59 protein-coding genes, 1 tRNA gene and 1 pseudogene are annotated in these 55,319 nt (G+C 62.7%); 26 read left to right on the top strand and 35 right to left on the bottom strand.

Annotation, left to right across the window (positions count from 1 at the left end; all coding sequences use genetic code 11):
• The first annotated feature begins 203 nt into the window (after positions 1-203).
• Entirely contained in the window at positions 204-1,124 is a 921-nt protein-coding gene (locus FCU66_RS07320; protein WP_136618865.1) for a diacylglycerol/lipid kinase family protein, read from the top strand.
• Between the two features lie 29 nt (positions 1,125-1,153).
• Here the strand turns inward: FCU66_RS07320 and FCU66_RS41030 are convergent, their stop codons facing one another.
• Positions 1,154-1,327, bottom strand: coding sequence for a hypothetical protein (locus FCU66_RS41030; protein WP_168991924.1), 174 nt, complete (start codon positions 1,325-1,327; stop codon positions 1,154-1,156).
• 160 nt (positions 1,328-1,487) lie between these two features.
• Between FCU66_RS41030 and FCU66_RS07315 the strand changes: the two genes are divergently transcribed.
• Positions 1,488-3,020, top strand: a complete 1,533-nt coding sequence (locus FCU66_RS07315; RefSeq protein WP_136618864.1) for a sensor histidine kinase — start codon at positions 1,488-1,490, stop codon at positions 3,018-3,020.
• Positions 3,021-3,033: 13 nt separating this feature from the next.
• On the opposite strand, the gene FCU66_RS07310 is transcribed toward FCU66_RS07315, so the two are convergent.
• From FCU66_RS07310 to FCU66_RS07300, 3 genes are all read right to left on the bottom strand, one after another.
• A complete protein-coding gene (locus FCU66_RS07310) occupies positions 3,034-3,492 on the bottom strand; it encodes a hypothetical protein (protein WP_136618863.1) in 459 nt (152 codons plus the stop codon).
• Positions 3,493-3,503: 11 nt separating this feature from the next.
• On the bottom strand, positions 3,504-3,830 hold the full coding sequence (locus tag FCU66_RS07305; RefSeq protein ID WP_136618862.1) for an ElaB/YgaM/YqjD family protein: 327 nt from the start codon (positions 3,828-3,830) through the stop codon (positions 3,504-3,506).
• Positions 3,831-3,959: 129 nt separating this feature from the next.
• Positions 3,960-4,721, bottom strand: coding sequence for a Crp/Fnr family transcriptional regulator (locus FCU66_RS07300; protein WP_136618861.1), 762 nt, complete (start codon positions 4,719-4,721; stop codon positions 3,960-3,962).
• A 127-nt stretch (positions 4,722-4,848) separates the two neighbouring features.
• Between FCU66_RS07300 and FCU66_RS07295 the strand changes: the two genes are divergently transcribed.
• Positions 4,849-5,253: a response regulator gene (locus FCU66_RS07295; protein WP_168991923.1), complete on the top strand. Its 405-nt coding sequence runs from the start codon at positions 4,849-4,851 to the stop codon at positions 5,251-5,253.
• 42 nt (positions 5,254-5,295) lie between these two features.
• Here FCU66_RS07295 and FCU66_RS07290 read toward each other — a convergent pair whose 3' ends face one another.
• Positions 5,296-5,847: a sigma-70 family RNA polymerase sigma factor gene (locus FCU66_RS07290; RefSeq protein ID WP_136618859.1), complete on the bottom strand. Its 552-nt coding sequence runs from the start codon at positions 5,845-5,847 to the stop codon at positions 5,296-5,298.
• A gap of 3 nt (positions 5,848-5,850) precedes the next feature.
• Positions 5,851-6,054, bottom strand: coding sequence for a NepR family anti-sigma factor (locus FCU66_RS07285; RefSeq protein WP_109665148.1), 204 nt, complete (start codon positions 6,052-6,054; stop codon positions 5,851-5,853).
• Between the two features lie 223 nt (positions 6,055-6,277).
• Between FCU66_RS07285 and FCU66_RS07280 the strand changes: the two genes are divergently transcribed.
• The 6 genes from FCU66_RS07280 (at position 6,278) to FCU66_RS07255 (ending at position 9,790) form a co-directional block, all read left to right on the top strand.
• Positions 6,278-7,072 (top strand): response regulator, encoded by a 795-nt coding sequence (locus FCU66_RS07280; protein WP_136618858.1) that lies wholly within the window; start codon positions 6,278-6,280, stop codon positions 7,070-7,072.
• A 250-nt stretch (positions 7,073-7,322) separates the two neighbouring features.
• Positions 7,323-7,490, top strand: coding sequence for a DUF1328 domain-containing protein (locus FCU66_RS07275; protein ID WP_013529282.1), 168 nt, complete (start codon positions 7,323-7,325; stop codon positions 7,488-7,490).
• A gap of 184 nt (positions 7,491-7,674) precedes the next feature.
• The gene (locus FCU66_RS07270; protein WP_168991922.1) at positions 7,675-8,706 is read left to right on the top strand and encodes a sensor histidine kinase; all 1,032 of its coding nucleotides are present in this window, start codon (positions 7,675-7,677) and stop codon (positions 8,704-8,706) included.
• A 133-nt stretch (positions 8,707-8,839) separates the two neighbouring features.
• Complete coding sequence (locus FCU66_RS07265; RefSeq protein ID WP_136618856.1) at positions 8,840-9,019, top strand: hypothetical protein; 180 nt, start codon at positions 8,840-8,842, stop codon at positions 9,017-9,019.
• Positions 9,020-9,133: 114 nt separating this feature from the next.
• The gene (locus FCU66_RS07260) at positions 9,134-9,460 is read left to right on the top strand and encodes a hypothetical protein (RefSeq protein WP_136618855.1); all 327 of its coding nucleotides are present in this window, start codon (positions 9,134-9,136) and stop codon (positions 9,458-9,460) included.
• 84 nt (positions 9,461-9,544) lie between these two features.
• Positions 9,545-9,790 carry a YMGG-like glycine zipper-containing protein gene (locus FCU66_RS07255; protein WP_015315393.1) on the top strand — a complete coding sequence of 82 codons (246 nt, stop codon included), beginning with the start codon at positions 9,545-9,547 and terminating at the stop codon, positions 9,788-9,790.
• 95 nt (positions 9,791-9,885) lie between these two features.
• Here the strand turns inward: FCU66_RS07255 and FCU66_RS07250 are convergent, their stop codons facing one another.
• The 4 genes from FCU66_RS07250 to xylF all read right to left on the bottom strand — a co-directional run bounded on the left by FCU66_RS07250 (position 9,886) and on the right by xylF (position 15,117).
• Positions 9,886-11,514 carry a CHASE domain-containing protein gene (locus FCU66_RS07250; RefSeq protein WP_136618854.1) on the bottom strand — a complete coding sequence of 543 codons (1,629 nt, stop codon included), beginning with the start codon at positions 11,512-11,514 and terminating at the stop codon, positions 9,886-9,888.
• A 151-nt stretch (positions 11,515-11,665) separates the two neighbouring features.
• Positions 11,666-12,466 carry an ATP-binding cassette domain-containing protein gene (locus FCU66_RS07245; protein WP_136618853.1) on the bottom strand — a complete coding sequence of 267 codons (801 nt, stop codon included), beginning with the start codon at positions 12,464-12,466 and terminating at the stop codon, positions 11,666-11,668.
• 11 nt (positions 12,467-12,477) lie between these two features.
• Positions 12,478-13,830 carry a sugar ABC transporter permease gene (locus FCU66_RS07240; RefSeq protein ID WP_136618852.1) on the bottom strand — a complete coding sequence of 451 codons (1,353 nt, stop codon included), beginning with the start codon at positions 13,828-13,830 and terminating at the stop codon, positions 12,478-12,480.
• A gap of 246 nt (positions 13,831-14,076) precedes the next feature.
• Positions 14,077-15,117 (bottom strand): D-xylose ABC transporter substrate-binding protein, encoded by a 1,041-nt coding sequence (gene xylF / locus FCU66_RS07235; protein WP_109665116.1) that lies wholly within the window; start codon positions 15,115-15,117, stop codon positions 14,077-14,079.
• Positions 15,118-15,387: 270 nt separating this feature from the next.
• On the opposite strand from xylF, the gene FCU66_RS07230 reads away from it, so the two are divergent.
• Both FCU66_RS07230 and FCU66_RS07225 read left to right on the top strand, forming a co-directional pair.
• The gene (locus FCU66_RS07230; protein ID WP_136618851.1) at positions 15,388-16,635 is read left to right on the top strand and encodes an ROK family protein; all 1,248 of its coding nucleotides are present in this window, start codon (positions 15,388-15,390) and stop codon (positions 16,633-16,635) included.
• An 83-nt stretch (positions 16,636-16,718) separates the two neighbouring features.
• Complete coding sequence (locus FCU66_RS07225; protein ID WP_136618850.1) at positions 16,719-16,940, top strand: hypothetical protein; 222 nt, start codon at positions 16,719-16,721, stop codon at positions 16,938-16,940.
• Positions 16,941-17,030: 90 nt separating this feature from the next.
• On the opposite strand, the gene phoB is transcribed toward FCU66_RS07225, so the two are convergent.
• The 7 genes from phoB to FCU66_RS07190 all read right to left on the bottom strand — a co-directional run bounded on the left by phoB (position 17,031) and on the right by FCU66_RS07190 (position 28,301).
• Positions 17,031-17,720: a phosphate regulon transcriptional regulator PhoB gene (gene phoB, locus FCU66_RS07220; protein ID WP_010911896.1), complete on the bottom strand. Its 690-nt coding sequence runs from the start codon at positions 17,718-17,720 to the stop codon at positions 17,031-17,033.
• A 19-nt stretch (positions 17,721-17,739) separates the two neighbouring features.
• Positions 17,740-18,447, bottom strand: coding sequence for a phosphate signaling complex protein PhoU (gene phoU, locus FCU66_RS07215; RefSeq protein WP_136618849.1), 708 nt, complete (start codon positions 18,445-18,447; stop codon positions 17,740-17,742).
• Between the two features lie 26 nt (positions 18,448-18,473).
• On the bottom strand, positions 18,474-19,298 hold the full coding sequence (gene pstB, locus FCU66_RS07210; RefSeq protein ID WP_127267721.1) for a phosphate ABC transporter ATP-binding protein PstB: 825 nt from the start codon (positions 19,296-19,298) through the stop codon (positions 18,474-18,476).
• Between the two features lie 17 nt (positions 19,299-19,315).
• Positions 19,316-20,632 (bottom strand): phosphate ABC transporter permease PstA, encoded by a 1,317-nt coding sequence (pstA, locus tag FCU66_RS07205; RefSeq protein ID WP_136618848.1) that lies wholly within the window; start codon positions 20,630-20,632, stop codon positions 19,316-19,318.
• Positions 20,629-22,095 (bottom strand): phosphate ABC transporter permease subunit PstC, encoded by a 1,467-nt coding sequence (gene pstC / locus FCU66_RS07200; protein ID WP_136618847.1) that lies wholly within the window; start codon positions 22,093-22,095, stop codon positions 20,629-20,631. Before pstC ends, pstA begins: the two co-directional genes overlap by 4 nt.
• Positions 22,096-22,191: 96 nt before the next feature.
• Entirely contained in the window at positions 22,192-23,220 is a 1,029-nt protein-coding gene (locus FCU66_RS07195) for a substrate-binding domain-containing protein (RefSeq protein ID WP_136618846.1), read from the bottom strand.
• 515 nt (positions 23,221-23,735) lie between these two features.
• Positions 23,736-28,301 (bottom strand): PAS domain-containing protein, encoded by a 4,566-nt coding sequence (locus tag FCU66_RS07190; protein ID WP_168991921.1) that lies wholly within the window; start codon positions 28,299-28,301, stop codon positions 23,736-23,738.
• 191 nt (positions 28,302-28,492) lie between these two features.
• On the opposite strand from FCU66_RS07190, the gene FCU66_RS07185 reads away from it, so the two are divergent.
• Positions 28,493-28,849: a hypothetical protein gene (locus FCU66_RS07185; protein WP_136618844.1), complete on the top strand. Its 357-nt coding sequence runs from the start codon at positions 28,493-28,495 to the stop codon at positions 28,847-28,849.
• Between the two features lie 84 nt (positions 28,850-28,933).
• On the opposite strand, the gene FCU66_RS07180 is transcribed toward FCU66_RS07185, so the two are convergent.
• Together FCU66_RS07180 and FCU66_RS07175 are read right to left on the bottom strand one after the other, a co-directional pair.
• On the bottom strand, positions 28,934-29,170 hold the full coding sequence (locus tag FCU66_RS07180; RefSeq protein ID WP_136618843.1) for a hypothetical protein: 237 nt from the start codon (positions 29,168-29,170) through the stop codon (positions 28,934-28,936).
• Between the two features lie 101 nt (positions 29,171-29,271).
• Entirely contained in the window at positions 29,272-30,201 is a 930-nt protein-coding gene (locus FCU66_RS07175) for a DUF2865 domain-containing protein (RefSeq protein ID WP_136618842.1), read from the bottom strand.
• A gap of 318 nt (positions 30,202-30,519) precedes the next feature.
• Between FCU66_RS07175 and FCU66_RS07170 the strand changes: the two genes are divergently transcribed.
• Positions 30,520-30,735: a hypothetical protein gene (locus FCU66_RS07170; RefSeq protein WP_056587441.1), complete on the top strand. Its 216-nt coding sequence runs from the start codon at positions 30,520-30,522 to the stop codon at positions 30,733-30,735.
• Positions 30,736-30,790: 55 nt separating this feature from the next.
• Here the strand turns inward: FCU66_RS07170 and FCU66_RS07165 are convergent.
• From FCU66_RS07165 to FCU66_RS07130, 8 genes and pseudogenes are all read right to left on the bottom strand, one after another.
• Positions 30,791-31,155: pseudogene (locus tag FCU66_RS07165) on the bottom strand (hypothetical protein).
• A gap of 287 nt (positions 31,156-31,442) precedes the next feature.
• On the bottom strand, positions 31,443-32,282 hold the full coding sequence (locus tag FCU66_RS07160; protein WP_136618841.1) for a glutathione S-transferase family protein: 840 nt from the start codon (positions 32,280-32,282) through the stop codon (positions 31,443-31,445).
• 22 nt (positions 32,283-32,304) lie between these two features.
• Complete coding sequence (locus FCU66_RS07155; RefSeq protein WP_109665070.1) at positions 32,305-32,886, bottom strand: VOC family protein; 582 nt, start codon at positions 32,884-32,886, stop codon at positions 32,305-32,307.
• A gap of 320 nt (positions 32,887-33,206) precedes the next feature.
• A complete protein-coding gene (locus FCU66_RS07150) occupies positions 33,207-33,539 on the bottom strand; it encodes a hypothetical protein (RefSeq protein ID WP_246093819.1) in 333 nt (110 codons plus the stop codon).
• Positions 33,540-34,079: 540 nt separating this feature from the next.
• Positions 34,080-34,256: a Flp family type IVb pilin gene (locus FCU66_RS07145; RefSeq protein WP_136618839.1), complete on the bottom strand. Its 177-nt coding sequence runs from the start codon at positions 34,254-34,256 to the stop codon at positions 34,080-34,082.
• Between the two features lie 387 nt (positions 34,257-34,643).
• Positions 34,644-34,718 (bottom strand) — tRNA-Glu (locus tag FCU66_RS07140).
• Between the two features lie 90 nt (positions 34,719-34,808).
• Positions 34,809-35,216 (bottom strand): VOC family protein, encoded by a 408-nt coding sequence (locus FCU66_RS07135; RefSeq protein WP_136618838.1) that lies wholly within the window; start codon positions 35,214-35,216, stop codon positions 34,809-34,811.
• Positions 35,217-35,247: 31 nt separating this feature from the next.
• Positions 35,248-35,631 (bottom strand): fimbrial protein, encoded by a 384-nt coding sequence (locus FCU66_RS07130; protein WP_136618837.1) that lies wholly within the window; start codon positions 35,629-35,631, stop codon positions 35,248-35,250.
• A gap of 26 nt (positions 35,632-35,657) precedes the next feature.
• Between FCU66_RS07130 and FCU66_RS07125 the strand changes: the two genes are divergently transcribed.
• The gene (locus FCU66_RS07125; protein WP_136618836.1) at positions 35,658-36,707 is read left to right on the top strand and encodes an RluA family pseudouridine synthase; all 1,050 of its coding nucleotides are present in this window, start codon (positions 35,658-35,660) and stop codon (positions 36,705-36,707) included.
• Between the two features lie 190 nt (positions 36,708-36,897).
• Positions 36,898-37,809 carry an RNA polymerase sigma factor RpoH gene (gene rpoH, locus FCU66_RS07120; protein ID WP_013529255.1) on the top strand — a complete coding sequence of 304 codons (912 nt, stop codon included), beginning with the start codon at positions 36,898-36,900 and terminating at the stop codon, positions 37,807-37,809.
• Positions 37,810-38,178: 369 nt separating this feature from the next.
• Here the strand turns inward: rpoH and FCU66_RS07110 are convergent, their stop codons facing one another.
• The 4 genes from FCU66_RS07110 to FCU66_RS07090 form a co-directional block, all read right to left on the bottom strand.
• The gene (locus FCU66_RS07110) at positions 38,179-39,039 is read right to left on the bottom strand and encodes an MBL fold metallo-hydrolase (RefSeq protein ID WP_246093818.1); all 861 of its coding nucleotides are present in this window, start codon (positions 39,037-39,039) and stop codon (positions 38,179-38,181) included.
• Between the two features lie 162 nt (positions 39,040-39,201).
• Positions 39,202-39,861 (bottom strand): peroxiredoxin, encoded by a 660-nt coding sequence (locus FCU66_RS07105; protein ID WP_136618833.1) that lies wholly within the window; start codon positions 39,859-39,861, stop codon positions 39,202-39,204.
• Between the two features lie 320 nt (positions 39,862-40,181).
• Positions 40,182-40,547: a cell division protein ZapA gene (locus FCU66_RS07095; protein WP_136618831.1), complete on the bottom strand. Its 366-nt coding sequence runs from the start codon at positions 40,545-40,547 to the stop codon at positions 40,182-40,184.
• 20 nt (positions 40,548-40,567) lie between these two features.
• On the bottom strand, positions 40,568-40,840 hold the full coding sequence (locus tag FCU66_RS07090; RefSeq protein ID WP_013529251.1) for a DUF4164 domain-containing protein: 273 nt from the start codon (positions 40,838-40,840) through the stop codon (positions 40,568-40,570).
• Positions 40,841-41,101: 261 nt separating this feature from the next.
• On the opposite strand from FCU66_RS07090, the gene tkt reads away from it, so the two are divergent.
• From tkt to FCU66_RS07055, 7 genes are all read left to right on the top strand, one after another.
• Positions 41,102-43,093 carry a transketolase gene (tkt, locus tag FCU66_RS07085; protein ID WP_136618830.1) on the top strand — a complete coding sequence of 664 codons (1,992 nt, stop codon included), beginning with the start codon at positions 41,102-41,104 and terminating at the stop codon, positions 43,091-43,093.
• A 212-nt stretch (positions 43,094-43,305) separates the two neighbouring features.
• Positions 43,306-44,316 (top strand): type I glyceraldehyde-3-phosphate dehydrogenase, encoded by a 1,011-nt coding sequence (gene gap / locus FCU66_RS07080; protein WP_136618829.1) that lies wholly within the window; start codon positions 43,306-43,308, stop codon positions 44,314-44,316.
• Positions 44,317-44,534: 218 nt separating this feature from the next.
• Entirely contained in the window at positions 44,535-46,424 is a 1,890-nt protein-coding gene (locus tag FCU66_RS07075) for a potassium/proton antiporter (RefSeq protein WP_136618828.1), read from the top strand.
• Between the two features lie 146 nt (positions 46,425-46,570).
• Positions 46,571-47,767, top strand: a complete 1,197-nt coding sequence (locus FCU66_RS07070) for a phosphoglycerate kinase (protein ID WP_136618827.1) — start codon at positions 46,571-46,573, stop codon at positions 47,765-47,767.
• Between the two features lie 134 nt (positions 47,768-47,901).
• The gene (locus FCU66_RS07065; RefSeq protein WP_136618826.1) at positions 47,902-48,927 is read left to right on the top strand and encodes a class I fructose-bisphosphate aldolase; all 1,026 of its coding nucleotides are present in this window, start codon (positions 47,902-47,904) and stop codon (positions 48,925-48,927) included.
• A gap of 232 nt (positions 48,928-49,159) precedes the next feature.
• Positions 49,160-49,900 carry a DUF899 domain-containing protein gene (locus tag FCU66_RS07060; protein WP_136618825.1) on the top strand — a complete coding sequence of 247 codons (741 nt, stop codon included), beginning with the start codon at positions 49,160-49,162 and terminating at the stop codon, positions 49,898-49,900.
• Positions 49,901-49,950: 50 nt separating this feature from the next.
• Entirely contained in the window at positions 49,951-50,667 is a 717-nt protein-coding gene (locus FCU66_RS07055; RefSeq protein ID WP_136618824.1) for an SGNH/GDSL hydrolase family protein, read from the top strand.
• Between the two features lie 34 nt (positions 50,668-50,701).
• Here FCU66_RS07055 and FCU66_RS07050 read toward each other — a convergent pair whose 3' ends face one another.
• Complete coding sequence (locus tag FCU66_RS07050; protein WP_023757423.1) at positions 50,702-50,863, bottom strand: hypothetical protein; 162 nt, start codon at positions 50,861-50,863, stop codon at positions 50,702-50,704.
• A 134-nt stretch (positions 50,864-50,997) separates the two neighbouring features.
• Entirely contained in the window at positions 50,998-51,945 is a 948-nt protein-coding gene (locus FCU66_RS07045) for a ring-cleaving dioxygenase (RefSeq protein ID WP_136618823.1), read from the bottom strand.
• A 309-nt stretch (positions 51,946-52,254) separates the two neighbouring features.
• Between FCU66_RS07045 and FCU66_RS07040 the strand changes: the two genes are divergently transcribed.
• The 4 genes from FCU66_RS07040 (at position 52,255) to FCU66_RS07025 (ending at position 54,420) form a co-directional block, all read left to right on the top strand.
• Positions 52,255-52,422, top strand: coding sequence for a hypothetical protein (locus FCU66_RS07040; protein WP_136618822.1), 168 nt, complete (start codon positions 52,255-52,257; stop codon positions 52,420-52,422).
• A gap of 83 nt (positions 52,423-52,505) precedes the next feature.
• Positions 52,506-53,096, top strand: a complete 591-nt coding sequence (locus tag FCU66_RS07035) for a DJ-1/PfpI family protein (protein ID WP_136618821.1) — start codon at positions 52,506-52,508, stop codon at positions 53,094-53,096.
• A 74-nt stretch (positions 53,097-53,170) separates the two neighbouring features.
• Positions 53,171-53,578 carry a hypothetical protein gene (locus FCU66_RS07030; protein WP_136618820.1) on the top strand — a complete coding sequence of 136 codons (408 nt, stop codon included), beginning with the start codon at positions 53,171-53,173 and terminating at the stop codon, positions 53,576-53,578.
• A 122-nt stretch (positions 53,579-53,700) separates the two neighbouring features.
• Positions 53,701-54,420, top strand: coding sequence for a helix-turn-helix transcriptional regulator (locus FCU66_RS07025; RefSeq protein ID WP_136618819.1), 720 nt, complete (start codon positions 53,701-53,703; stop codon positions 54,418-54,420).
• Between the two features lie 64 nt (positions 54,421-54,484).
• Here the strand turns inward: FCU66_RS07025 and FCU66_RS07020 are convergent, their stop codons facing one another.
• Positions 54,485-55,180 (bottom strand): DUF1013 domain-containing protein, encoded by a 696-nt coding sequence (locus FCU66_RS07020; RefSeq protein WP_056586700.1) that lies wholly within the window; start codon positions 55,178-55,180, stop codon positions 54,485-54,487.
• On the bottom strand, positions 55,131-55,319 hold a 189-nt coding region (locus FCU66_RS41635; protein WP_206077134.1), incomplete at its 5' end, for a hypothetical protein. The genes FCU66_RS41635 and FCU66_RS07020, both read right to left, overlap by 50 nt.

The following is a 55,319-nucleotide window of genomic DNA, read 5'->3' as shown; positions in this document are numbered from 1 at the left end:
GTTCACAACGTCGTGAGCATGCTGTTGTTCCGACAAAAAGCCGCGGAGTCCGTGGCACGAAATCAACAGGCGTCTCCGCCACAGCCTTAAGACCGATCGCGGATTTCGCCGCACACGGAACCTTTCCCACCTCGCCGCGTTGCAGCCTGTGGCTGGGTTTGTCTTTGTCCCGGTCCGACCATGGTCGAATAACGGAGTAGGGCATGAAATTCGCAGCGGTGCTGAACCAGGACGGCGGCACCTTGCGGACCACTGACCTTGCCGCTTTCTCCGACAGGATGCGCCAGGCGCTGGAGACGGCAGGTCACTCTCTCAGCATCGAGATTGTCGCCGGCAAGGACGTGGTGGAAACGCTCGACAGCGCGGCTTCACGCCGCTCCGTCGACGTCGTGCTGGCCGGTGGCGGCGACGGAACCATTTCCGCCGCCGCCGCCCGGCTGATGGGGACGAAGAAGGCGCTTGCCATATTGCCGGCCGGCACCATGAACCTGTTCGCGCGCGGGCTGGGCATTCCGCAGTCCCTGGATGCCGCGCTGAAATCCTTCACTGACGGCGAAATCATCGCGGTCGACATAGCGACCGCCAACGGCCGGCCGTTCGTTCACCAGTTCTCGATCGGCATGCATGCGAAGATGGTGCAGCTGCGCCAGAAGATGGAGTTCGGTTCTCGCCTGGGAAAGATCCGCGCCTCGGCCAAGGCGGCTTGGGCGACGATCAACAATCCACCGGCGATGAACGTGACGCTCAGCATCGGCGAAGCCGAGATAGCGGCCCGCATCACCGGCATCGGCATCACCAACAATTTGTTCGGCGAAGGCCACTTGCCTTACGCCGACAACCCGGCGGGCGGCGTGCTTGGCGTCTATGTCACGGTGGCGCAGCAGCGCGCCGAACTGGTCAAGTTCTTCTTCAACATGGCGCGCGGCAAATGGCGCGACAACGAACATGTCGAAATCCATCAGGCGGACAGAACGGTCCTGAAAATCCATTCAGGGGACCGGAAGTTCCGCGCCGTGATGGATGGAGAACTGGTCAGGCTTGAGCGTGAAACGACGATCGAAATCCAGCCGGGCGCGCTCAATGTCCTGGTGCCGGCCAGCGTCGCCGAGGCGAAGGCTGCCTGATGCGATTCGAACCCATTGCAGCCGACAAGCTAGCCACTGGGAGCACTGCCCTGTTGGGTCGTGTCCGTCTTGATCAATTCGCCATAAATCTCGGCGGCGCCCCAGGCGACAAACGCCAGCAGCAACGCAGCGATCAGAATGCGCAGGCCATGCCGGCCCCAGCGCCCCTGACGGGCTTTGTCCTCAGGAATGATCTTGACCATGGTCGGCCCTCGGATCGGTTTGCGCCAGCCGGCGTGTCCGGCAAAACAACATGGTCGGGTAACGGTTCCTCGCTAGGATGGTTCCGACCGATCGGCTGGTTCTGGACCGACAGACCGGCGAAGCGACGGCGAAGACCAAGACGGGGCAACGGGGACCTGGGTGAATAACAAGGCGGAAACAGTGCCGGATCTGCCGGCCGAAATTGCGCGGGCGGTCAGCGCCGAAGACCGGCTGGCCGTGCTGCACGGGCTGGAGATGCTGGATACGGCTGCCGACCCGGATTTCGACCGCATCAGCAGCCTTGCCGCGGCGGTGATGCAGGCGCCGATCGCCCTGGTCACGCTCGTCGACGACGAGCGGCAGTGGTTCAAATCCTGCTTCGGCCTGGACGAGACCGAAACCGCGACCGACATCTCCTTCTGCGCTCATGCGATTGCCGCCGGCGAAGAGCCGATGGTGGTGGCGGATGCAACGACGGACCCACGTTTCAAGGCCAACCCGCTGGTCACCGGCAAGCATCATGTCCGCTTCTATGCCGGCGCGCCGATGGTCGTGGCAGGTGCCCGCATCGGCACGCTGTGCGTGCTGGACCGCAAGCCGCATGCCTTTCCATCCCGCGCCGAACTCGACCAACTGAAGGCGCTCGCCGGCCTTGCCGCCAGCCTGTTCATCTTGAAGGATGCGACCCGCAGCGGCGCCATCGCCGAGGCCGCACTGGTGCGCGAGGAAAAGCGACGCGCCATCGCGCTCGATGCGGCGTCGCTCGCCAGCTGGGCCTGGGACATCCGCACCGACATCATCGAATGCGACACCTTGCTGTCGGAGCTGTTCAACCTGCCGCGCTCGAACCGGCTGCGGGCACGCGACATCCTCACCGCCATCGATCCGCGCGACGTCTACCAGACCGAAACCCGCTTTCGCGACGCCTTGACCGGCAGCGACGACTATTTCGGCGAATACCGGGTGAAGGGCTTTCATCCGCCGCGCTGGCTCGCCACGCGGGGCCGTGTCATCGAACGTGACGGCGACGGCAAGCCGACGCTGATCTTCGGTGTCAACTACGACATCTCAGAGCGCAAGCTTGGCGACGAGCGGCAACGGCTGCTGCTGCGCGAGCTCAACCATCGCGTCAAGAACACTTTGGCGACCGTCCAGGCGCTGGCGACGCAGACCGTGCGCCATGCCCGCCAGCCGAGCCAGTTCCTCGAGGCCTTCGGTGCCCGGCTTCAGGCTCTGGGCATCGCCCACAATCTGTTGTCGGACCGCGAATGGCGCGGCATCGGCATCCGTGAACTCGTCCAGATCGAGGTCAGGCCTTTCGAAACGGCCGAGCAGCCGCGCATGACGATCTCCGGCGACGACTTGCTGCTGTCGCCCGACCAGGCCGTCGGGCTTGGCTTGATCCTGCATGAACTGGGCAGCAATGCACTGCAATATGGATCGCTGTCGGTGGTATCAGGCAAGGTCGATCTCGGCTGGAAAACGCAAGGCAGGAAGGGGGCCCGGCGCCTTGTGCTGACCTGGCGCGAAAGCGGCGGCCCGCAAGTCGCCCCGCCGGAACGGCACGGCTTCGGCTCGATCCTCATCCGCCGCAGCCTTGCCAAGGTCATTTCAAGCGAAGTGACCCATGAGTTCCGGCCGGAAGGCGTGTTTGCCGAAATATCGATGCCGCTGGAAGATCTGTCGAAGTGACCTCCCAACAGCTCTATTTCCGCTCGCTCTCATCTGGATCGTCGGATTTCACGTTCTCGCGGTAGATCGCGTAAGCCGCGAGCGCCACGGCTGGGCCCAGAATGACGCCGAGACCGCCTTTTCCCTTGAGCAGCGTCGGCAACACGGCGAGTGCGGCGGCGATACCGATCGCCTTGATGTCGGCATTGCGGCGTTGCGCCCGGCGCCGGGCGCGCGAGCCTGCCGATATCTGGTAAATCAGCAGGATCAGTCCGGCCAGCACCAGAAAGCCCGCGCCAAGGCCCAGTGCGGCGGCAAGCGACCCATAGCGCATCGCCGTCCAGATATAGGCTGCCCCGACCAGAAAGCCGAGACCACAGAGCGCTGCCGATAGGGCGAGCCCATAGACGATTGCCGCCGTGCGCGCCCGGCGCACGGCGGCAACGGTTTCGCCCGAGGCGAGACCCGAAATCAGGGATGCCAGCATTCCCATCTGCAATGCGACTAGCGACGCGCGATGAGCGCGAAGAGGAAGCCGACGCCGGCAGCGATCGCCAGGGACGTCACCGGCTTTTCGCGCACGCTGGCCATCATCTGCGCTTCGATGTCCTTGGCGTTGCTGCGCAGACTGTCAAAGGCTGCTTCGCCCTGCGCGCGCAGTTGCTCGACACCTTCCGTGGCCGCGCGGCGGGCAGTGCCATAGCCATGCTCGCCGGTCTTGGCCAATTGCTTGGTGAGCTTGTCGATGTCGGCCTTCAATTGCTTGATGTCGGCTTCCAGGTCCGCATTTGCGCGGGCGTCGTTTGCGGTCTTTCCTGCGGCAGTTGCCATGGCTTAACTCCTTGTGATTGCTCGATTTCAAACGCGCCGCGCGCCTCAAGGTTCCGGCATTGCGGACAAAGTAGCCGAAAACGCATCCGTGCGCACCCGATCCGCTGGCTCTGGCAAAAAGGCGCTTCGTCAGATCAGCGGCCGGCGCACCTCGCCCAGCCCTTCCCAGCCAGCGAGGCGCTTGAGCCCTTCACTATCGGTGACCTGGCAACCGCCGTCGCGCCAGACGATCAGCTTGCGATCCATCAGCTTGCGGATCGTCTTGTTGGTGTGAACCAGCGACAGGCCGAGCGTGTCGGCGACGTGTTGTTGCGTGATCGGTATCTGGATGGACTGCTTGCCGTTCAGCCCGACGACCTTGGCCCGGCTGGCGATGAAGGCGATAAGATAGGCGGCCCGCTCGATCGCGCTGCGACGCCCGAGGCTGAGCAGATTTTCATCCAGCATGCGCTCTTCGCGCGAGGCGATCCAGGTGATGTCGTAGGCGAGCCCTGGATGATTGCGATAGAGCTCGTGCAGACACTCGCGCTCGAAAACGCACAGCAGCATCGGCGACAGGGCCTCGACGGAATGCTGCATCTCGCCCATCACACTGCCCTGCAGGCCGATCAGATCGCCGGGCATGAGATAGTTGAGGATCTGGCGGCGGCCGTCCTGCAACAGCTTGTAGCGGAACGCCCAGCCGGAGAGCACGGTGTAGAGATGGGCGCTGTGGCTGCCCTCGACCAACACGGTAGCCCCCTTGTCGACGGCGAGTTCGCCCTTCTTGAATGTAGTGATGAAGGCCAGCTCCTGTTCTTCGAAGTCGCGGAAAACCGGCAACGGCCGCAATGGGCAGTTCTCGCAAGAATGCTGGCGGCTGGAGAAGGCTCGACTGTTCTGGGCTGACATTTCGACCCCTCTTCGAAAGCCCGCTCTTTGGAAGAGCTGCGTTTCAACGCGTTGCAAGGATTGAGGTTCCGCCACCGGCCACATGTCTTTTTTAAATGACAGCACGCCAATTAGCGATCATGACTCCATGCGTTTCAAGGAGTCCTTGCCAGTGCCCACATTGCTTGACGGATTGCGAATTCTCGTCCTGGAGGATGAATTTCTCATCGCTATGGATGTCGAGCAGCTTTGCCGTGACCATGGCGCCGGTGAGGTGGTCATCGCCCGCGATCTGACCGAGGTCGATGGCCGGGAGGTCGCCACGCAATTCGACGCGGCCATTGTCGACCTCATGCTGGGCGGCGCCTCGACACTCGATTTCGCCTCGGGGCTGCGCGCGGCAGGCGTACCTTTCGTGTTTGCGTCGGGCTATTCGGATGCCGATGAAATCAAGGCATCCTTTCCGGGCGTCAGGCTGGTCGGCAAACCCTATTCGGGTGAAGACCTCGTGCAAGCGGTGGCGGCAGCCTGCGGACGCGCTTCTCCCGGTTGAGCGCGATCCCGATCATTGCGGATCGCGCCTGGCGATCGCAGGTCAGCTGGCCGGCGAGCCCGTTACCTGGGTCGAAATCGCATCCGGACCATACTCGTCTTCGCCTGATATCTTCAGGATCTCCTGCAAGCGCGTGCGGGCTCGGCTGACGCGGCTCTTGATCGTCCCGACCGCACAACCGCAAATCTCGGCGGCCTCCTCGTAGGAGAAACCCGACGCACCGATGAGGATGATGGCTTCGCGCTGGTCCTCCGGCAATTGTTCGAGGGCGCTGCGAAAATCCTTCAGGTCGAGCTGGCCATGCTGGGCCGGATGAACGGCAAGCCTGGCCGTCATGATGCCGTCGCTATCCTGTACTTCGCGCCCGCGCTTGCGCATCTGCGAATAGAATTCATTGCGCAGGATGGTGAAAAGCCACGCCTTGAGATTGGTGCCAGGCTGGAAGCTTTCGTGCTTATCCCACGCCTTGACCAGCGTTTCCTGGACCAGGTCGTCGGCCTTGTCGGCGTTTTGCGTCAGCGACACGGCAAAGGCGCGCAGGCTTGGGATCGCCCCAAGCAGATCGGTCTTGAAGCCTTGGGAGACCGCGGCCATGCCTCAGTCCTTCTTCTGTGCGGGTTCGGCCTGTTCCAGTTGGCTAAGCAACTGGGAAAAGCGATCCGGCACATCGTCGGAGACCAGCTCGTCGTAATATTGTTTGAGTTTGCGCCCGATTTCGGAGTTCGGCCCAAGGGCGTCACCGGAACCATTCCGGCGCCTGCTCTCGGCGCCAGCCAGAATATCTTTCGTCATATCCTTCATTTTGCCCTTGTATTCCCAGCGCCCAAGCCGCTCACAATATTACTCAACACAACGCAAGCGACACCCTCGTCTGGTTGCCCATCCCGACTTCAAACGCCGTCCCGACGCATTAGTTCCATCAAGGCCGGAACTTTTTCTCAAGATCGGCGTTGTTTGACCGGGCTTGCAATCAGCTTGACCGGCAATCTATGCAATCACGTCATTCTGAGGGAGACGTCTTACCATGAGCTTATCCGCCACCATCGCGCCAAATCTGCCATTCCTGCGCCGCTTCTCGCGGGCCGTTTCCGGATCGCAGGAGAGTGGCGATGCGCTGGTCGCCGCGATGCTCGAAGCCATCATCGCCGATGTCGAAATCTTTCCCGAGGCATCGAGCGACCGCATCGCTCTGTACAAGGTTTTTGCCAAGCTGTTCACATCGGTCGCCATCCGCGTCCCACAGGAGCACGCGCAATCGGCATGGGAACAGCGCGCCGCCGCCAATCTGAATGCAATTGCGCCGCGCCCGCGCCAGGCCTTCCTGCTTGTTGCCGTCGAAGGCTTCAGCGAGGACGAGGCGGCCGAGATCCTCGATGTCGGCGACCAGGAGTTTTCAGAGCTGCTTGCCCAGGCAAGCAACGAGATATCCCGTCAGGTGGCAACCGACGTGCTGATCATCGAGGATGAACCGCTGATCGCCATGGACATAGAAGAAATGGTCGAGAGCCTCGGGCACCGCGTCGTTGGAACGGCGCGCACCCATGCCGAGGCGGTGATGATGTTCGGCAAGACACGGCCCAAGATGGTGCTGGCCGACATCCAGCTTGCCGACGGCAGTTCGGGCATTGAGGCCGTGAACGAGATTCTGTCGTCGACATCGGTGCCGGTCATCTTCATCACCGCCTTTCCCGAGCGTCTGTTGACTGGGGAGCGTCCCGAACCGGCCTTCCTGGTCACCAAGCCGTTCAATCCCGACATGGTCAAAGCGCTGATCAGCCAGGCGCTGTTCTTCGACCGTCAGGCGAAAGCCGCCGCATAGTCGGGAATTGGAGAGTGGAGAAATTGAAGAATTGACGAACCCAAGGCGATAGCCTCGCTCGCCGATTCTCTCCAGATCATCAATTCATCAATTCCTCACTTCGTGCCGCCTGATGCACGCATCGGGCGGCGACGGCGAATTTCCCGCGCCTCCTGCTCTGAACGATTTGCAAGCATCGCCTTTTTCGGCAAAGGGTGGAACAAACCGCACCTACCCACGTTTTCATCGCACCATTCGAAGGAGATGGATCATGCTTTACTGGGCGCTCGTATTTCTCGTCGTGGCGATCATTGCCGGCGCGCTTGGTTTCGGCGGCATCGCCGGTACGTCTGCCGGCATAGCGCAGATATTGTTTTTCATCTTCCTCGCGTTCCTGGTCATTTCGCTTCTTGCGGGCCTGTTCAAACGAGCATCGTGAGGACGAACGGCGACCGAACACTGGAAGCCGCACCCCTCAAACGGCTTCCAGCCACCGCCGGGCGGTATCCTGCAAAGGACACCGTCCGGCGGACCGCTTTTGGGGGCTGGTTTGCGGGAAATCTCTTTTGGGAACCCATTCAACAGTAAGCCGTTCAGCCTGAGTTGGGTGGACAGATTGGCAGATGCGTTCCAGAACCGGAGATAGGAAAGACGACGTGCAAAGCGATGAAGTCATCGCCCTGCATCCTGCCGAAAGCGGCATGCAGCTTGGACGGGCTCTTCTCCACGCGTTGCACAATGCCGGCATTTCCGTTCTCTACCAGGATCGCGAGATGAAAACCGTATGGGCGCGCAACATGCGCGCGCCCTGGGTTTCCGACACCGCCGACAGCAACGGCATCCTGCCGGCGGCGCAGGCCGACCGCATCGGCGCGGCCAAACGCGACGTCATCGCATCCGGCAACCCGCAACGTCTCGAGATCGGCGTTCCCGTCGAGGATGGCATCCGCTGGTTTCAAGTCTGGATCGATGCCGACCACGGCGATGGCGGCACGGTGCAAGGCGTCGTCACTACGATGGTCGAAACGACCGAGCAGAAACGCCGTGAGCAGACCCTGACGACGCTGTTGCGCGAAGTCAGTCATCGCTCGAAGAACCTGCTGGCGATCATTCAAAGCATAGCCACCCAGACCGGACGCTACTCCGACGGCATCGGTGATTTCCTGACACGCTTTCGCGGCCGGCTGCAATCGCTGGCTTCGTCCCAGGATCTCGTGACCTCTTCCAATTGGCGGGGTGCTGCACTTCGCGAACTGGTATCGGGCCAGGTTGGCCGCTACGGTGGGGATCCGGTGCGCAGCCTGCGTTTTCAGGGGGCAAACCCCTATCTCAATCCGAACGCTGCCCTGCATATCGGCCTTGCCATGCATGAACTCGCCGTCAACTCGGTGAGCTATGGCGCCCTGTCGCGGCCCGATGGATTCGTCGAGGTTACAGCCAACCTGACCGCCGGCGACACTGGGACCTCCCTGTCTCTGACCTGGGCCGAAGCGATCGGAGCCAATGATAACAGGCGCAGCGAGAAGCGTTTTGGCAGTGTAGCACTCGAACGGGTCGTGCCGGCGTCGCTGAATGGTACGGCGACGCTTGAAATCGCGGCTGGTCGCCTCGAATACCGCCTTGTCGTTCCGCACGGCAATTTCGAGACGGATTGAGCGACCCGCACCAGGTCCTTAACCGGCTATTCACCATAAAAGCCGATGCTGTATTTCCCAGATACCGCTGGAACCTGTTGCATCTTCGAACATTTCCGCAGCAGGACTTGCAGCATGGTGCGGGAGGAATGCCTTGACGGTTGCCGACATGAACAGACTGGAACAGGCCGCTCGGATCTCTATGGGCGAGTTTGAAGACTCCGAGGCATCCGCGCCACCGCTGCCCGCTGTTCCTCACGCTTCGTTGCGCCTCGTCGCTCTGGGTCTGGCTGCGGTTATCGTCGCGGTGGTCCTCTTCCAGCTGGCTTACTGACCCCGCGCCACCTGCGGCCCCTTTGTCTCTCCCATGTTAATTCGCTGGTAGGTCTTGCAGTGCAGGAACTTTGCGGAATGTGGACCGTTACTGTGGCGAGAGGACGTTTTCGCCATGGAACACATCGCCGCATTGCTGCTGGTCATCGGCTGCTCGAACACGATGGTCGATTGCCGTGAGCTTCAAGTCCCTGTCAGTGTTTTCGAAACCGCCGACCAATGTGTCGCCGAACGCCCGTTCGCGATGGGAGACGTGCAGGGGCAGGCAGAACACATCGTCGCCAAATGCCTTGCGGTCGACCCGGCGCTCGAAGATGACTACGACCAGGTGGTGTGGAAGGTCGGCCCGGACGGCCGTCTCGACGCATCCTTGGAGATTTCAAAAATCGTGGTTGCGTCAAACATGACGCGCCCCGAAAAAGACTATCTTAGCCAACAATAAATTCGAGCGGGCAACGGGCGCCATTTCATGCTAAATGGCGGTTGGAGCTTATTAAAGTGAGGACACAAAGTGAGGAGTGACTCTATGCGGAAGATACTTATTGCCATGGTTGCTGTGGTCGCGGTCAGTGGCTGCACCTCGACCGAGCAGGACGTTGTTGGCGGCGGCTTGATCGGCGCCGGTGTCGGCGGCCTGGTCGGCGGCGGCAAGGGCGCGCTGATCGGTGCGGCCGTCGGTGCCGGTTCCGGCCTGCTGGTGCGCAACCTGCGCAATGGCTATTGCCAGTATCGCGATCATCGCGGCCGGATCTACACGGCGCGCTGCAACTAGTTCGGCGATAATCGAAACCTGATCCGGAGACCGGCTCGCCGGCCTCCGGATTTTCGATGTTTGGATGCTCGATCCTGGCCGCCTGACGATCGCCGTCAGTTTGCCAGGGGAATTTTGATTTCCACGTTCAACCCATTGGCCCGGAAATCGCGCTTGATTGTGCCGCGCAATTCGCGCGTGACGTTGAGATCGATCAGCTTGGTGCCGAATCCGGTCTTGGGCGGCGCTTCGAGTTTCTTCTGCCCGGTTTCGCGCCAGTTGAGAGCCAGCGTCCTGTCGCGCCCGCGCCCTTCGAGCGACCAGTCGACCTTGAGCGCGCCAACTGAATTGCCGGCCTCGCCGTATTTCAGCGCGTTCGTCGCCAGTTCGTGGAAGGTGAGGCCGAGCGCTTGCGTCGTGGTCTCGTCGAGCAGCACCTGTGGCCCCGACAACAGCTCTTCGGGCAGCTCCTTGCCGAACACCTGACCCAGCTCGATGCGCAGGAGATCGCCAAGATCGGCCTTCTGCCAGCGCGAGCGCGTCAGCATGTCCTGGGACGCCGCCATTGCCTGCAGCCTGGCCGAGAAGGATGCGGAAAACTCATTGACGTCGGTGGCCCGCGATGCCGTCTGGCGCGCGATCGCCAGCACCCTGGTGATCGAATTCTTGATGCGGTGCTTCATCTCCTGCAGCATCAGGTCTTTTTCGAGCAGGCTCTTTTCCGTCGTTTCGTGCAAGCGCGACGCCGCCTCATAGGCCCGCTCCTGATACCGCGCCACCAGCGCTATGGCGCCCGCCAGCAACAGGCCGAACAGCCCCAGCATCACCGGAATGGCGCGCGACGACGGCTGCGAGAAGGCGCTCGTCGGCCGGAACAGGACAGTCCAGGGCCGGCCGGCCACCATGATCTTGCGGGTGACCAGCAGCCTGTCCCCGAAGGTCGAAGCCGGGGGCGTCTCCGACCGGAACAACAGATTATCGCCGTTCACCGCACCGTCGCCATCGTAGATTTCGGTGTTGACCGGCAGCAGCGGCGACCGGCTGAGCGCGGTCTGGAACAGGTCGCGAGCCCGAAAGGCCGCATAGAGAAAACCGGCCGTGGAGGATCTGGACGCATTGATGACGTCGGGTGCGGTTTCGATATTGAGCCGCACGAAAACGAGGAAGCCGGTGAACGTCTGCGCGGCACCCGTGTCCTGGCCCAGTTGCACCAGCCCGCTGGCGTGCTGGTGGTCGTCCGACATCGCCTTTTCGATCGCCGCGCGCCGCACCGGTTCGCTGAACATGTCGTAGCCGATGCTGCCCTGGTTGGACGGGTCGAGCGGCTCGAACAGCACGATGGGCGCGCGCCAGGGCTGCGTGGTGTCAGGATAGATTGGATGGTTGACGCCATGGTCGTGCAGCATATCGCGCTCGACCGCCGCCTCGTCTCCGGTCTTCGCCAGCCTGAGATAGCCGATGCCGCGCAAGCCGGCAAAATTGTTGTCGACATCGAGCGCTTTGAAGAACGCCTTGAACTCGTTGCCGGAAATATCGCCGTTGCGGGCGTCGAACAAGGCTTGCGTCGAGCGCAGCAGCGACAAATGCAGGTCGATGCGGCTCTCGATCCGGTTGAGCGCGTCATCGGCCGTCGCTTCGAACTTGATGCGGGCGGCCTCCTGCGTCGCGAAATAGGCGAACCCCGCCATCGTCATGCTGATCAGCGCAACGGCGATGAACGCGACGATTGGAAAAAGCTTCTTCAACGGATGATGTGGTCCCTGAGCGAATTGGGACCTTTATGGGCAAGTCGCCGCGCCAACACAATGGCAAGGCCAAGCCATGCTGACGGCTGGCATATCACGTGTCCGGCAACCCGCGACCTGGCCTGACCTCAGGCCGCGATCTTCAGCGGTCTCAGGCCGCGATCTTCAGCGCGCCCGGTCCGGGAATGGCGCCGGGCGGGCATCTACCCAGAATGATCATGCCGAGCACCTCGTCCTGGGTCACATCCGTGGTGCGCGCGGTGCCGACGACCTGGCCGTTCTTCATGACGCAGACCCGGTCGGCAAGCTCGAACACGTCGTGGATGTCGTGGCTGATCAGGAAGATGCCGATGCCGTCCGACTTGAGTTGCTTGACCAGTTCGCCGACCTGCGCCGTTTCCTGCGGGCCAAGCGCTGCCGTCGGCTCGTCCATGATCAGGATGCGTGCGTTGAACAGGATGGCGCGCGCGATCGCCACCGATTGCCGCTGGCCGCCCGACAGCTTGATCACCGGCTCCTTGAAGCGCTGGAAGCGGGGATTGAGCCTCCCCATCACCTTGCGCGCCTCCGCCTCCATGGCAACGTCGTCGAGCGTGCCCCAGGCGGTCATCAACTCGCGGCCGAGGAACAGATTGGCGGCCGCATCGACATTGTCGGCCAGCGCCAGCGTCTGGTAGATCGTCTCGATGCCGTATTTCTTGGCGTCGCGCGGGTTGGAAATCGATGCCTCCTGGCCGTTGACGAAGATCTGGCCCGCATCGCGTTTGTAGGCGCCGGACAGGATCTTGATCAGCGTCGACTTGCCGGCGCCGTTATGGCCGAGCAGCGCCACGACCTCGCCGGGGAAGAGATCGATCGAGGCGTCGTCGACGGCGCGAATGCCGCCAAACGCGATCGAGATGTTGCGCATATCGATCAGCGCAGTGGCTGCAGGAACAATCTTGTCAATCATGGCCATGCCTCCTAGACGCGCTTGCGATAGACGGTGTCGAGCCAGACGGCGATGACCAGCACGGCGCCGACGACGATGCTCTGCAGCGGCGAGTCGACGCCGAGCAGCACCATGCCGGACTGCAGCGACTGCATCAGCAGCGCGCCGAGCATGGCGCCGATGATCGTTCCCGAGCCACCGGCGAGCGACGTGCCGCCAATGACGGCGGCGGCAATGACCAGCAGCTCGTCCAGCGTTCCAAGCACGTTGGTCGCCGAATTCTGCCGGGCCGAGGAGATCGCGGCGGCGATTGTGGCCAGCACGCCCATGATCATGAACACCTTCATGGTGACCCAGCGTGTGTTGATGCCGGCGAGATTGGCCGCCTCGGGATTGCCGCCGATGGCAAAGACATAGCGGCCGAAACGAGTGCGGTTGGTGATGAAGGTCATGACCAGCCCGACGGCGATCGCCATCAGCACCGGTATGGCGATGCCGTGAGCGATGAACAGGCCGCCTTCGGGAATGGTGATGTTGTTGGCGGTCGCATACCGGTTCACGATGCCGATCGGCCAGGGATAGGAATTGGCGAGCCAGACCGCACCCATGATGACGGCGCAGGTGACGACGCCGAGCAGCGTCTCGGCCCAGATCGGACGCAGCGGAAACCGGAAACGCTTGCGCTGCACCCGCCCGTTGAAGAGCGCAAACCCCACGGCAAGGCAGGCGACGATCCCGCCGACCCAGCTCCAGGTCGCGCCGATCGATCCCGCCGGACCACCGCCCATGAGCTGAAAGGTGGCATCAAGCGGCGCCACCGTCTGGCCGCTGGTGACCCACCAGGCGGCACCGCGCCAGACCAGCAGGCCGCCCAGCGTGACGATGAAGGCGGGCACTTCGAGATAGGCGATGACGAAGCCTTGAAAGGCGCCGATCAGCAGGCCGAGCGCCAGGCCGATGACCAATGCCAGGACCCAGATCCACGGATTGCCGAGTTCGAGCCCGACAAACCGGACCAGGAAATGCACCTGGGCAAATCCCATCACCATGCCGATCAGGCCCTCGGCGGAACCGACGGACAGGTCGATGTTGCGCATGACGATGACCAGCACCATGCCGCAGGCCATGATGGCGACCGCCGATGTCTGCACCGACAGGTTCCACAGATTGCGCGGCGTCAGAAAGGTGCGGCTGTCGAAATCGAGTGGATTGACGCCGAGGCGCAGGCTGGAAATGACATGCAGCCCGATCCAGATGATCAGCAGGGCGCCGACCATGCCGAGCATGCGGGTGTCGATCTCGGTCGCCTTCAGGAACCGGGCGACCGCGCCGAGCTCCGACGCACGCGCGGTGTCGGCCTGCGGGTTGGACGTCGTATCGGTCATGATTTCCTCCCACCGGCTGGCCGTCTGACGCGGATGCCGGAACCCAGCCTAGAATGGTTCACCGTTTCACGGAAACGCCGAACCGTTCTATCTCTTTGTTTTGACGCAATTCCGGACGGAAAACCGCTACGCACTTTTCCTGGAATTGCTCCCGAAGCTATCCGCGTGATGCGGAAACACAAATCTTTTTGAGAAAACGCCGCGGCTTTTGGGCCGCGGCGTTCAGATATTTCGACGTGATCCAGATCAGTTGCAGGCCGCGACGGTGCCGGCGGCGACGCCCGCGCAGACTTCGTCCTTCTTGATCCAGCCGGCGTCGATGACGACGTTGAGATTGTCCTTGGTGATGGCAACCGGGGTCAGGAACAGCGACTTGACGGTGTTGCCGCCTGGTGTCGTGAAGTCCTTGGCACCGGCAATGTCGCTCGTCTTCTTGCCGTCGGCGAGCTGCGAGGCGATTTCGGCGGCGTTCTTGCCGAGTTCGCGCGCGTCCTTCCACACCGACACGGTCTGTGTGCCGAGCGCGATGCGGTTCAGCGCGGCGTGGTCGCCGTCCTGACCCGAGACCGGCACGGTGCCGGCAAGGCCCTGCGCCGTCAGCGCCGCGACGACGCCGCCGGCGGTGCCGTCATTGGCCGCGACCACGGCATCGACCTTGTTGTCGTTGGCGGTGAGGAACTGTTCCATATTCTTCTGGGCGTTGGCGGGCAGCCAGCCGTCCGTATACGCCTCGCCGACATTCTTGATCTTGCCGCTGTCGATGGCTTCCTTGAGCACTTCCATCGAGCCCGAGAACAGGAAGTCGGCATTCGGATCGGCACCCGAACCCTTGATGAAGACATAGTTGCCTTCCGGCTTGACCTTGAACACTTCGCGGGCCTGCATGCGGCCGACTTCCTTGTTGTCGAAGGTCAGGTAGAAGACGTCCTTGTTCTCGATCAGACGGTCATAGCCGACGACCGGAATGCCTTCGTCCAGCGCCTTCTGCACCGCCGGGCCGATGGCCGAGGCATCCTGCGCCAGGATGATCAGCGAATTGGCGCCCTGCGAGATCAGGCTTTCGACATCGGTAAGCTGCTTGCCGGGATTGGACTGGGCATCGGCGGAGATGTACTTGTCGCCGGCGGCCTCGATCGCCGTCTTCATGGCGGCCTCGTCGGTCTTCCAGCGCTCTTCCTGGAAGTTGGACCACGAAACGCCGATGACCTTGTCCTTCGCCTGCGCGACCGACGCGAGCGTCAGCGACATGGCGACACCCGCCAGGATGGCGGCTGTGAATCTTTTCATAATATCCTCCCTGCGCCGCGTATGGCGCGACCAAACTGACCCGAAGGCCGGCACAGAGGCTCTATTTTTTCGAGCCTCGAAAAAATACTGGTCCAACACCCGAACGCTGTCAACATCGATTCTGATGGATTTTGATGTGCTCGCGAATTTTTTTCGAGCCCCGGAATAAATAAATGACAGAGTGGGCGGCTTCTGCCAGTATTTGACTGCGTTGCCGACAGCGTTCGAGGGGCACGGAGAACCGCGGCGACCGGGAGGACTTGAAGAAACATGTCGGTCGGAATCCGCCACGACGATTTGCGCCGGCGCAACCGGGCGATGGTGATTGCGGCCGTGCGCCGCGCCGGACAACCGTCCCGCACCGAGATCGCGGCGACCACGGGCCTCAGCCACTCGACCATATCGGCGATCTCCTCCGACCTGATCGGCGAAGGCATCCTGACCGAAAGCAAGCCGAGCGAGGCCGGTTCGCTCAAGCGCGGCCGGCCGCAGGTCGGCCTCGGCCTCAATCCGGAAGCGGCGGCGGTGATGACCGTGGTGCTGTCGCTGAATTTTCTCTCCGTCGCCGTCATCGACTATGCCGGCCAGGTAATCGCCGAGGAACAGCGCCGGCTGGACACGCTGACCATGTCGCGCGACGCGCTGATCGGCGAATGCACGGCAATCGTGCGGCGCCGTCTCGAGGACCCCGATCTCGATGTCCGCAGCGTCGCCCGCATCGCGCTGGCAATCCAGGGCATTACCGACACCCATGCCCGCGCCATGCTGTGGTCGCCGATCACGCCGCACACGGATATCGCCTTCGCCGACATACTTGAAGACGAGTTCGGCATCCCCGCCACCATGGAGAATGACTGCAACATGATGGCGATAGCGCTACGCTGGCGCGATCCTGATCGCTACCGCGACGATTTCATCGCCATCCTTTTGTCGCACGGCATCGGCATGGGCCTGGTGCTGAAGGGCGAGTTGTTCACCGGCACCCATTCCTCGGGCGGTGAGTTCGGCCACATGATCCATCGGCCGAACGGTGCGCTGTGTCGCTGCGGGCGGCGCGGCTGCGTCGAAGCCTATGCCGGCAACTACGCCATCTGGCGCAACGCCAGGCAGCTGGGTGAGGACGCAGAACCCGTCGCCGATGTCAGTGACGCCGACATGCGTGCCCTGGCGACCGCGGCCCGCGAAAGGGACGGGCCTGAGCGCGAGGCCTATCGCAAGGCCGGCGAAGCGCTCGGCTACGGTCTCGGCAGCCTGTTCGCGCTGATCGATCCGGCACCCGTCGCCATGGTCGGCGTCAGCGCCGCCGCCTTCGACCTGATCGAGCCGGCATTGCGCAAGGCGATTGCCCAGACCGCCGGCGGCCAGCACTCGAAATCGATTTCCTTCGACACCGAGCCGAACGAACTGCCGCTGATCCGCGAAGGCTGCGCCATGCGCGCACTGACCTTCGTCGACCAGGAGATTTTTGCACCCGGCGTGCAGGCGAGAGCTGGCTCGGTTGGGAAGAATGTCGCCTGAGTGCGGGCGCCAGATCCGGGAAAGCTGTGAAGTGGAGTGACCGCTGATGGCGAAACGTTCATCTCGCTGAGGTAGCGTACGGCATGGTCAATAGAGGTACGATCGCCCTTATACTGACGCTGATCGCCTATACGATTGGCATGATTGCCTACGCGCTAGCCACAGGAGAAATCAGAGGAAGATACGATTGGATCAAGTTTGCCGAGAATCCGATAAGTTTTCGGGATTGGTTCTTCCTTCATGTGATCGGAGCAACGGCCCTGATTTTTTTCCTCTGGAAATTGCGCAACCGCCCCCGCGCATAACTACCGGTCGAGCCAATTGCGGTCGTTGCCGGTCGCCCTGATGGCTGACTTTGAATCCTGGTCCCGATTTTTCCAAGACGCAAGCAAGCTCTAATCCTCGCGGATGGCGTAGCCCGCGCCCCGGATTGTGCGGATGACATCCGGCATGCGGCCATTGTTGACCGCCTTGCGCAGCCGGCCGACATGCACGTCGACCGTGCGCTCGTCGATGTAGATCGTCTCGCCCCAGACATTGTCGAGCAGCTGGCTGCGCGAGAAGACGCGGCCGGGATGGCGCATCATGAATTCGAGCAGGCGGAATTCGGTCGGTCCGAGCCGGATCTCGCTCTTCTTGCGATAGACCCGGTGCGATTCACGGTCGAGCACGATGTCGCCGACCTTGAGCACGCTGGACAGCACTTCGGGCTTGGCGCGGCGCAGCAGCGCCTTGACCCTGGCCATGAACTCCGGCGTCGAGAACGGCTTGACCAGGTAATCGTCGGCGCCGGTCGACAGACCGCGCACGCGGTCGCTCTCCTCGCCGCGCGCGGTCAGCATGATGATCGGCAGCCGCTCGGTCTCGGGACGCATTCTTAGCCGACGACAGAGTTCGATGCCGGAAACCGCCGGCACCATCCAGTCGAGCACCAGAAGGTCGGGAACGTTCTCCTGCAGCCGGATCTCGGCCTCGTCGCCGCGGGTCACCACCTCGACCTGGTAGCCTTCGGATTCGAGATTGTAGCGGAGCAGCACGCCTAGCGGCTCCTCGTCCTCCACCACCATGATGCGTGGCGCGATCATCGGCTGGTCACCCCTGTCGTCATGCCGCCGGCGCGGACATTGCCGTCTCGTCCTGCTTCGGACGATTGGCGGGCAGCTGCGTACCGGTCAAAACATAATAGGCATTTTCGGCGATGTTGGTCACATGGTCGCCGATGCGCTCGAGGTTCTTGGCGCAGAACAACAGATGCGTGCAGGCCGTGATGTTGCGCGGGTCTTCCATCATGTAGGTTAGGAGCTCGCGGAACACCGAGGTGTATTTGACGTCGATGCGCTCATCGTTGTTTCTGAGCGTGGCGAGCGCTGCCGCGTCAGCGGCGGCATACTCGTCGATGACGCCCTGCACCTGGATCAGCACCAGTTGCGCCATCCCGTCGATCGAATGCGACAGGTCGCGCGGCGTGACGCTCAGCCCGACAGTGCCGACGCGCTTGGCAATGTTCTTGGCAAGGTCGCCGATGCGCTCGAGGTCGCTGGCCATGCGGATCGAACCGACCACCGCACGCAGGTCGTTGGCCATCGGCTGGCGCTTGGCGATCAGCGTGATGGCGCGATCGTCCAGCTCGCGCTGGCGTGCATCCATGATGGCATCGTCGGAAACCACCCGCTGCGCCAGCGCATTGTCCGAATTGAGCAATGCCTTGGTCGAGCCACTGACCATCGAGCGGGCGAGATCGCCCATGTCGCGGATCAGCTGGCTGATCTGCTCCAGATCCTCATCGAAAGATGCGACGGTATGTTCACCCATGATCTTCGTCCCTCGTATGCCTGAACTCAGCCGAACCGGCCGGTGATGTAGTCCTGGGTGCGTTTGTCGTCGGGGGTGGTGAACATCTTGTCGGTGGCTCCCTCCTCGACCAGATAGCCGAGATGGAACATCGCGGTGCGCTGCGACACGCGCGCCGCCTGCTGCATCGAGTGGGTGACGATGACGATCGTATAGTTCTGACGCAGTTCGTCGATCAGTTCCTCGACGCGAGCGGTGGCGATCGGGTCGAGCGCCGAACACGGTTCGTCCATCAGGATCACCTCGGGCGACACGGCGATGGCGCGCGCAATGCACAGACGCTGCTGCTGGCCGCCGGAAAGGCCGGTGCCAGGTTCCTGCAAGCGGTCCTTGACCTCGTTCCAGATTGCCGCCTTCTTCAGGCTCGACTCGACGATCTGATCCATGTCGGCCTTGCGCTTGGCCAGTCCGTGGATGCGCGGGCCATAGGCGACGTTCTCGTAGATCGACTTGGGGAACGGATTGGGCTTCTGGAACACCATGCCGACGCGCGCCCTGAGTTCGACGACGTCGATGTTCTTGTCGTAGATATCCTCTTCGTCGAGCGTTATCTTGCCGGTTACCCGCGCTGAATCGATGGTGTCGTTCATGCGGTTGAGGCAGCGCAGGAAGGTGGACTTGCCGCAGCCGGAGGGACCGATCAGCGCCGTCACCTGATTGAGGCGGACGTCGAGATTGACATCGAACAGCGCCTGCTTCTCGCCGTAGAACACGCCGACTTTGTCGCCGCGCATTTTGATCACTTCGTTCGATTTGGCGTTCATCTTGTCGCCCACTGCGTTTTCAAGGGACTGTTCGGTCATGATGTTCATACCAAAATGCCTTTTTTCTACCAGCGCCGCTCGAACCGACGCCGAAGCACGATCGCGGTGATGTTCATGGCCATGAGGAAGACGAGCAGGATGATGATGGCGCCGGACATGCGCTCGACGAAGGCGCGTTCGGCCTCGTTCGCCCACATATAGATCTGCACCGGCAGCGCGGTGGCCGGATCGAAAGGCGTCTTCGGAGAATCGGCGACGAAGGCGACCATGCCGATCAGGAGCAGCGGCGCGGTTTCGCCGAGCGCACGCGCAAGACCGATGATGGTTCCGGTGAGGATGCCGGGCGCGGCGAGCGGCAGGATATGCTGGAACACCATCTGCATCTTGGAGGCGCCAAGACCGAGAGCTGCCGAGCGGATCGACGGCGGCACGGCGGCAAGTGCCGCGCGCGTAGCGATGATGATCGTCGGCAGCGTCATCAGCGTCAGCACCAGGCCGCCGACGAAAGCGGCGGAGCGCGGCATGCCTAGGAAATTGATAAACACCGCGAGGCCGAGCAGGCCGAAGACGATCGACGGCACCGCGGCCAGATTGTTGATATTGACCTCGATCAGGTCGGTGAAGCGGTTCTTCTTGGCGAACTCCTCCAGATAGATGGAAGCGGCGACGCCGATCGGCAGCGCCAAAAGCAACACGATCACCATCATATAAAACGAACCGATGATCGCCACGCCCATGCCCGAGGTTTCCGGGCGGCTGGAGGCGCCGTAGGTGAACAGGCCGCTGTTGAAGTGCTCGGCCATCGCACCCTCGGCCTTGAGCTTGTTCATCCAGGTGATCTGCTGGTCCGAGACCTTGCGTCGCGCTTCCTCGACACTGAGGTCGATCTGGCCCTTGAAAGCCGAGTCGAGATTGGCCGCGGCGAGGATGTTGACGTCGCGCGTCGTGCCGATGACCGACGGATCGGCTGCGACGATGTCGCGCAACTGGACGCGGGCGCCTTCCGACAGGAAGCCCTTGAGCTTCTGGATCATCGGCTTGTCATCAGGAGAGATGCCGAGCTTGGCGACCAGCGCGTTTTCGGCGAGCTTGGGATAATTTGCCTTGATCAGAACGCTCGGATCGGTGGCGCGCTTGCCGGAAGGATCGATCACCTTCTCGTCGAACGTGATCGGCAGCGATACCGTCGTCTGCCAGAAGGCTGTGTAGCCTTTCGAGACGATGGTGATCAGCATGATGGCCAGGAACGCCAGGCCGACGGAAATCGCCACGGCGCCATAGATGCGGAAACGGCGTTCGGCGGCGTAGCGGGCCTTCAGGCCGATGTCGCGGCGCGGATGGGCCGCGGCCCTGACCATCGTATCCATGGGGATGTCGGTCATTCGTACTGCTCCCGGTATTTGCGCACGATGTAGAGCGCGACGATGTTCATCACCAGCGTCAGCGCGAACAGCGTCAGGCCGAGCGCGAAGGCGACCAGCGTCTGCGGCGAATTGAACTCGAGGTCGCCGGTGAGCTGGTTGACGATCTTGACGGTGATGGTCGTCATCGCCTCGAACGGGTTGATGGTGAGGTTGGCGGCGACGCCCGCCGCCAGCACGACGATCATCGTTTCGCCGATGGCGCGCGAGGCGGTCAACAGGATGGCGCCGACGATGCCGGGCAGTGCCGCCGGCAGGATCACCCGCTTGATCGTCTCGGAGCGGGTCGCGCCGAGGCCGAGCGAACCGTCGCGCATGGCGCGCGGCACCGCGGTGATGATGTCGTCGGACAGAGAGGACACGACCGGGATCAGCATGACGCCCATGACCAGGCCGGCGGTGAAGATGCTCTGGCCCTGGATGAAGGGCGAACCGCCGGTCAGAGCCGCGGACAGGTCGCGCAGGAATGGTCCGAGTGTGACGACGGCGAAGATGCCGTAGACGATGGTCGGTATGCCGGCCAGCAGTTCAAGCGCCGGCTTGACCACCGAGCGCACCCTGGGTGTTGCGTATTCGGCCATGTAGACAGCCGACATCAGCCCGACCGGCACCGCCACCAGCAGTGCGACGGCGGCGATGTAGAGCGTGCCGGCAAGAAGCGGGATCAGGCCGAACTGGCCCTGGCTGCCACCCGAACCGGCAGCGGCAAAACGTGGATCCCAGACCGTGCCGAAGAAGAAACTCATCGGCGAGACGCTCTCGAAGAAGGTGATCGTCTGGAACAGCATCGAAAGCACGATGCCGACGGTGGTCAGGATGGCGATGGTGGAGGCGGCGAGCAGCCCCCACAGCATCAGCCTCTCGACGTTGTTGCGCGCCCTGGCGCGCGGCGCGATCTGCCTGAGCGCATGGAAGGCGCCGGCGATCGACAAAGCGAGAATGATGACAGCACCGAACAGGCCGAGCCGGTCCTGGACCTTGTTCGCCTCGACGGCGATCGGGATCATGTAGTCCTGCGTGTCGCTCGCCAGTGCCACGCCCTTGGCGGCGAGCTGCGGCTGCAGTTCGGCGAAGCTGGCAGGCAGCGCGGCCAGTGTGCCTGCATCGAGTTTGCGCAGGCCCCTGGCGAGGCTCTTTACCAGGCTGACGTCCAGCGCCTCGCTGGCAACCTTGCTGTCGACGGTGCGCTCGGGCAAGGCAGCGTGAATGTGTCGGTCAAGATAGACCGAAGAGCCGCCGGCCCAGACGGCAAGTAGCAAAAGAGCAGGCAGGACGGCGAGCAGGAAGGCCCACCAGCCGTGATAATGGGCACGCGAATGCGGCTTGACCTTGCCATTGTCCTGGGCCGCGGCACGCTGCCGGCCGATGAAAAAGGCAACCAGGCCGATGACAACGACGATGGCCAGTACGAGCAAGGACGACATGGACCCACCCCAAGGGAAATTCTAACGCAGCCGCCATTGCGGCGTGCGGTGAAACCAGGGCGCGGGTTTGGTCCGCGCCCTGGTCCGGTAGCTTGATTACATCGTCTTTCCGGCGGCGAACTCGTCGCGCTGAGCCTTGCGCTCGGCGTCCGGAGCCGAGACCAAGCCGTACTGGGCGAGCGGGCTTTCCGGGCCGATCATCTGGTCGTCGAGGAAGAACTCGACATATTCCTTGAGGCCGGGAACGACGCCGAGATGCGCCTTCTTGACATAGAAGAACAGCGGGCGCGACACGGGATACTTGCCGGTGGCGATGGTCTCGGTCGAAGGCACGATGCCTTCCACGGTGGCGACCTTCAGCTTGTCGGCATTGTTCTCGTAGAAGGCGAGGCCGAACACGCCGACACCGGTCTTGTTGGAGTCGATGCGGGCGAGCGTCTCGGTATAGTCGCCATCGATGTCGACGGCCTTGCCGTCCTTGCGAATGGCGATGCAGGTCTTGCCGATTTCCTTGTCGTCGGCAATGCCGGTGGCCTTGATGGCGGCCTTGTCGCAGCCGGCGTCAAGAAGCTTGGTCTCGAACACTTCACGCGTGCCGTGCTTCTCGCCTGGAATGTAGGCAGCGATATCCCAATCGGGCAGCTTCGGATTGACCTGGTTCCACTTGGTGTTCGGATTGTCGACGAGCTTGCCGTCGACGACCAGCTTGGCGGCGAGCGCCTTGTAGATGTCGGCGGGAACCAGCGCCCAGTCCGGACCCTTGATGTCGGTGGCGAAGACGATGCCGTCATAGCCGATCCGGACTTCCTGCACTTCCTTCACGCCGGCGTCGGCGCAGGACTTGAGTTCGTCCTTCTTGATCGGACGCGAGGAATTGGCGATATCGATGGTGTCTTCGCCGACGCCCTTGCAGAATTCCTTGATGCCGGCGCCGCTGCCGCCGGATTCGACAACCGGGGTCTTGAAGTTGGTGAAGGTTTCGCCGAACTGCTCGGCGACGATCTTGGCATAGGGTAGCACGGTCGATGATCCGGCGACCTGTATCTGGTCGCGCGCGGCGGCGAAGCCGGACGACGCGGCGAGCGCAAGCGCCGCGGCCGACGCCGTATAGAGGAATTTCTTCATGTGGCCTGCTCCTGTTCGGAAGATGGTCTCTTCGGCGCCAGTGTCAGTCGGCGCCCGCTGAGGCCAATAGCCTTCGATTATTACAGTCGCATGACAGTTTGATGTCACCCCGGTAACGCGTCGTCGGGGTGGGGAAAGTGCCGGCCAGCCGGGGCTGGCGGCGGAGCCCGGCTTTGCTCCCGGAATCAGGCACTTGCGCCGTTTCAGACCAGGGCCGGCCCGCGGTTTCGGGCTCGCCGCCTCGGCAAAGAAAATCCGGACGGGAGCGCGTTGCTCTCGGCCAGACGGTGTCGTGGCCGGGCCATCGCCGAAAACAGGTCCGTTGGGGTAGGTTGACGCTGTCTCATGCCGGCGGTCGCTGCTCCCGCCCGTAACTGGGAAGAGCGGAATTCGAATGTGGTCATTGTCTCGATCAGGCACAGTTTTGATATGGTGCGATCGCACCATGGTGCTGCGCGCGGGACGCGTCACGAATCTCCGCATGGTTTCTCGCCAACAGGTGCGACGAGAATCCCTTACCCGGCGTTGCGCTGAGCCTGGCGGCTGGCGCCGACCCAGCGCTCGACCTTCTCGAGCAGGGCCCTGGGACTGATCGGCTTGGGCAGATAGTCGTCCATGCCGGCCTCCAGGCAGCGCTCGCGATCGCCCTTCAGTGCATGCGCTGTGACGCCGACGATCGGCACATGCGTGCCGGTTTCTTCCTCCAGCCGGCGAATGGCGGCGGTTGCTTCGAGACCGTTCATCTCCGGCATCGAGACATCCATCAGGATCATGCACGGATTGAGCCGGCCGAAGGCGTCGAGCGCCTTGCGGCCATTGCCGACGATCTCGAAACCATAACCGGTCTCGCCGAGAATCTGGGTGAACACCATCTGGTTCACCTCATTGTCCTCGGCCACCAGGATATCCAGCCTGTCGCCGCCACCCGCCACGGGCGGCCGGGGGCGAATCGAAGGCGGCTGCAGCAGCGCCCGCTGTTCGGACGGTGCAGAGGGCTGCGGCCGCGCAACATTGTTTGCAGCGACGTCGGCTGCGAGCGGCAGCGCGTCGCTGCCGCTCGTGTTGTGGCGATGCCGCTGGATGGTGGCGACCAGCGTTTCCAGCAGCACCGAAGAGCGCGCCGGCTTGATCAGCTGGGCATCGATGCCGAGATCGCGATAGCTGGTGTTGGCGAGCGACTGGTCGACCGAGGTCAGCATGATGATCGGCGTGCCGGCAAGGCCGGCGGTGTTGCGCACGATACGCGCCATTTCGGCGCCGCTCATCTCAGGCATCTGGTAGTCGAGCACGACGCAATCGACCGGCACGCCATAAGCGGCGGCGGCGATCAGCACCTTGAGGCCCTCGGCGCCGCTTTCGGCAGCGCAAGAATCGAACGTCCACGATGTCATCTGCTCGGTCAGGATGGCCCTGTTGACGGCATTGTCGTCGACGATGAGCACGCGCGCGCCGGTCACGTCGATCGGCATGATGCGTCGCCCGTTCTGCTGTCCGGCCCTCGGCAGCGTCACCGTGAACCAGAAGGTCGAACCCTTGCCTTCGGCGCTCTCGACCCCGATGTCGCCGCCCATCAGCTCGACCAGCCGCGAGGTGATGGCGAGGCCGAGGCCCGTCCCCTCGTGCCGCCTCGTCGACGAGGTGTCGACCTGGCTGAACTTCTCGAACACCAGTTTCAGTTTTTCCTCGGGGATACCGATGCCGGTGTCGGTGACCGAGATCGTCAGCTTCGTTCCGGTTGGAACCCTCTCGCCGGTGACGTCGACAAGCACATGGCCTTCATCGGTGAATTTCACCGCGTTGCCGAGCAGGTTGGTGACGATCTGCCTGATGCGGCCGACATCGCCGACGAACAGGCTCTCGAGACGAGGCTCGACGCGCACGATGAGCTCGAGGTCCTTCTCCTTGGCGCGTGTCGACACCAGCGTCGCGACATCCTCGATCGCCTCGGCAAGATTGAAGGGCGCCGGATCGAGCACCAGCTGACCGGCATCGATCTTGGAGAAGTCCAGGATGTCGTTGATGATGGTGAGCAGCGCGTTGCCCGATTTCACGATGATGTCGGTAAACGTCTTCTGCTTCGGGTCGAGGTCCGATTTGGCCAGCAGTTCGGCCATGCCGAGCACGCCGTTCATCGGCGTACGGATTTCGTGGCTCATATTGGCGAGGAATTCCGACTTGGCGCGGTCGGCGAGCACGGCGCGCTGCCGCGCCTCGCGCAGCTCGGCCTCGCGCGTCTTCAATTCGGTGATGTCGGTGGTCGAGCCGATCAGGTAGAGCGACCCGTCGGAGGCGATCATCGCCCCTTTGCGGGCAAACTGATGCCGCACGCTGCCGTCGGCCGCCGTCACGGTCTCTTCGACCTCTTGCGTTTCACCGCTGCGCAGCACCGCAAGGTCGCTGTCGACGAAGGCCTCGCCATCCGGCCCGAAGATCTCGATGTCGGTCTTGCCGGTAGCCTCTTCCTTGCTGAAGCCGGTGAGATCGCACCAGCCCTTGTTGACGTAGAACTGCCTGAGGTCGGAGCGCTTGGCGTAGATCGACACCGGCACATTGTCGATCAGGCTGCGGAACACCTCGTTCTCGCGCATGCTTTCTTCCAGCGCACGCTCGCGCGCCTTGACGTCGGTGATGTCGGTGCTGGAACCCACCAGATGCACCGACCCGTCCAGCGCCACCAGGCGGCTCTTGCGTGTCATCAATTGCCGAACCGTGCCGTCGCGATGGGTGACGGGTTCCTCGACCTCCTTGACAGCGCCTGTCACGGCGACTTGTGTGTCGTCCTGACTGTAGCCATCGGCGTCCTGCGCGCCGAACAGCTGGCGGTCGGTGCGGCCGATGACTTCCTCCTTGGCGAAGCCGGTTATCGCGCACCAGGCCTTGTTGACGAATTCGATGCTCAGGTCTTGCGCCTTGATGAAGGCGGCCACCGGCAACTCGTCCAGCACGTGCCGGAACAGATCGATCTGGCGCATCGAGTCGCGCAACGCCGCCTCGCGGCTCTTGATCTCCGAGATGTCGACCCGCACGCCGATGAAGGTGCCATCGTCGGTCCGCATGTCATAGACCTGATACCAGCGGCCGTCGGGGTTGTGACGCTCGTAGGAGGAATTGGGCAAGCGGTAGCGGGCGAGGATTGCGTCCAGCCAGCGATCATGGTCGCCGTCGTAGAGCTTGTCGACTTGCGGATCACCGCTGTTGCGGAAATAGCCGTTCGTATGGCCGAGGATGAGTGCCTCGCGGAATGTACAGCCGGGCTGCCATGCCGGCTTCAAGGCCGGCAGCGTATCCTGGATCTTGCGGTTGGCGAAAACGAACCTGTCGTCGCGATCGTAGATGATCACGGCCGCCGGCAAGGATTCCAGCACGCTGGCGAGATGCTTGCGCGCGTCCTCGGCCTCCGTCTCGCGGCGCTTCATATCGGAAATGTCGAACAGGAAACCGGCAACGTAGTTGCGGCCGCTGGCCATGCCGACGCGGCTCTTCCTGACGATGCGCGAACGGCTGGCGCCATCGGCCTGGAAATTTTCTTCCACTTCGTACGGGCGCCCGCTGGCAAGCACGTCCCGTTCACTCTGCTCGAAAAGCGCGACAGCGTTCGTCGAGAGGAAATCGCCGCCGGGTTTGCCGAGCATGGCTTGCGGCGTCTGGCCGAACAGGGCGGCGAACGCTTCGTTGACGAAGACGAAGCGCAGATGGTCGTCCTTGACGAAGATCGGATCCTTGACGGCGTTGATCACCGCTTCCGCCAGCCGCGCTTTCTCCAGCGCATCGGCAAGTTCGGCCTCGCGGTCCTTCATGTCCGTGACGTCGACATAGGAGATCAGCCGCTTGCCGCCGGCCAACGGCGCCGTCGACGATATCAGCGTGCGGCCGTCATTGCGCGGGAACTGCCGCGATCCGGCGGTCCCGGCCCTGATTTCCGCCTCGCGCTCGGCGATATGCCGCTGCCATGTCGCGTCGTCGGAACCAAACGGGTCGATGTCGCGGCTGGCATCCATCAGATCGCGGAAGCTGCAGCCGATCTCGGCGCGCCGGGCGTCGATCTGCCAGAAATCGTAGAAGGCACGGTTGATGACTTCGGCGCGCATATCGGCATCGAGGACGAGGACACCGATCGGCATCTGATCGACCATGGTGTGGAGATTGGCGAAGGTCTCGGCGATCTTGGCGTTGGCGCTCTCGATCTCGGCATCGCGATGCTTGATCTCGGTGACCTCATAATAGGTCAACAGCCGCTTGCCCCCCGACAGCGCCGTCACCGAGAACATCATCGTCCTGCCGTTGGCATGGACAAACTCGCGCGGCGCGACCGAGCCGGCACGAACCTCGTCGATACGGGCGGCGAGGTAGCGCTGCCATTGCTGTTCTTCGATGTCGCCATAGATGCCGTTGCGGCGGTTGAGTTCCATCAACAGGCTGAACGGAGCGCCGACGGTGACAGCGCCGTCCGGAATCCTGGAGAGGTCGCGATAAGCCTTGTTGACGATCAGCGTGTCGAGCCTGGCGTCGAGGAGCACGACGCCCATGTGCATGGCGTCCATCGTCCGCTCGAGATCGGCCAGATGCTGGTCGGGTTCGCCGTCCGTCGATGGTCCCTGCCCCGGACTTTTGAAGGCGCCGGCCAATGCCGTGACGTTGCGGCCGATGCCGCGATAGCCGGCAAACCGTCCCTCTCCGTCGAACCTTGGAAAGCCCGATGTCGAAACCCAGCGGCAATCGGCGCTTCCACCTTTCACTTCATAGACGAAGTCGCGAAAAGGCCGGTGCGCCTGCAGATCCCCCAGATGCGCGGCGCCACTGCGGTCGCCGTTCAGGACCTGATTGAGGAAATCGAAGCGGAACCGGCCGAGCACGTTTGCCGGATCGATGCCGGTGGCTGCCTGATAGTGTTCTGAAAGCCAGGAGAAGCGCAGCTCGGCGTCGGTCTCCCAGACCCAGTCCGAACCGGCTTCGACCAGTTGGCGAAGCGCATCGACCGAATCCATACCTGTGGCGGGCGATGGTGTATCGTCGCCATGCATCGTCGATTTGCGAGGCCCGCGTTTGCCGCGCGCGCCGATTGTGTCGTCCGCTTCCGCCATGCCGTCCCCACCCCGAAAACCAAGGCCGAACCCTCCTCCGCGGTTCGTCGGCGGAATGTGCCCGAGAAGCATTAACGATCCGCTAACCATAATGGACTCGTCAGACAAATTGGCCAGCACGAGCTGCGTTGTTCCGCCCGGTTGTCGGCGGGATCGAAGCCGCTATATAAGCAACGGCAGGGGTATTGCTGATGCTTGGACGGATTGTGCCTTTTTTCATGGGGCTGGCGCTGCTTTTCGGCAGCGGCTGCTCGCGCAGTTATGACGGCACCGTCGTCATCCCGAGACCGCTCGATGTCCGGCGCTTCTGGGATCGCCCGCCACCGAATGTCAACTACGGGCCATCAGAGGTCGAAAACGGCGCCTTTCCGGTGGCGCCACAGCCGCCGAGGCGGTTTTCAGAGCGCAGGGTCATGACGCATGCCGCGCCGCCCAGACGGCACCAGACGAGGTTGCCCGCGTCAGCGTCCCTCTCTGCCCCGGTGAAACCGCTCACATGCAGGAACGTCAGCGAACCCGGCAAGAGGGCTCGCATGGTCTGCGACTAGAGCAATTCCAGGAAAAGTGTGTAGCGGTTTTCCGCCCGGAATTGCATCAAGACAAAGAGATAGAGCAATTCCATCAACCTGCGTTCACAGCGAGGCGGCGCCCTTTTTCGGCTCTTTCGCACCGAGCTTGTCGAGTGCGAAACGAACCTGACGCAGATCGTCCTGCCAGCCGTCATCGTCGCCCATCGGGCTCTCGGAGGCCGCCCGCTGCAGCCCGCGCGCCTCGGATTCAATGTCGCGCAGTTCAGCGATTTTCTGTTCGGTGGTCAGCGAGCCGTCTTCGACGATCTCCAGCACCCGCATTTCCCTGAACGTGGCCATGGCGTTTCTCCTGGCTGATGTCGATCACAACGCCATGAGCGCCCCTCCGTTCCAGCCGGGTCGCAACAGGCTTGCGGCAGCCGGGCTTCCGCCAATGGTGCTCAGTCGGCAGGGAAGAAGGCCGGGCCGACCACGCGCACCGCCCGCTTGCTGGCCTCGATCGACTGGTGCTGGGCAGCGCCCGGGGTTTCGGCATCGGGCACCGGAACGGCTGCAACGGTGCCAAGATCCGGGGTGCCAAGATCCGGTTTTACCGTCGGCAGCGGAATGATGGCGTTGCTCATGTCGGCGGGCGTCACCGTCCTGGCGCGCAGTTCGGTGACCCGCTGGTAATAGCGCTTGACGTCGCATGCCTTGAAATTCGCGTCATCACGGTATCTGAAGGCCGCTGGCAGCTCGGTATAGGGCTTGCGCGTATCGAGCGCGACCATCTGGTCGGTTTCGAGGCTGGCGTCGCTCAACGTGTAGAGGTCGACGCTGGGATCATCGCAGATGTAACGGCATTGATCGGCCGTCTCCTTCAGATCGTCGCTGGCGGCGAATTGCGACTTTGGCGCCGGGAAGAAATACCCGTCCGACAGGCGCACGCAAAACAGCATCGCATTGCCGCCGAGTGTGGCCCCCGCCGATTGGGTGCCGGGCGCGGCGCGCGCCGGCCGTTGCTTTGCCGAAGGCGCGCAGCCAAGCGCGACGAAGCGCGCCTGCAGGCCCGATGTGTCCCGGCCCGAATTCCCCGCGGCAGCGATCCGGCGCTGCACATCCGTGCGGCTCCTGGCGAGGTCGGCGCAAGCGTTGAAGAGGCCACCGAGCGAATTTTTCGCCGTGCACTGTCGCTGTCTCTCGATAGTCTGGATGGCGGCAAGTTGCCGGCGCAGCTGGGCAAGCTCCGGGCTCGCCCCGCCGCTGCGGCCAGCCGAAAGCAACTGGCTTCTGATCGCGCCGCAGCTGTCCGCGTAGGACGAAAGCGTACCGAACAAAACCGCCGCCAGCGATATCAGCGCGATCATCATGGGATGCCAGAAACGGGTCATCGGGACGACTTGGCCCTTGTTGCGGAGAACCTGGAACTACAGTTCTTGACTTCGGCAAGCTTTGGCTAAATGAGTAACGTCTAATTTCTACAAGCTTTTCAATCTGGAGAGACCTTTACCTAGTGTATTAGGTCGCCTCCTGTAAATTCGATATTACATTTTTATTTCAAGATTGAGACGAACCCCAAAACAATGCGGCAGGCCCGACGATCGCCGAGAGCCGCGGCGCAACGGGCCGGGATCAATCCGCCGTTACCGCCATGTGCTTTTGAAACCTTTGCCCGGTCTTCGGCGTTGAATGGCCAAAGGAGAACGCAGATGTCGATCCACTTCACTGTCTCGGACCTGACAAGAAACCTGTTTCACTCGCTGGGGCTGGATCACGAGCGCGCACCAAGGCCTCTCAACCCCGAGCAAAGCCTGTTGCTGGAATGCTATCTGGCCGGCCAGGTTCCGGAATCGGCCTGGAACGACTACGTTTTCGAGACGCCCGATCTTGCCCGGCACGCCGAGGCAAGGCGCAGTCACCATTGAGCCGTGCGGCACGGGCCGAGCGCATCTTGGCAATGCGGCTTGCGCCGCTCGTGGGCTATTTGGGAGAGGCGAATTGCAACGTGAACACGTTGCCGGCGATCCCCTGCGCCAGCTTCGCTGAGAAGGTCAGGGGCAGGCAATTCTGCAAAGCCGCTGTCGCAGCATCGACAAACGATTTTTTCGCCTTGGCATCGCCATCACCTTGATGGCTGTCGGCCTCGGTGGGCCGATCAGCGTGCCGTCCCGCTTGAAGCTGAAGCTCAAGGTGACGCTGGCAGTTCCGGCGTCCGCCGGCGGCGTCCAGCATGCCTGGATGGCGTCCCCGACATCGTTCATGGTGTTGAGTTCAGCCGCATTTGAAGGATGAACGGCACTCGCCAGCATCACGCCCGCAACCGCAACCCTCGCAACGCTTTTCATCGCCAGCCCTCGTCTCACATCTGACCGACAATCATGCCGGACTGCCCAAATGGATGGTAGGGCCAACGCCGGCAATGACAATATCTCTCGGCAAAAGTTGACGCCAAAGAAGCGACACCGGACGAGGCTTGCGTGGCCCGATCGCGCCCAGCGACAGCGTGCGAAAAGCAAAAAGGCCGGCATTGCGCCGACCTTTCCTATCGCTACGACGTTCTGCGCCAGTACATCCGTGGTCGCGGGCCGAAAGCGAATTGCCTCCAGTAGACAGGGCTTTGGTTAACGAATCCTTAAGCTGAGGCCTTGGCCTGCGACTTCACATAGGCAATGTAGCCGCGCACGTCGCCGGCCGGCTCGCTATAGGCCTTGCCGAGCTTCTTCTCGACCGCTGCCACATAGTCCTTCGCCCATTTGGGCAGAGGATAGTCGATGACGGCCAGGAATTCGAGCGTCGCCGCCAGGCGAATATCGGCGATGGACGGGTTCTTGCCGCCGATGAACGGCTTGCCGTCCCTGAAGAAAGAGTGGAAGACCTCCAGCGGCTCGGCGATCGCGGCCATCGCCGCCTTCTGGGCTTCGGACTTCTTGTCGGGGTGGGCGTCGCTGTGGCCGACCTCGCCGGCATATTGCGGAAAGCCGAGGAACGGATAGGTGGCGCGCGCCACATAGGGGTAGAGCGTACCGACCAGGTAGAACATGGCGCTGTCGATCATCGCCCGCTTGGCCGGCGCCTTGGGATAGAATTTCTCCAGGCCGTGCTTGTTGGAGAGGTATTGCATGATGGCGCAGCTTTCCCACAACACGCCTCTGGGAAGGCCCTTGTCCTCGATCATCGGCGTCAAATGGGCGGGGTTTCGCGCCATGAATTCCGGCGAACGGGTGTGGCCCCAGGCATCGGTCTCGGCGGTGTCCAGCCCGGCCGCGCGCGCGAACACCCGGACAGTCATGTTGTTGACGCTGGGCTTCAGCATGCTGAGCTTCAAGGCCGGTTTCTTCGCCGGCTTCGTCTTCGCCTTCACAGCGGGCTTGGCGGCTGCCTTGGCCGCCGGCTTTGCTGCAGCTTTCGCCGCCGGCTTGGCGGCTGCTTTGGCGGCCGGTTTCTTCGCACTCTTCGTCGCTGTCTTGGCCATCTTGTTCCTCCCTGTGGTTTGTTCAGTATGGGTTCTTCGCTGCCCGATCGTCCGACAAGGTTGCGCGGGACCGCTCGACAAGCGCCTGGATCGCATCGGCGAGATGCACTTCGGCGATATTGTAGTCGCCACGCGCGACACGCAGCCTGTGCGCTTCCATCAGCACGTCGGCATGGGTGAAGCCCGCCGGCGGCTCGAAGCGGTAGGACGCCAGTTCGATCAGCAGGCCGAGCGGATCCTCGAAATAGATCGAATCCATGAAGCCGCGATCCTTGACGCCGCTGTGCTTGATGCCGCGCTCGTCGAGCCGGGCGACCGCCTGCAGGAAGGTGACGCGCGACACCGAAAAGGCGATGTGGTGGACGCAACCCGGATCGGTCGGCGTGCGCCGCTTCTCCGGCGTGCGGCTCTCATCGGTGAAAATGGTGATCAGCCGGCCGTCGCCGGGATCGAAATAGAGGTGGCTTTCCCTGGGCTTGTCGAGGTTGGGCTGCTCGAAGATGAACGGCATGCCGAGCACGCCTTCCCAGAAATCGATCGAGGTCTGACGCCCGGCGCCGACCAGCGTGATGTGATGGACGCCCTGCGATTGCAGCTTCTGCATTGGCCTTCCTCCCCCGTGGTATCAACTGCCCGTCCGGATCTGCCCCGGCACCCGGCGTTCTGCGCGCCGCTGGAGCCGTGCCTCAGGTCCATGACGCGATGCTAATGCAATCGGCCCCGCTGCGCCAGAAGCGTCGAATGCGACCAGGATTGGAAGATTGGTGGAGAGATCTGAGAGATTCGCGGTCTTCGGTCGAAACCGAATTGCGTCCAATCCAAGCACGCTAATGCATGTCGCTCAAAAGTGGCCCCGGTTTGAGACGACGACATGCATAGAAACAAAGACTTAAAGCGCGTCGCTTGAATCCGCTTCGACGCGCTTTAGTCGAGAAATTTGATTTTCTTGAAGGCCATCATCTCTCCCATGACGTTGCCGCTATCATCGACCTGCTGCCCTTGCCCGACTGTAACCGTCACGCGTTTTCCCTTGTAGCGGGACGGCATCACGGTTTGCTCGTTCCAGCTTTCGCACTCGGGCGCGGAACACAGGCCGACTTGCTCGGCCTTTTTGCGGTCGACGACGGTCAGGTAGCAATTGTCGCCGCATTCGAACCCTCGAATGGTGCCCGTGATCTTCCTGTCCTTGGAGAAGGACGGGCCACATTGGGCAATCAGGGACACGGAGACGAGGAGGGCCAAGACCAGTTGTTTCATGCAGCCAACTTGCTGCAACATGCTGTGCCGCGCAAGCATCACATCTGGCGGACAATCCTTGGTACGCCCAAGGGCCGCACTGGCGCACGGTGCTCGCCACCAAGAGCAAGGTAGAAGCAGAGGCGCGCTTGAACAGGCGATGGTCCTGGACGGCGTTAAGCGCAGATCGAAGAGATCGCACTGAAGGTGAAGAAGGGGCGCTGACGCCGTGCGCCGTGGCCCGAAAACCTGGTCCCTGATCAAATGAAAAACCCGCCACAGGAGCGACCTGCGGCGGGCTTTTGGAGTGGCTACATCCCTGAAGGAATCGACCGCTTGTAGTTGCATTGTGAACTGTGTGATCGCGTTAGCCTATGGTGTGATCGCGGAAGCCTGGGGCAAGCGCCTTGCCGACCAATGTTGGTGCCGTTCCAGGCACTTGCGCAGCCATGAGGATTTGCGGCACGCCTCGCCGATGGCCATGGCTAGGATGAAGCCGGCGCGCGCAGTCTACCCGAAGTCGACGAATCGGCCGTGGGCCGACCGAGTAGATGTACCGATTTACGACCCGCTGCTGTTGACCGTAGTACCGATGTTCGTGAACATCCCGTTGAGCGAATTGCCAAGCGCACCGGCGCCGGTGATGATCGCCAGCGCGATAAGAGCCGCGATTAGACCATACTCGATCGCGGTGGCGCCAGACTCGTCCCGAGCGAAACGGGAGACTATTTTCTGCATTTCCAACCTCCTGGCATTACTAAAGCTATCACTAATATATTGCTATGAGTTGCAGTGCGGTTAAGGTTCTCGGTTGCGGGTCCGTTAACATTTGCCAGACAAATGAAATGAAGGCTGGAGCCGCAGGTGCCATTGGGGGTTTCGAGGCTGCGGCCATATGCTGAGCGGCCGGGCGTGCCACACGCCAATTCGACGGAAGGCAACTGAGGCTGGTATTTTTCAGCCCTCCGAGTTGGACCTGTTGAAACGCGTGCTTGGGTCGAGGGTCAATCGCCCGATGATCAAGGAAGCTTTCCGCGTCGCGTCGGCGGATCACTGTTCACCCTGCGAAGGTCAACGACTTCGGAAAACGAAATCGATGGCATCCTGCAAATTTGTCGGAATCCCTGGTACGCCCAAGGGGAATCGAACCCCTGTTCCCGCCGTGAGAGGGCGGTGTCCTGACCGCTAGACGATGGGCGCGTTCAAGAACCGGCGATATAGGCTGAGCGCTGGGAAAAAGCAACTGGGGGTCGGCCGCTTTCCCTTATCGGGGAAAAGTCGGCTCCGGTGCTACCGTTTCGGCTCGATCAGGTCCCAGAGATTGCCGTGCAGATCGGCGAAAACCGCCACCGCACCATAGGGCTCGAAGCGCGGCGCCTCGCGAAATTCGACGCCCTTTTCCAGCATCGCCGCATGGTCGCGGGCAAAGTCGTCGGTTTCGAGGAACAGGAAGACACGCCCGCCGGTCTGGTTGCCGATGCTTTTGCTTTGTGCCTCGTCGGAAGCCTCGGCCAGCAGCAGCCTGGCGCCTTGCCCGTTGGCCGGCGCCACAGTAACCCAGCGCTTGCCGCCGCCGAGATCGACATCCTCGATGAGCAGGAAGCCCAGCCGCTCGACATACCAGGCAATCGCCTCGTCATAGCTGGCGACGACCAGGGCCACGGTCGCGACACGGCGGTGTTCGGCGAACCCGGTCATGCCTGAGGCTTGTTCATTGCTTGCTGACCGCTCATTTGTTGCGGATCGCAAAACGGCCGATCAGACGGCGCTCGGCGATGTCGTAGACGAAGATCGTGCGGCTGCCGTCGGCAAGCTCGGCGTCGATCGAGAGGCGATTGCCGGACAGCGACTGGCTGACCACCCTGGCGCCGACCGGCAGCACGATGTCGCCGCTGACCGGTTCGCCGGCGGGTGTCTGGATGTCGCCGGCCAGTGGCGGGCTCTCGGGAGATGCTTTGCGGGATTTGTAGACAATCGCCGCGATCACCACCATAAGAGCCAGCAAAAGCAGGCCGAGGTTGATGGCCATGAAGCGGATGAGCTTGCCGCGTACCTTGTCGATCTCAGGGTCGAGCGGCTTTTCCTGGTCTTCCTCGGCAATTGGGCTGGCCATGGCAAATAATCCGGAACGGTTTTTCAATGAGCGCTCATAGCGAAGAGGCCCCCGAATTGATAGAGGACCAGTTCATGCAGCCCGCCGTGCTGGTGGCAGGCTCGGATGCGGCCGGTCTGCGCCTCGACCAGTGGCTGGCGGCGAGCCTCGGCCCGGACATGTCGCGCAGCCGCGTGCAGATGCTGATCAGGCAAGGCGCGGTCTCGGTCGACGGCAAGCCTGTCGACGAAACCAAGCGCAAGATGACGCCAGGCGAAAGCGTATCGGTTGTCATGCCGGAGCCGGAGCCGGCGGCACCACAGGGCGAGAACATCGCGCTCGATGTGCTCTATGAGGATGACGAGCTGATCGTCATCAACAAGCCGGCGGGGCTTGTCGTTCACCCCGGCTCCGGCAACTGGACCGGCACGCTGGTCAACGCGCTGATCCATCACTGCGGCGACAGCCTTTCCGGCATCGGCGGTGTGCGCCGGCCGGGCATCGTGCACCGCCTCGACAAGGAGACCAGCGGCGTCATGGTCGTCGCCAAGACCGACCGCGCCCACAAGTCGCTGTCCGAAGCCTTCGCCGATCACGGCCTGACCGGCGATCTCGAACGCGCCTATTTGGCGCTGGTCTGGGGCATACCGCAGAGGCCGACCGGAAGAGTCGACGCGCCGCTCGGCCGCGCCGCCGACCGGGTGCGCCGTGCCGTGGTGCCGGAAGGACGCGACGATGCCCGCCATGCGATCACCCACTTCGCCATGCAGGAGCGCTTCGGCGAGAACCAGCAGGAGTTCGCCACGGCCAGCCTGGTCGAGTGCCGGCTGGAGACCGGCCGCACCCACCAGATCCGCGTCCACATGGCGCATATCGGACATCCGGTGATCGGCGACCCCGATTATGGCCAGGCCTTCCGCACCAAGGCCAACCGGCTGCCCGAACCGCTGAAAAGTCAGGTCAAGGCATTTTCCCGGCAAGCTTTGCATGCCTGGCTCCTTGCATTTCGCCACCCCACTACCCATCTAACGATGAGGTTCGAAGCGCCTATACCGGGGGACATGGAGGAACTCGTAGGCGGTTTCCGCAAGCTCTGAACCTGCCACAGAAAAACCTGAGCGGCATTGTTCACTTCAGCGTGACACACTGTTTCGTGTTGAACAAATGCCTGTCTTTTCTGGTTTTGTTCCTGTATAAGATCCGATGTCGCGGGCGAGCCTTTTGGTGCTCGCGTCACATGCCCGCCGCGTTTCGGGGGCATCACTCCAATAGAGAGGGGGCGCTATCATGGCCCAGTCATTACCCAGTATCGTTTCCGGCGAAGGCGGCCTCAGCCGCTACCTGGAAGAAATCCGTCGCTTTCCCATGCTGCAGCCGCAGGAAGAGTACATGCTCGCCAAGCGTTACGCCGAGCATGAAGACACCTCCGCTGCGCACAAGCTCGTCACCAGCCACCTCAGGCTCGTCGCCAAGATCGCCATGGGCTATCGCGGCTATGGCCTGCCGATCGGCGAAGTGATCTCGGAAGGCAATGTCGGCCTGATGCAGGCCGTCAAGAAATTCGAACCCGAGCGCGGCTTCCGCCTCGCGACCTATGCCATGTGGTGGATCAAGGCCTCGATCCAGGAGTACATCCTGCGCTCGTGGAGCCTGGTCAAGATGGGCACGACCGCCAACCAGAAGCGCCTGTTCTTCAACCTGCGCAAGGTGAAGGGCAAGATCCAGGCGCTGGACGACGGCGACTTGAAGCCCGACCAGATCGCCGAGATCGCCACCAGGCTGAACGTTTCCGAAGCCGAAGTGGTGTCGATGAACCGCCGCCTGTCCGGCGACGCCTCGCTCAATGCCCCGATCCGGGCGAGCGAAGGCGAATCCGGCGAATGGCAGGACTGGCTGGTCGACGACCACGAAAGCCAGGAAGAGATGCTGATCGAGCAGGACGAGCTGGAAAACCGGCGCGGCATGCTGTCGGGCGCTCTTGCCGTGCTCAACGAGCGCGAGCGGCGCATCTTCGAGGCCCGTCGCCTCGCCGAGGAGCCGCTGACGCTGGAAGAGCTGTCGTCCGAGTTCGATATCAGCCGCGAACGCGTGCGCCAGATCGAGGTGCGCGCCTTCGAGAAGGTGCAGGATGCGGTCAAGGCCGCCGCCAAGCGCCAGACCCAGGCGCTGCGCACCATCGAGGCACAGCCGGCGGCGTAAAGCCGGCTAAGGCAATGAAACAAAAGGGCGGCGCCAGGAAACTGGCGCCGCCCTTTTTTGTGTCCAACGTCGACGCTGGCAATTGGCGAAAACGAGGGCGACAGCCAATCTCCCCCCTTGCGGNNGGGGGGTGTGAAGGATCGCCAACTTTCGAGTTCAGTCCCAGAGCAATTCCAGGAAAAGTGTGAAACGGTTTTCCGTCCGGAACTGCTCAAAACAAAGAGTTAGAGCCGGAACCAGTTCGAAGGCACAGCCACAATTAGCTGACAGGTCGGAGGGGCAGCACCCCCCTCTGCCCTGCCGGGCATCTCCCCCGCAGGTGGGGAGATCGGCAGTTTCACCGGCCGCGCCCGCCACAAAAAATGCCCCTCAAAGCCCATCCAGCGGAAACTTCAGGTACCGCCGGCCATTCGCCTCGGGTTCCGGCAGCCTCCCGCCATTCATGTTGACCTGCAGCGCATGCAGGATCAGCCGCGGCATCGGCAGCGTCCTGTCGCGAGCCTCACGCAGGGCGACGAACTCGGCCTCGCTGCGGGCGGCGGCAAGATGGGTGTTGGTCGCCTTCTGTGTGGCGACCGTGCTTTCCCATAGCGGCTCGCGGTCGCCGGCCTGATAGTCATGGCCGACGAAGACGCGCGTCTCGTCCGGCAACGCCAGAATGTCCTGGATCGAGCGCCACAGCCGCGCCGCGCTGCCGCCGGGAAAGTCCGCTCTCGCCGTGCCGCTGTCGGGCATGAACAGCGTATCGTGGATAAAGGCGGCATCACCGATCACATAGGTGATCGAGGCCAGCGTGTGCCCGGGCGAGAACAGCACCTTGACCGGAAGGGCGCCGACCTGGAAGGTTTCGCCTTCACCAAACAGCCTGTCCCACTGCGAACCGTCGGCGGGAAAATCCGGCCAGTTGTAGATCGCCTTCCACAGTTTCTGGACGTCTACGACCCTGTCGCCGATCGCTGTCGGCGCGCCGGTCTTCTCTCTCAGGTAGTGAGCTGCCGAGAAATGGTCGGCATGCGGATGGGTGTCGAGGATCCACTCCAGCTCCAGCCCGTTTTCCCGGATGAAATCGAGCAGGACGTCGGCATTCGTCGTTGCCGTGGCGCCGGATCTCTCATCGAAATCGAGGACCGGATCGATGATGGCGCAGCGCTTCGTCGCCTGATCGACGACGACATACTGGATGGCCCCTGTCGACTTGTCATAGAAGCCGCTGACCTGCGGTCTGGCCAAAGCTACGTCCAATTTCGGCTTCCCCACCACTCCTTAGCCGGCAGGAATGATTTTCTCTGACGGCGTCCGAGAGGAGTATGTTTCTCCACTCGGACACCTCCGTCAAGTACCACTTGGCTGACAGTGGCAAGAAAGCCAAAAACTGTTCCGAAGCACCTGGGGTCAGGCGGATGGCTGCTTGGTCTTCCGCAGATAAGGCAGGATGGTCTCGTAGGCGCCGAAGCGCTTGATCGCATCCTCGTTGGAAACGGCGGCGGTGATGATGACGTCCTCGCCCTGCTTCCAGTTTGCCGGCGTCGCCACCTGATGCTTGGCAGTCAGCTGCATGGAATCGACCGCGCGCAGGATCTCGTCGAAGTTGCGGCCCGTGGTCATCGGGTAGGTCAGCACCAGCTTGATCTTCTTGTCCGGTCCGATGACATAGACCGAGCGCACCGTGGCGTTGTCGGCGGGCGTGCGGCCCTCCGATGTCTCGCCGGCGCCGCCTGGCAGCATGTCGTAGAGCTTGGCGACCTTGAGGTCCTTGTCGCCGATCAGCGGGTAGTTCACCGTGTGGCCGGTCGCCGTCTTGATGTCGGCCTGCCACTTGTCATGGCTCGCGACCGGATCGACGGAAATGCCGATGATCTTGACGTTACGCTTCCTGAACTCGCCTTCGAGCCCGGCCATCGTGCCAAGCTCGGTCGTGCAGACCGGCGTGAAATTCTTCGGGTGGCTGAACAGGATCGCCCAGCCGTCACCGATCCATTCATGGAATTTGATCGTCCCTTGCGTTGTCTCGGCGCTGAAGTCCGGCGCAACGTCGTTGATACGAAGGCTCATGGCACATCTCCCCTGCAACAGATTCCGTTAGAGCAATTCCAGGAAAAGTGTAAGACGGTTTTCCGCCCGGAATTGCGTCAGAACAAAGAGTTAGAGCGGTTCGCCGTTTCCGTGAAACGGTGGACTGCTCTAGGAGCGAGGGGCGGCAAACCATGCCGCCATCACGGCGTCCACGCTCCGGCATTGCCGCATCTTAGCGCAAAAATCGTGACCGCGAGATAATATCAAACTCTTGTCGGCGGTGGAGCGAGCATTTTTATGCTGCCGTCGAGCCAAAAGCGCAGGAAAGCCCTTTGGCTGGGCGGAGGAACCGCGCCGCGTCAGGTCTTGTTGACCGCCAGCGTCGCTGTCAGGTCTTCCATGCGCTGTGCCAGCGCGCCAAGCGCGTTGGTCAGCACGTTGTCGTTCTTGTCGGCCTTGATCAGCGCATCGTCGCGCGTCTTGCGCAAGGTCAGCACTTCGCTTTCCATGCCCTTGACGCGTTTCTGCAGCTCCGAGAGTTCGTCCATCACCATGATGCCGGCCATCACGGTCAGCCGCTGGTCGCCGATCTCGCCAAAGGAGTCCTTCAGATGCGAGACATAGCGGTCGAAACGTTCGGCAAGGTCGATCAGATGGTCTTCCTGACCTTCGTCGCAGGCCATCCGATACTGTTTGCCGTCGATGGAAACCGTGACTTGAGCCATGAGCCTACCTGTCCAGCCCCCTACCTGTCCAACACAGCGCGGATGGTTTCCATGGCGGTCACCAGCCGTCGCGACACTTCCTTGTTGGCGTCTTCCAGCCGTTCGGCGCGCGCTTCGGAATTGTCGAGTTCCTGCGCCAGCCGGGAGCGATCGGCATTCATCCGCTGCACTTCGGCCTCGGCTTCCGAATAATCGCGCTCATGCTCAAGCTTGGCCGCGACGGCGTTTTCCAGCCCCTCGATGGCCTTGCCCAGCCTGGCGATGACTTCCTTGAGTGTGGCTTCCCCGGTCATGGCTTCGTCCTGTGCCCTGCCCATCACCGAATCGTTCGCGTTCAGAACGCGTTATCCGGGAAACATTAGGCACCGGGTGAAGGCAACGTCAACAAAGCTCTCGCGACTGTCCCCTGCTAACGCTAATGTAGGCCCGCCGCCGGCATCACAAGGCCGGCAAATGTGCACCCGATTTGTTGACTAAAAGCCCGCGCCTGCTATGTGTCGCGCACCCTTTTCAGGGCTCTCCCAAGCCCCCAAACCCCCACTTCTGGAGGAACCATGACGTCGCGTGAACAACATGACCGGATGGCCAATGCGATCCGCTTTCTCTCCATGGATGCCGTCGAGAAGGCAAATTCCGGCCATCCCGGCCTGCCCATGGGCTGCGCCGACATCGCCACGGTGCTGTTCACGCGCTTCCTGAAATATGATCCCAAGGCCTCGCACTGGGCCGACCGCGACCGCTTCATCCTGTCGGCCGGCCATGGTTCGATGCTGCTCTATTCGCTGCTGTATCTGACCGGCTACGAAGACATGACCATCGACCAGATCAAGCATTTCCGCCAGTTGGGCTCGAAGACCGCCGGCCATCCCGAATACGGCCATGCCACCGGCATCGAGACGACGACCGGCCCGCTCGGCCAGGGTCTGGCCAATTCGGTCGGCTTCGCGCTCGGCGAGCGCATCATGAACGCCGCCTTCGGCAATGATCTCGTCGACCACTACACCTATGTGCTGGCCGGCGACGGCTGCCTGATGGAAGGTGTGTCCCAGGAAGCCATCGCGCTTGCCGGCCACCTCAAGCTCAACAAGCTGATCGTCTTCTGGGACAACAACAACATTTCGATCGATGGTCCGGTCTCGCTGTCCGACAACACCGATCAGGTCGCCCGCTTCCAAGCCTCGGGCTGGAATGCCAGCCACATCGACGGCACCGATCCGGAAGCGATCGCCTATGCCATCGAAGCCGCCCGCCACTCCGACAAGCCGACGATGATCGCCTGCAAGACGACCATCGGCTTCGGCGCGCCGACCAAGGCCGGCACCAACAAGGCGCACGGTTCGCCGCTCGGCGCCGACGAGATCGCCGGCGCGCGGAAGTTCTTCAACTGGGAGTCGCCGCCCTTCGAGATTCCGGCCGACATTCTCGACGCCTGGCGCACTGCCGGCAAGGCCGGCGTCAAGGCGCGCACCGACTGGGAAGGCCGCCTGGCCAAGGCCGACGCAAAGCTGAAGGCTGAGTTCGAACGCCGCCTCAGTGGCAAGTTGCCGTCCGATTTCGACGCCGTCATCGCCGATTACAAGAAGAAGCTCTCGGCCGACAAGCCGAAGGTCGCCACCCGCAAATCATCCGAGATGGCGCTGGAAGTCATCAACGGTGCCGTGCCCGAGACCATCGGCGGCTCCGCCGACCTGACCGGCTCCAACAACACCAAGACCAGCCAGACCAAGAACATCACGCCTGACGACTATGGCCAGCGCTATGTCCACTACGGCATCCGCGAGCACGGCATGGCCGCCGCGATCAACGGCCTGACGCTGCATGGCGGCCTCATCGCCTATGGCGGCACCTTCCTGTGCTTCTCCGACTATGCCCGTCCGGCGATGCGGCTTTCCTCGCTGATGGGCATCCGCTCGATCTTCGTCATGACCCATGATTCCATCGGTCTGGGCGAAGACGGCCCGACCCACCAGCCGGTCGAGCATCTGGCGGCACTGCGCGCCATTCCCAACCACAATGTCTTCCGTCCGGCCGACGCGGTCGAAACCGCCGAATGCTGGCAGATCGCACTCGAATCCGAGAAGACGCCGTCGACCCTGGCGCTGACCCGCCAGAACCTGCCCACGGTGCGCACCGAGCACTCGGCCAAGAACCTGAGCAGCCAGGGCGCCTATGAGCTGGCCGCCGCCAGCGGCGAGGCTGCGGTGACGATCTTCGCCACCGGCTCCGAGGTCGAGATCGCGCTCGGCGCCCGCGACCTGCTGGAGAAGCATGGCCACCCGACCCGCGTCGTCTCGGTGCCCTGCTTCGAACTGTTCGACAAGCAGAGCGACGACTACCGCAAGAAGACGATCGGCAACGCGAAGGTGAAGGTCGCCATCGAAGCCGGCATCCGCCAGGGCTGGGATCAATTCATCGGCTCCGACGGCATCTTCGTCGGCATGACCGGCTTTGGCGCCTCGGGCACGATCGAGCAGCTCTATCCGCATTTCGGCATCACCGCCGAAGCCGCGGCCAAGGCGGCGGAAACCCGCCTGCACACCAAGTAGGGCCTGTGCATGTCGCCCAAAAGTGTATCGCGGTTTTGGGATAACGACATGCACGAAACAAAGTGACCCGGCGAAATCGCGCAAAGCGATTTTGCCGGACTGGCCTAACCTAATCGATTTAAATCCACCTCGCTGCGGCTGGATTCTTTCCGCTTCCGCCGCTATGAAACTGCGGACCCATCGTCTGCCCTACAGCTCCCAGGGAGAGAATAATGACCGTCAGAGTTGCCATCAACGGATTCGGCCGCATCGGCCGCAACATCCTGCGCGCCATCCATGAATCCGGCCGCAAGGACATCGACGTCGTCGCCGTCAACGACCTCGGCCCGGTCGAGACCAACGCACACCTGCTGCGCTATGACAGCGTGCATGGCCGCTTCCCGCATGAAGTCTCGGTTTCCGGCGACCAGATCACGGTCGGCAAGGAAACGTTCAAGGTCACCGCGATCAAGGATCCGACGCAGCTGCCGTGGAAGGAACTCGGCATCGACATCGCGCTCGAATGCACCGGCATTTTCACCGCCCGCGACAAGGCAGCTTCCCATCTGACCGCCGGCGCCAAGCGCGTCATCGTCTCGGCCCCAGCCGAAGGCGCCGACCTCACCGTCGTTTACGGCATCAACCACGACCAGCTGACCAAGGACCACATCGTCATCTCGAATGCGTCGTGCACCACCAACTGCCTGGCGCCGCTGGCTGCCGTGCTGCACGAGACGGTCGGCATCGAAAAGGGCATGATGACGACGATCCATTCCTACACCGGCGACCAGCCGACGCTGGACACGATGCACAAGGATCTTTACCGCGCCCGCGCCGCCGCCTTGTCGCAGATTCCGACCTCGACCGGTGCCGCCAAGGCGATCGGCCTGGTCCTGCCCGACCTCAAGGGCAAGCTCGACGGCATCTCTATCCGCGTGCCGACCCCGAACGTCTCGGTCGTCGACTTCAAGTTCATCGCCAAGCGTGCGACGACCGTGCAGGAAATCAACGACGCGGTGATCGCCGCGTCCAACGGCAAGCTCAAGGGCATCCTCGGCGTCACCCATCACCCGAATGTGTCGATCGATTTCAACCACGATCCGCGGTCCTCGATCATGGCGCTCGACCAGACCAAGGTGATGGACGGCAACTTCGTTTCGGTGCTGTCCTGGTACGACAATGAATGGGGTTTCTCCAACCGCATGGGCGATACCGCGGTCGCCTTCGGCAAGACCATCGCCTGATCGCAAAGCTCTCTTTTCGAAACCTGGAACGCCCGGCTTTGTCCGGGCGTTTTTCATGAGGGCGGCTTGCGCCTTGCCGATTTGTGTCCCGAGCGCCAAAACATCCGAAAATCAGCGGCATAGGTCAAAAAGCCACCCTGCCGCCTTGCACTGGTCACGTCTTCGCCCCACTCTCTCGTAAAGCAGGAGACAGACGAATTTGAGGGGCTGATTTCAGGATGGAGCATGCGATCTATCTCGTCACGCTGGTCGGCACAGCGCTTGTCGTCGCCGCCGCGTTTTCGAGCCTGATCGCCTTCCGCTTCGGCGCCCCTCTTCTGCTCCTGTTTCTCTGCATCGGCCTGGCCACCGGAACCGACGGTCTCGGCATCCAGTTCGACAATGCCCGCATCGCCTATTTTGCCGGCTCACTGGCGCTGGCCGTCATCCTGTTCGATTCCGGTTTCGGCACGCCGCTCAATGCCTTGCGGCAGGCAGCGGGCCCGGCTTTGTCGCTGGCGACCTTCGGCGTGCTTGTCACCACCGGCCTGTTCGGTGCCGCCGCCCACTATCTGCTCGACCTCACCTGGCTGGAATCCTTCCTGCTCGGCGCTGCCGTCGCCTCCACCGATGCGGCCGCCGTGTTCTTCCTGCTGCGCGCCGGCGAGATCAACCTGCGCGAACGCGTGCGCTCGACGCTTGAGGTGGAATCCGGCACCAACGACCCGATCGCCATCTTCCTGACCATCACGCTGGTCGAGATCATCGCCGCCCACGCAAACCCCGAGACCAATGTCCTGGTCACCAGCCTGTTCCTCGGCTTCCTCCTCAACATGAGCCTCGGCGCCATCGTCGGCGTGCTCGGCGGCCTCGCCATCGTGCGCCTCGTCGACCGGCTCAATCTCGACCACGGCCTGCTGCCGATCTTCGTGCTCACCTTGTCGCTGATGGTGTTTGCCGCCGCCGGCGCCATCGGCGGCTCGGGCTTCCTGGCGGTCTATATCGCCGGCCTCATATCAGGCAATTCCGACATCCGCGCCGTCACCATCCTCAAGCGTTTCCAGGACGGCATGTCGTGGCTGGCGCAAATCATCATGTTCCTGATCCTCGGCCTGTTCGCGACACCGTCGCAGTTTCCGGCGATCATGGTGCCGGCGGTGCTGCTCGGCCTGTTCCTGATGTTCGTGGCGCGGCCGGTCGCCGTCTGGCTCTGCCTGATCCCGTTCCGTCTGCCGCGTCCCGAGGTCGCCTTCGTCTCCTGGGTCGGCCTGCGCGGCGCGGTGTCGATCCTGCTCGCCATCACCCCGCTGCTCGGCGGGCTGGAAAACGGCCGTGTCATCTTCAACACCGCCTTCATCATAGTTCTGGTGTCGCTGGTCATCCAGGGCTGGACAGTCGGACCGCTGGCGCGCCGCCTCGGCCTCATCGTGCCGGCGCGCCTTGGCCCGTTGGACAAGGTCGAGCTGGAACTGCCGGGCTCCGCCCATCACGAGCTTCTCGCCTATCGCGTCGCACACGGCAGCCCGGTGGCGCGCGGCGAGCGCATCCCGCGCTGGGCACGGCCCTCGCTGGTGCTGCGCGACGGCCGCTCGATGCGCTTCCAGGACATGGGCCGGCTCGCCGCCGGCGACCAAGTCTACATCTTCGTGCCGGACCGCTATCCGCGCCTGCTCGACAAGCTGTTTGCCAGCCGCGCCGTGGTCGACCCCGAGGATGCCGATTTCTTCGGGGCTTTCGCCGTCGACCCCGCGCGCTCCGCTGCCGAACTGGAAGCGGCCTATACGCCGGGCCTGACCGAAGCGGAGCAAAAACTGACCGTCGGCGCGCTGGTCACTGCGCGGCTCGGCGGTCATGCAGAATATGCCGACCGCGTGCTGCTCGGCCCGATCGAGCTGATCGTTCGCGACGTCGACGACAAGGGCAAGATCACAGGCCTCGGCCTTTCCTTCGAGCCGACAGCGCCGGTGGCGCGGGTGCCGGTTTTCCTAAGCGCCGGCGAAATCGGCGACCGTCTCTCCGCCTTCATCCGCAACTGGCGCAAGCCGACTGAAACGCAATTGGCGGAGTCGCACGCGGGCGAGAAATCGGCCCCGGAGCCCGCGCCGGAAAAGGCAGCAACCGAAAACTGACAACTTCGATTGTGGGTGCTGCCCTTCATCCGCCCATCGGCACAGAATCGTACCGCCTTCAAAATTTCGTTTCGAACCCGGCCTAAGCCTTGCATCATCGTTGGCTCGGGGTATGTTCCCCCCGATTTTCGCGAAAAGGAACCAGCATGGCTGCCTTCAAGACCCTCGACGATATCGGCAACATCAGCGGCAAGCGCGTGCTGGTGCGCGTCGACCTCAATGTGCCTGTCGCGGACGGCAAGGTCACCGACGCCACCCGCATCGAACGCATTGCGCCGACCATCGCCGAACTGTCCGGCAAGGGCGCCAAGGTCATCCTGCTTGCCCATTTCGGACGGCCCAAGGATGGCCCCTCGCCGGAATTCTCGCTGGAGCCGATTGCCAAAGCGGCGGCGCAGGTGCTCGGCCGCCCCGTCGGTTTTGCCTCCGACTGCGTCGACGACACAGCGGCGAGCGCCATCGCCGCTATGAACAAGGGCGATGTGCTGCTGCTCGAAAACACCCGCTTCTACAAGGCCGAGGAGAAGAACGATCCGGCCTTCACCGAAAAGCTCGCCGCCAATGGCGATATCTTCGTCAACGACGCCTTCTCGGCCGCGCACCGCGCGCATTCTTCGACAGAAGGTCTGGCGCATCTGTTGCCGGCCTTTGCCGGTCGCACCATGCAGGCCGAACTCGAAGCGCTGGAGAAGGGTCTGGGAAAACCGGTTCGTCCGGTCGTCGCCATTGTCGGCGGCGCCAAGGTCTCGACCAAGATCGACCTGCTGATGAACCTGGTGAAGAAGGTCGACGCACTCGTCATCGGCGGCGGCATGGCCAACACCTTCCTCGCCGCGCGCGGCACCGATGTCGGCAAATCGCTGTGCGAGCATGATCTCGCCAACACCGCCAAGCAGATCATGATCGAGGCGGCAGAGGCCGGCTGCGCCATCATCTTGCCGGTCGACGGCGTCGTCGCCAGGGAGTTCAAGGCGGGCGCGGCCTGCGAGACCGTCGCCATCTCCGACGTGCCGGCCGACGGCATGATCCTCGATGTCGGCGCTAAAACCGTAACGACCATCGGCGAATGGATCGACCGCGCCGCGACACTGGTCTGGAACGGCCCGCTCGGCGCCTTCGAGATCGCGCCCTTCGACCATGCGACGGTGGCGGCGGCCAAGCACGCGGCGGCGCGCACCAAGGAAGGCAAGCTGGTCTCGGTCGCCGGCGGCGGCGATACGGTGGCGGCGCTCAACCATGCCGGTGTTGCCGACGACTTCACCTATGTCTCGACCGCCGGCGGCGCTTTCCTGGAATGGATGGAAGGCAAGCCGCTGCCCGGCGTCGATGTGCTGAAGCGCTGAGGCGCTGAGGCGATCAACACTCGGAGAGCGAACAAGGGCGCCCGAGGCTTTCAATCGATTCGAGCTTTCCGATGCCATTCCTTTGGCGGTAGACTTCCGTTAAGCGCGGAACGAACCCCTTGAGGAGAAGCAGAATGAGCGAACGTCTCGAAGACATTGCCGCCGCGATCGTCGCCGACGGCAAGGGCCTGCTGGCCGCCGACGAAAGTTCCGGTACCATCAAGAAGCGCTTCGACGTCATCGGCGTCGAATCGACCGCCGACAGCCGCCGCGACTACCGCGAGATGATGTTCCGCGCCAGGGAGGCAATGACCCGCTACATTTCCGGCGTCATCCTCTACGACGAAACGATCCGCCAGAAGGCCGCCGACGGCACGCCGCTGGTCGACATCATCAAGGCGGCCGGCGCCATCCCCGGCATCAAGGTCGATGCCGGCGCCAAGCCTCTGGCCGGTTTTCCCGGCGACACCATCACCGAGGGTCTCGATGGCCTGCGCGAGCGCCTTGCCGACTATTACAAGCTCGGCGCCCGCTTCGCCAAATGGCGCGCGGTGATCGACATCGACCAGGCCAAGGGCGTGCCCTCGGCCAATTCGATCAGCTCGAACGCCCATGCGCTCGCCCGCTATGCCGCCCTTTGCCAGGAGGCCGGTATCGTGCCGATCGTCGAGCCGGAAGTGCTGATGGACGGCGCCCACGACATCGACACCTGCTACGACATCTCGAAGGCAACGCTGATCAAGCTGTATGACGAACTCCACGCGGCGCGCGTCGTGCTCGAAGGCACCATCCTGAAGCCCAATATGGTGCTGGCCGGCAGGAAATCGGGCAAGGTGAGCAGCCCGGAAGAGGTCGCGGAAAAGACCATAAAATTGTTCCGCGAGACCGTGCCGGCAGCGGTGCCGGGCATCGCCTTCCTCTCCGGCGGCCAGGGGGACGAGGAGGCGACCGCCAATCTGAACGCCATCAACGCCATCGGGCCGCACCCGTGGAAGCTCACCTTCTCCTATGGCCGCGCGCTGCAGGCCGCACCTCAGAAAGCCTGGAGCGGCAAGGCCTCGAACGTCGCCGCCGGCCAGGCCGCCTTCACCCATCGAGCCCATATGAACCATCTGGCGGCGCTTGGAAAATGGAAGGCAAGCCTGGAACAGGCCGCCTGATCACAGCTTTTTCGTCTTCCTTTAAACCCGGGCCGCTGCGCCCGGGTTTTTCTTTTACGGCTTTGCCGGGCTTGGGACGGAGCCTCCCCGTCCTTATCTCCTTTGCGGCGCTGGAGCATGATCCCGAAAAGTGGAATCCGGTTTTCGGAAAAGAGCATGCTCAAACAAACGCCGGCGATGTCGGGTTGCGCCCATCCCAAACGTCCTTGGGGTGACAGACAGGGAGAGGTTCATGCATCGCAACAAGATCGTTTCGCGCGAAGACTGGTTCCAGGCGCACAAGGCACACCTGGCCCGCGAGAAGGAACTGACGCGGCTTCGCGAGCGGATCGCGGCTGAGCGGCGTGAACTGCCCTGGCTGAAGGTCAGGAAGGACTATGTCTTCGAGACCGAGCAGGGACCAAACAAACTGGTCGACCTGTTTGCCGGCAACAGCCAGCTGATCGTCTATCACTTCATGTTCGGGCCGGGCTGCGTAAATCATTGCGAGGGCTGCTCATTCCTTGCCGACCATATCGACGGCGCCAATCAGCATCTCAGGCATCACGACGTGTCGCTGGTCGTGGTTTCGCGCGCGCCGCTGGCGGAACTTCTGCCTTACAAGCAACGCATGGGCTGGAAGTTCGACTGGGTGTCGTCCTATGCCTCGGATTTCAACTTCGACATGCAGGTCTCCTTCACCGACAGGCAGATCGCTGCCGGCGACACCACTTACAATTTCGAGACCCGTCCCCGGACGTCGAAGGAGCTTCCCGGCACCAGTGTTTTCTACAGGGACGAGACCGGCGACCTCTTCCTCACATTCATGTCGCGCGCCCGCGGCGGCGAGGCGCTGATCGGCACGTATGACTATCTCGACATGACGCCGAAGGGCCGCAACGAAACCGGCCCCTATCAGGGCCTGATGGACTGGGTGCGGTTGCATGATGAATACGGCGACAGGTCTGGAGCACAGGAGACCTGCTGCGACTAGCACGACAACCGGTCGTTCACGTCGGGCGCAACATGCGCTAAAGGGTGCGCATGCAGCGCCTTCTCGCCCTCCTCACCTGGCTCGCCTTCCCGGTCTATATCTGGCAAGGCCTCGGCGTGCGACGCCGCACCACGCGCATGCTGCCGGCGCAGGGGCCGGTCATGCACGAAATATCAGGCAAGGCGCCAGCGATCTCGCTTCTGGTGCTGGGCGATTCCTCGGCCGCTTCGGTCGGCATCGGCAATTCGGAAGATGGGCTTGCCGCGCAACTCGCGGTGCTGATTTCACAAAGTACAGGCCGCGCCGTGCGCTGGCGCGCCGCCGGCTTCAATTCGGCGACGTCGGGCCAGATCCGCGACCATGTCCTGCCCAATCTGTCGGCCGATCCATGGACGCATATCGTGCTGGCCATCGGCACCAACGACACCAAGAATTTTCACTCCGTGCCGCGCTTCAAGAAGGAGTTCGGCGGGCTGCTCTATGGCCTGCGCGCCAAATGGCCAGAAGCGCGTGTGATGTGGTCGCCGGTGCTGGAGTTCACGCGGGCGCCGGCGATGCCGCCGCTGCTCGGAAAGATCCTCGAAATCCGCGCCACCGAAATGAACCGGATGGGCGAACGCCTTTGCCTGGAGCGCGGTGCGGTGCCGGCGCCGCGCCTGCCGATCACAAATCCCGAGGCCGGCTTTGCCTCCGACGGATTTCACGCCTCGGAAGCGGGTTATCGCGCCTGGGCGGAGCATCTCGTCGACCTGGTGCTCGCCAGCTAAAGGGCCGGCACGGACCGCTTTGCCCGGTGTGGGCCTACGCCCAGTGTCCAAGCACGGCTGTTATCGAAATCGCGGCCATCGCCAGCAGCGCCAGTTTCCAGAAGTCACTACGCCGTTTCAGCCCCGGCCAGCCGAGCGGCTTGATCAGCTGAATGACCATGATGCCAACAATGACGAGCGCGAGGAGTTTCGACATGCCGCCTTTGACCAGCAACGCGGCCGGCTGTCAAAGCACGTCCTTCGTTGCCTGGGAAAGTTCGTTGCCTGAGAAAGAATGGGCGCCGCGATCCCGAACCGGAACGCGGCGCCCGCCTTTGACCGACGCGCGATCTACTTCAGCGGCTTGAGACCGGCCTCGATCGAAGCGCGCTTCGGTTCGAGGAACGGCGGCAGGGCCAGGCTCTCACCCAGCGTTTCCAGCGGCTCGTCGGCGGTGAACCCCGGCCCGTCGGTGGCGATCTCGAACAGGATGCCGTTCGGCTCGCGGAAATAGAGCGAGCGGAAATAATAGCGCTCGACCTCGCCGCTCGACGGCAGCCGGAACTCGGCCAGCCGCGCCGTCCATTGATGCAGCGTCTCCTGGTCCGGCGCCCTGAAGGCGACATGGTGAACCGCACCCGCCCCTTGCCGTGCCGGCGCCAGTCCCGGCTGCACCAGGACATGCAACTCCGCCGCCGGCCCGCCCTCGCCCATTTCGAAGACGTGCACCTGGCCTTCCGGCGAGGCATAGTCGCGGGCCTTGCGCATGTTCATCACCTTGGTCACCACCGCCTCGGTGTTGGTGATGTCGGGAACGCTGATGACGATCGGCCCGAGCCCGCGAATCTGATGCTCAACCGGTACCGGACTTTGCGCCCAGGGATGGCTGCCGCCCTTGCCGCCATCGCTGACCAGGCGCAGACGCTGGCCCTCGGGGTCTTCGAAATCCAGTGACGCATAACCGCCGATGTCGGCGATCTCTCCTGTCACAATACCTTCGTCTGCCAGGTGCTGCTTCCACCAGGCAAGGCTCTCCCGGCTGCCGACCCTGAGGCTGGTCCGCGCAATGCTGTGGGTGCCGCGCCGCTCACGTCCTACCGGCCAGTCGAAGAAGGTGAGGTCGGTGCCCGGTGTGGCTTCGCCGTCGGCATAGAAGAGGTGGTAGGCCGAGGTATCGTCCTGGTTCACCGTCTTCTTGACCAGCCGCAGGCCCAGCACCCTCGTATAGAAATGAAGATTGCCAGGCGCATTGGCGGTGATGGCGGTGAGATGGTGGATTCCTGTCAGTTGCAGGCTCATGGTCGTCTCCCTGGTTTTGGGGAAGAATTTTCTCCCTTCATATCAGAACTGCGGCCACGTCGCTGAAGGCCGCGTATCCGGACGGTCCGTCGCCGGATGATGAACAATAGCGCCTTGACCAGGGTCGTTGCGGTGAACAATCGGAATGTGGCAAGCCTGCGTCATCCACGGTTTGACGTCTGGAAAGAAGGACCCCCCTCCTGGCAAATGCACCGGTCGGAATTATCGTCGCCGCCCTGCCATCCTCCTGACAGACTGCTGTCAGGAGGGGTGTGCGATAGTGTCTCCATCAAAAAGAGGAGACTAGCCATGAACGGTTCCACCATTCTGCGCGGCGTACAGCATTATGTCGGCAAGATCCGCACGATACGCAACGAAATCCGCACCCAGCGGTTCATGAACTCGCTGCCGGCGGACATTCGCAAGGATATCGGCTGGCCGGACATGTATGCCGACCGTCGCCTTCGCGGCAATTGAGACGAAATTTTCGACGCGCGGTTGGATGTGGGCGCGTCAACGCCCAGATAACAAGTCCGGCGCGCGAGGGATGGAGCGAGCTTATGCCTGAACAGAAGACAATCGGCTTTCTTTTCATCGAAGGCTTTGCCGACTGGGAATATGGGCTGCTGGCGGCCTCGGCGGTTGAATGGTTCGGCGCCCGTGCCGTGTCGCTGACGCCTGATCGCAAGCCGGTGACCGGCATCAGTGGCTTCCGACTGACGCCTGATCGTTCGACCGAGGCGGATGAGAACACCGATCTCGACGCCATCGCCGTCATCGGCTCCGACGAGTGGGCAGGCAAGGCACCGCCGGATGCTGCCGATCTGCTCAACGCTGTTGCATCGCGCGGCGGCGTGGTCGGCGGCATTTGCGCCGGGACGCTGGCACTGGCCCGCGCCGGCCTGTTCGAGAAAGCCAAACACACCAGCAATGGCCGTGACTGGATCAACGGTCATGAAGCCGGCTATGCCGGCGACAGCAACTACCAGGATGTGCCGTATGCCGTGGCTGACGGCAAAATTGTTTCCGCGCCAGGCTCGGCGCCAGGCACTTTCGCGCTTGCCTTCCTGAAGACGCTCTATCCCGAAAGAGGCAGTGATCTCGCGCAGATGCGGACCCTGTTCGCCAAGGAGTATCCTGAAGCCTCCTGACAGTATGCTGTCAGGAGGGGCGTGCAATGGTGCAAGCCTCGGACACTGTGCATCGGCGGTCGAAAGGACGATCGATGAAGAGTTGGAACGACAGACTGAACACACCAGGCATCAACGGCGTGAAGCCGACGCCGCGCACGATGGCCGATGTTATCGAGGGTCAGCCTATGCTGGTGCCGACAGCGCGTCAGGTCGATGATTTCATCCGCTCGATTCCGGAAGGCGTCGAGATGGATGTGCGCGCGCTGCGTACCGCACTTGCCATCGAGCACGGCGCCGAAGTGACATGCCCGGTCACAACAGGCTATCATCTGCGCACTGTGGCGGAGGCCGCCAACGAGGATCTCGAGCGCGGCATGACGCCGAGCGACGTGGCGCCCTTCTGGCGCGTGCTCGACACGAAGACGCCGACCACGAGAAAACTGTCCTTCGGCGCGGAGTTCGTCGCCGCGCAGCGCAAGCGCGAAGGGCTGAAACCATGATGCATGCCACCCAGAAGCGTTCTGCGGTTTTGGGATAACGGTATGCGCAAAAACACGATGCGCACCGCCCAAAAGTGTTCTGCGGGGCGACATGCATAGAAACAACGCCGAGGGACCATACGATGCGCCGCGCCGACAGGCTCTTCCAGATCGTGCAGCATCTGCGCGGTGGCCGTTTGGTCACTGCCCAGAAGCTCGGCACGTGGCTCGAGGTTTCCGAGCGAACCATCTACCGCGACATTGCCGACCTGCAGTCGACAGGGGTGCCGATCGACGGCGAGGCCGGCGTTGGCTACATGATGAGGGAGGGTTTCGACCTTCCGCCACTGATGTTCACGCGTGACGAGATCGTTGCGCTGGTTGCCGGTGCCCGCATGGTGCGCGCCTTTGGCGGTGCTGCCATGGCGCGCGCCGCCGAAGAGGCGCTCGTCAAGATCGGCGCCGTGCTGCCCGATGCCGAAAAAGACCGCATCGCCCGCACCGAGATCCACACGCCGATGTGGGTGGTCAGCGACGCCGCCCGCGAGGCGATCGACCTGATCGAGCGCGCGGTCGAAAAGCGCCAGGTGCTGACCATCGACTATTCGGACGAGGCCGGCCGCGGCACCGCCCGCGATATCCGCCCGCTTGGCCTGTGGTTCTGGGGCAAGGTGTGGACGCTGGTCGCCTGGTGCGAGATGCGCGACGATTTTCGCGCCTTCCGCATCGATCGCATCGCCTCCGTGGTCATCGCCGGCCGCATCTTCAAACCGGAGCGCGGCAAGCAGCTTGCCGACTTCTACCGGGCGGTGGAGCGCAGCGAGGATTATGGCATGGCACCGGATCGCGCGGCGCGGACCTGAGACCTGGCGCACCCCACAAAAAAGCCCGCTCGAAGCGGGCTTTTTGTTGGAATGCCGGACAATCTTACTCGTCGTCGTCGTTGTCCGTGTTCTTCGACTTCAAGGCCGAGAGCTTGGCGAACACGGCGTTGGCGTCGAGTTCGGCATCCTCGTCCTTCGGCTTCTCCGGAGCCGGCACCAGCCGCTCGGTCAAGGCCGCCGGCAGCAGCGTGTCACCGACCGGCTGCGCCTGTTCGCGACCGCGCGAGGCGCGGTTGACTTCCATGTCGAGGTCGATCTGCGAGGAAAGCCCCAGCGTCACCGGGTCCATCGGCTGCAGATTGGCCGAGTTCCAGTGCTTACGTTCGCGAATCTGCTCGATCGTCGACTTGGTGGTGCCGACGAGGCGTGAGATCTGTGCGTCCTTGAGCTCGGGATGGTTGCGCACCAGCCAGAGAATGGCATTCGGCCGGTCCTGACGCTTCGACAGCGGCGTGTAGCGCGGCCCCTTGCGCTTGGATTCGGGCACCCGGACCTTGGGGTCGGAAAGCTTCAGGCGCTGGTTCGAGTCCTTCTCGGCACGCGCGATCTCGTCGCGGGTCAGCTGACCGGTCATGATCGGGTCCATGCCCTTGATGCCTTGCGCCGATTCGCCGTCGGCGATCGCCTTGACCTCGAGCGGATGCAGCCCGCAGAACTGCGCAATCTGCTCGAAAGAAAGCGCGGTGTTGTCAACCAGCCAGACGGCGGTCGCCTTGGGCATCAGCAGCGTATTGGCCATTTAAAAATCCTTCTCGTTCGCCCGCGTTCCCGCGCGGGCGGTGGTTTAGAGCCACCAAAATGGGAAATTCGCGGTCTGTATAACCGCTCTCTTGCCGTTTCGCAACGTTTTTGGAAGCAATGTCGTAAGCAGATGAGTT

The organism is Mesorhizobium norvegicum (assembly GCF_004919685.1).
Lineage (GTDB): Bacteria > Pseudomonadota > Alphaproteobacteria > Rhizobiales > Rhizobiaceae > Mesorhizobium > Mesorhizobium norvegicum.
The sequence above is the reverse complement of the archived record's forward strand: the minus strand, read 5'-3'. Positions and strand labels throughout refer to the sequence as shown.

Coding starts and splice junctions, on each gene's coding strand:
- FCU66_RS07320 (WP_136618865.1), top strand. CDS start 204: ATGAAATTCGCAGCGGTGCTGAACCAGGACGGCGGCACCTTGCGGACC.
- FCU66_RS41030 (WP_168991924.1), bottom strand. CDS start 1,327: ATGGTCAAGATCATTCCTGAGGACAAAGCCCGTCAGGGGCGCTGGGGC.
- FCU66_RS07310 (WP_136618863.1), bottom strand. CDS start 3,492: ATGGGAATGCTGGCATCCCTGATTTCGGGTCTCGCCTCGGGCGAAACC.
- FCU66_RS07305 (WP_136618862.1), bottom strand. CDS start 3,830: ATGGCAACTGCCGCAGGAAAGACCGCAAACGACGCCCGCGCAAATGCG.
- FCU66_RS07300 (WP_136618861.1), bottom strand. CDS start 4,721: ATGTCAGCCCAGAACAGTCGAGCCTTCTCCAGCCGCCAGCATTCTTGC.
- FCU66_RS07295 (WP_168991923.1), top strand. CDS start 4,849: ATGCGTTTCAAGGAGTCCTTGCCAGTGCCCACATTGCTTGACGGATTG.
- FCU66_RS07290 (WP_136618859.1), bottom strand. CDS start 5,847: ATGGCCGCGGTCTCCCAAGGCTTCAAGACCGATCTGCTTGGGGCGATC.
- FCU66_RS07285 (WP_109665148.1), bottom strand. CDS start 6,054: ATGAAGGATATGACGAAAGATATTCTGGCTGGCGCCGAGAGCAGGCGC.
- FCU66_RS07280 (WP_136618858.1), top strand. CDS start 6,278: ATGAGCTTATCCGCCACCATCGCGCCAAATCTGCCATTCCTGCGCCGC.
- FCU66_RS07275 (WP_013529282.1), top strand. CDS start 7,323: ATGCTTTACTGGGCGCTCGTATTTCTCGTCGTGGCGATCATTGCCGGC.
- FCU66_RS07270 (WP_168991922.1), top strand. CDS start 7,675: ATGCGTTCCAGAACCGGAGATAGGAAAGACGACGTGCAAAGCGATGAA.
- FCU66_RS07260 (WP_136618855.1), top strand. CDS start 9,134: ATGGAACACATCGCCGCATTGCTGCTGGTCATCGGCTGCTCGAACACG.
- FCU66_RS07255 (WP_015315393.1), top strand. CDS start 9,545: ATGCGGAAGATACTTATTGCCATGGTTGCTGTGGTCGCGGTCAGTGGC.
- FCU66_RS07245 (WP_136618853.1), bottom strand. CDS start 12,466: ATGATTGACAAGATTGTTCCTGCAGCCACTGCGCTGATCGATATGCGC.
- FCU66_RS07240 (WP_136618852.1), bottom strand. CDS start 13,830: ATGACCGATACGACGTCCAACCCGCAGGCCGACACCGCGCGTGCGTCG.
- xylF (WP_109665116.1), bottom strand. CDS start 15,117: ATGAAAAGATTCACAGCCGCCATCCTGGCGGGTGTCGCCATGTCGCTG.
- FCU66_RS07230 (WP_136618851.1), top strand. CDS start 15,388: ATGTCGGTCGGAATCCGCCACGACGATTTGCGCCGGCGCAACCGGGCG.
- FCU66_RS07225 (WP_136618850.1), top strand. CDS start 16,719: ATGGTCAATAGAGGTACGATCGCCCTTATACTGACGCTGATCGCCTAT.
- phoB (WP_010911896.1), bottom strand. CDS start 17,720: ATGATCGCGCCACGCATCATGGTGGTGGAGGACGAGGAGCCGCTAGGC.
- phoU (WP_136618849.1), bottom strand. CDS start 18,447: ATGGGTGAACATACCGTCGCATCTTTCGATGAGGATCTGGAGCAGATC.
- pstB (WP_127267721.1), bottom strand. CDS start 19,298: ATGAACATCATGACCGAACAGTCCCTTGAAAACGCAGTGGGCGACAAG.
- pstA (WP_136618848.1), bottom strand. CDS start 20,632: ATGACCGACATCCCCATGGATACGATGGTCAGGGCCGCGGCCCATCCG.
- pstC (WP_136618847.1), bottom strand. CDS start 22,095: ATGTCGTCCTTGCTCGTACTGGCCATCGTCGTTGTCATCGGCCTGGTT.
- FCU66_RS07195 (WP_136618846.1), bottom strand. CDS start 23,220: ATGAAGAAATTCCTCTATACGGCGTCGGCCGCGGCGCTTGCGCTCGCC.
- FCU66_RS07190 (WP_168991921.1), bottom strand. CDS start 28,301: ATGGCGGAAGCGGACGACACAATCGGCGCGCGCGGCAAACGCGGGCCT.
- FCU66_RS07185 (WP_136618844.1), top strand. CDS start 28,493: ATGCTTGGACGGATTGTGCCTTTTTTCATGGGGCTGGCGCTGCTTTTC.
- FCU66_RS07180 (WP_136618843.1), bottom strand. CDS start 29,170: ATGGCCACGTTCAGGGAAATGCGGGTGCTGGAGATCGTCGAAGACGGC.
- FCU66_RS07175 (WP_136618842.1), bottom strand. CDS start 30,201: ATGACCCGTTTCTGGCATCCCATGATGATCGCGCTGATATCGCTGGCG.
- FCU66_RS07170 (WP_056587441.1), top strand. CDS start 30,520: ATGTCGATCCACTTCACTGTCTCGGACCTGACAAGAAACCTGTTTCAC.
- FCU66_RS07160 (WP_136618841.1), bottom strand. CDS start 32,282: ATGGCCAAGACAGCGACGAAGAGTGCGAAGAAACCGGCCGCCAAAGCA.
- FCU66_RS07155 (WP_109665070.1), bottom strand. CDS start 32,886: ATGCAGAAGCTGCAATCGCAGGGCGTCCATCACATCACGCTGGTCGGC.
- FCU66_RS07150 (WP_246093819.1), bottom strand. CDS start 33,539: ATGAAACAACTGGTCTTGGCCCTCCTCGTCTCCGTGTCCCTGATTGCC.
- FCU66_RS07145 (WP_136618839.1), bottom strand. CDS start 34,256: ATGCAGAAAATAGTCTCCCGTTTCGCTCGGGACGAGTCTGGCGCCACC.
- FCU66_RS07135 (WP_136618838.1), bottom strand. CDS start 35,216: ATGACCGGGTTCGCCGAACACCGCCGTGTCGCGACCGTGGCCCTGGTC.
- FCU66_RS07130 (WP_136618837.1), bottom strand. CDS start 35,631: ATGGCCAGCCCAATTGCCGAGGAAGACCAGGAAAAGCCGCTCGACCCT.
- FCU66_RS07125 (WP_136618836.1), top strand. CDS start 35,658: ATGAGCGCTCATAGCGAAGAGGCCCCCGAATTGATAGAGGACCAGTTC.
- rpoH (WP_013529255.1), top strand. CDS start 36,898: ATGGCCCAGTCATTACCCAGTATCGTTTCCGGCGAAGGCGGCCTCAGC.
- FCU66_RS07105 (WP_136618833.1), bottom strand. CDS start 39,861: ATGAGCCTTCGTATCAACGACGTTGCGCCGGACTTCAGCGCCGAGACA.
- FCU66_RS07095 (WP_136618831.1), bottom strand. CDS start 40,547: ATGGCTCAAGTCACGGTTTCCATCGACGGCAAACAGTATCGGATGGCC.
- FCU66_RS07090 (WP_013529251.1), bottom strand. CDS start 40,840: ATGACCGGGGAAGCCACACTCAAGGAAGTCATCGCCAGGCTGGGCAAG.
- tkt (WP_136618830.1), top strand. CDS start 41,102: ATGACGTCGCGTGAACAACATGACCGGATGGCCAATGCGATCCGCTTT.
- gap (WP_136618829.1), top strand. CDS start 43,306: ATGACCGTCAGAGTTGCCATCAACGGATTCGGCCGCATCGGCCGCAAC.
- FCU66_RS07075 (WP_136618828.1), top strand. CDS start 44,535: ATGGAGCATGCGATCTATCTCGTCACGCTGGTCGGCACAGCGCTTGTC.
- FCU66_RS07070 (WP_136618827.1), top strand. CDS start 46,571: ATGGCTGCCTTCAAGACCCTCGACGATATCGGCAACATCAGCGGCAAG.
- FCU66_RS07065 (WP_136618826.1), top strand. CDS start 47,902: ATGAGCGAACGTCTCGAAGACATTGCCGCCGCGATCGTCGCCGACGGC.
- FCU66_RS07060 (WP_136618825.1), top strand. CDS start 49,160: ATGCATCGCAACAAGATCGTTTCGCGCGAAGACTGGTTCCAGGCGCAC.
- FCU66_RS07055 (WP_136618824.1), top strand. CDS start 49,951: ATGCAGCGCCTTCTCGCCCTCCTCACCTGGCTCGCCTTCCCGGTCTAT.
- FCU66_RS07050 (WP_023757423.1), bottom strand. CDS start 50,863: ATGTCGAAACTCCTCGCGCTCGTCATTGTTGGCATCATGGTCATTCAG.
- FCU66_RS07045 (WP_136618823.1), bottom strand. CDS start 51,945: ATGAGCCTGCAACTGACAGGAATCCACCATCTCACCGCCATCACCGCC.
- FCU66_RS07040 (WP_136618822.1), top strand. CDS start 52,255: ATGAACGGTTCCACCATTCTGCGCGGCGTACAGCATTATGTCGGCAAG.
- FCU66_RS07035 (WP_136618821.1), top strand. CDS start 52,506: ATGCCTGAACAGAAGACAATCGGCTTTCTTTTCATCGAAGGCTTTGCC.
- FCU66_RS07030 (WP_136618820.1), top strand. CDS start 53,171: ATGAAGAGTTGGAACGACAGACTGAACACACCAGGCATCAACGGCGTG.
- FCU66_RS07025 (WP_136618819.1), top strand. CDS start 53,701: ATGCGCCGCGCCGACAGGCTCTTCCAGATCGTGCAGCATCTGCGCGGT.
- FCU66_RS07020 (WP_056586700.1), bottom strand. CDS start 55,180: ATGGCCAATACGCTGCTGATGCCCAAGGCGACCGCCGTCTGGCTGGTT.